The 57106-nt window shown below is 71.7% G+C and carries 53 protein-coding genes (2 of these 53 running past the window's edge); 27 read left to right on the top strand and 26 right to left on the bottom strand.

Annotated elements, in window-relative coordinates:
* The 4 genes from CW359_RS09230 to CW359_RS09245 form a co-directional block, all read right to left on the bottom strand.
* Positions 1-21, bottom strand: partial view of an electron transfer flavoprotein subunit alpha/FixB family protein gene (locus tag CW359_RS09230; RefSeq protein ID WP_105969329.1) — the beginning only. The gene continues 942 nt to the left of window position 1, outside the view; 21 of the gene's 963 nt are visible here — the first part of the coding sequence; the start codon lies at positions 19-21; its stop codon lies beyond the left edge, outside the window.
* Between the two features lie 75 nt (positions 22-96).
* The gene (locus CW359_RS09235; RefSeq protein WP_105969330.1) at positions 97-882 is read right to left on the bottom strand and encodes an electron transfer flavoprotein subunit beta/FixA family protein; all 786 of its coding nucleotides are present in this window, start codon (positions 880-882) and stop codon (positions 97-99) included.
* 270 nt (positions 883-1152) lie between these two features.
* Positions 1153-1671 (bottom strand): flavin reductase family protein, encoded by a 519-nt coding sequence (locus CW359_RS09240; protein ID WP_105969331.1) that lies wholly within the window; start codon positions 1669-1671, stop codon positions 1153-1155.
* 264 nt (positions 1672-1935) lie between these two features.
* Complete coding sequence (locus tag CW359_RS09245; RefSeq protein WP_105969584.1) at positions 1936-2349, bottom strand: thioredoxin family protein; 414 nt, start codon at positions 2347-2349, stop codon at positions 1936-1938.
* Between the two features lie 75 nt (positions 2350-2424).
* Between CW359_RS09245 and CW359_RS09250 the strand changes: the two genes are divergently transcribed.
* Both CW359_RS09250 and CW359_RS09255 read left to right on the top strand, forming a co-directional pair.
* Positions 2425-2841, top strand: coding sequence for a DUF4395 domain-containing protein (locus tag CW359_RS09250; RefSeq protein WP_105969332.1), 417 nt, complete (start codon positions 2425-2427; stop codon positions 2839-2841).
* A gap of 191 nt (positions 2842-3032) precedes the next feature.
* Positions 3033-3761, top strand: a complete 729-nt coding sequence (locus CW359_RS09255; protein WP_105969333.1) for a lysophospholipid acyltransferase family protein — start codon at positions 3033-3035, stop codon at positions 3759-3761.
* A gap of 65 nt (positions 3762-3826) precedes the next feature.
* On the opposite strand, the gene CW359_RS09260 is transcribed toward CW359_RS09255, so the two are convergent.
* From CW359_RS09260 to CW359_RS09280, 5 genes are all read right to left on the bottom strand, one after another.
* A complete protein-coding gene (locus tag CW359_RS09260; protein ID WP_105969334.1) occupies positions 3827-4510 on the bottom strand; it encodes a B3/B4 domain-containing protein in 684 nt (227 codons plus the stop codon).
* Between the two features lie 8 nt (positions 4511-4518).
* Positions 4519-5112, bottom strand: a complete 594-nt coding sequence (locus CW359_RS09265) for a transglutaminase domain-containing protein (RefSeq protein ID WP_105969335.1) — start codon at positions 5110-5112, stop codon at positions 4519-4521.
* A 103-nt stretch (positions 5113-5215) separates the two neighbouring features.
* Positions 5216-6286, bottom strand: coding sequence for a threonine aldolase family protein (locus CW359_RS09270; RefSeq protein ID WP_105969336.1), 1071 nt, complete (start codon positions 6284-6286; stop codon positions 5216-5218).
* On the bottom strand, positions 6283-7038 hold the full coding sequence (locus CW359_RS09275) for an SDR family NAD(P)-dependent oxidoreductase (RefSeq protein WP_105969585.1): 756 nt from the start codon (positions 7036-7038) through the stop codon (positions 6283-6285). The genes CW359_RS09270 and CW359_RS09275 overlap by 4 nt, the downstream gene beginning before the upstream one ends.
* A 41-nt stretch (positions 7039-7079) precedes the next feature.
* Positions 7080-8477: a DUF6421 family protein gene (locus CW359_RS09280; RefSeq protein WP_105969337.1), complete on the bottom strand. Its 1398-nt coding sequence runs from the start codon at positions 8475-8477 to the stop codon at positions 7080-7082.
* Between the two features lie 292 nt (positions 8478-8769).
* On the opposite strand from CW359_RS09280, the gene CW359_RS09285 reads away from it, so the two are divergent.
* Positions 8770-9453: a glycerophosphodiester phosphodiesterase gene (locus CW359_RS09285; protein WP_105969586.1), complete on the top strand. Its 684-nt coding sequence runs from the start codon at positions 8770-8772 to the stop codon at positions 9451-9453.
* Positions 9454-9456: 3 nt separating this feature from the next.
* Here CW359_RS09285 and CW359_RS09290 read toward each other — a convergent pair whose 3' ends face one another.
* Positions 9457-9996, bottom strand: a complete 540-nt coding sequence (locus tag CW359_RS09290; RefSeq protein ID WP_105969338.1) for a GNAT family N-acetyltransferase — start codon at positions 9994-9996, stop codon at positions 9457-9459.
* A gap of 147 nt (positions 9997-10143) precedes the next feature.
* On the opposite strand from CW359_RS09290, the gene CW359_RS09295 reads away from it, so the two are divergent.
* Together CW359_RS09295 and CW359_RS09300 are read left to right on the top strand one after the other, a co-directional pair.
* Positions 10144-10536 carry a VOC family protein gene (locus CW359_RS09295; protein WP_105969587.1) on the top strand — a complete coding sequence of 131 codons (393 nt, stop codon included), beginning with the start codon at positions 10144-10146 and terminating at the stop codon, positions 10534-10536.
* 119 nt (positions 10537-10655) lie between these two features.
* On the top strand, positions 10656-11420 hold the full coding sequence (locus CW359_RS09300) for a VOC family protein (RefSeq protein ID WP_105969339.1): 765 nt from the start codon (positions 10656-10658) through the stop codon (positions 11418-11420).
* A 609-nt stretch (positions 11421-12029) separates the two neighbouring features.
* On the opposite strand, the gene CW359_RS09305 is transcribed toward CW359_RS09300, so the two are convergent.
* Both CW359_RS09305 and CW359_RS09310 read right to left on the bottom strand, forming a co-directional pair.
* Complete coding sequence (locus tag CW359_RS09305) at positions 12030-12620, bottom strand: MarR family winged helix-turn-helix transcriptional regulator (RefSeq protein WP_105969340.1); 591 nt, start codon at positions 12618-12620, stop codon at positions 12030-12032.
* Between the two features lie 146 nt (positions 12621-12766).
* On the bottom strand, positions 12767-14419 hold the full coding sequence (locus tag CW359_RS09310) for an FUSC family protein (protein ID WP_232838316.1): 1653 nt from the start codon (positions 14417-14419) through the stop codon (positions 12767-12769).
* A 155-nt stretch (positions 14420-14574) separates the two neighbouring features.
* Here CW359_RS09310 and CW359_RS09315 point away from each other — a divergent pair, with 155 nt between their 5' ends.
* The 4 genes from CW359_RS09315 (at position 14575) to CW359_RS09330 (ending at position 17664) form a co-directional block, all read left to right on the top strand.
* Complete coding sequence (locus CW359_RS09315; RefSeq protein WP_105969342.1) at positions 14575-15144, top strand: DUF5134 domain-containing protein; 570 nt, start codon at positions 14575-14577, stop codon at positions 15142-15144.
* Between the two features lie 79 nt (positions 15145-15223).
* Entirely contained in the window at positions 15224-16159 is a 936-nt protein-coding gene (locus CW359_RS09320; protein ID WP_105969343.1) for a M56 family metallopeptidase, read from the top strand.
* A gap of 64 nt (positions 16160-16223) precedes the next feature.
* A complete protein-coding gene (locus tag CW359_RS09325; RefSeq protein ID WP_105969344.1) occupies positions 16224-16910 on the top strand; it encodes a phosphatase PAP2 family protein in 687 nt (228 codons plus the stop codon).
* 64 nt (positions 16911-16974) lie between these two features.
* A complete protein-coding gene (locus tag CW359_RS09330; protein WP_105969345.1) occupies positions 16975-17664 on the top strand; it encodes an HAD family hydrolase in 690 nt (229 codons plus the stop codon).
* Between the two features lie 317 nt (positions 17665-17981).
* Here the strand turns inward: CW359_RS09330 and CW359_RS09335 are convergent, their stop codons facing one another.
* Complete coding sequence (locus CW359_RS09335) at positions 17982-19484, bottom strand: LVIVD repeat-containing protein (RefSeq protein ID WP_105969346.1); 1503 nt, start codon at positions 19482-19484, stop codon at positions 17982-17984.
* A gap of 192 nt (positions 19485-19676) precedes the next feature.
* Between CW359_RS09335 and CW359_RS09340 the strand changes: the two genes are divergently transcribed.
* On the top strand, positions 19677-20333 hold the full coding sequence (locus CW359_RS09340) for a DUF305 domain-containing protein (RefSeq protein WP_105969347.1): 657 nt from the start codon (positions 19677-19679) through the stop codon (positions 20331-20333).
* Positions 20334-20399: 66 nt separating this feature from the next.
* Here the strand turns inward: CW359_RS09340 and CW359_RS09345 are convergent, their stop codons facing one another.
* Complete coding sequence (locus CW359_RS09345; protein ID WP_105969348.1) at positions 20400-20876, bottom strand: DUF6214 family protein; 477 nt, start codon at positions 20874-20876, stop codon at positions 20400-20402.
* Between the two features lie 204 nt (positions 20877-21080).
* Between CW359_RS09345 and CW359_RS09350 the strand changes: the two genes are divergently transcribed.
* Both CW359_RS09350 and CW359_RS09355 read left to right on the top strand, forming a co-directional pair.
* A complete protein-coding gene (locus CW359_RS09350; protein WP_105969349.1) occupies positions 21081-22433 on the top strand; it encodes an FAD-dependent oxidoreductase in 1353 nt (450 codons plus the stop codon).
* Positions 22434-22551: 118 nt separating this feature from the next.
* The gene (locus tag CW359_RS09355; RefSeq protein ID WP_105969350.1) at positions 22552-23964 is read left to right on the top strand and encodes a nucleobase:cation symporter-2 family protein; all 1413 of its coding nucleotides are present in this window, start codon (positions 22552-22554) and stop codon (positions 23962-23964) included.
* On the opposite strand, the gene CW359_RS09360 is transcribed toward CW359_RS09355, so the two are convergent.
* Complete coding sequence (locus CW359_RS09360) at positions 23875-24249, bottom strand: ArsR/SmtB family transcription factor (RefSeq protein WP_105969351.1); 375 nt, start codon at positions 24247-24249, stop codon at positions 23875-23877. The two genes, CW359_RS09355 and CW359_RS09360, sit on opposite strands and share 90 nt — an antisense overlap.
* A 146-nt stretch (positions 24250-24395) precedes the next feature.
* Here CW359_RS09360 and CW359_RS09365 point away from each other — a divergent pair, with 146 nt between their 5' ends.
* Positions 24396-25478: an NADH:flavin oxidoreductase/NADH oxidase gene (locus CW359_RS09365; RefSeq protein ID WP_105969588.1), complete on the top strand. Its 1083-nt coding sequence runs from the start codon at positions 24396-24398 to the stop codon at positions 25476-25478.
* A 65-nt stretch (positions 25479-25543) separates the two neighbouring features.
* On the opposite strand, the gene CW359_RS09370 is transcribed toward CW359_RS09365, so the two are convergent.
* The 3 genes from CW359_RS09370 to CW359_RS09380 form a co-directional block, all read right to left on the bottom strand.
* A complete protein-coding gene (locus CW359_RS09370; protein WP_105969352.1) occupies positions 25544-27934 on the bottom strand; it encodes a SpoIIE family protein phosphatase in 2391 nt (796 codons plus the stop codon).
* Between the two features lie 52 nt (positions 27935-27986).
* Positions 27987-29279: an SGNH/GDSL hydrolase family protein gene (locus tag CW359_RS09375; protein ID WP_105969589.1), complete on the bottom strand. Its 1293-nt coding sequence runs from the start codon at positions 29277-29279 to the stop codon at positions 27987-27989.
* A gap of 223 nt (positions 29280-29502) precedes the next feature.
* Positions 29503-30891 (bottom strand): extracellular catalytic domain type 1 short-chain-length polyhydroxyalkanoate depolymerase, encoded by a 1389-nt coding sequence (locus tag CW359_RS09380; RefSeq protein ID WP_232838317.1) that lies wholly within the window; start codon positions 30889-30891, stop codon positions 29503-29505.
* A 401-nt stretch (positions 30892-31292) separates the two neighbouring features.
* Between CW359_RS09380 and CW359_RS09385 the strand changes: the two genes are divergently transcribed.
* From CW359_RS09385 to CW359_RS09395, 3 genes are all read left to right on the top strand, one after another.
* The gene (locus tag CW359_RS09385) at positions 31293-32273 is read left to right on the top strand and encodes a pectate lyase family protein (protein WP_105969353.1); all 981 of its coding nucleotides are present in this window, start codon (positions 31293-31295) and stop codon (positions 32271-32273) included.
* 62 nt (positions 32274-32335) lie between these two features.
* Positions 32336-33142 (top strand): pectate lyase, encoded by an 807-nt coding sequence (locus CW359_RS09390; RefSeq protein WP_105969354.1) that lies wholly within the window; start codon positions 32336-32338, stop codon positions 33140-33142.
* 188 nt (positions 33143-33330) lie between these two features.
* Positions 33331-35346: a PBS lyase gene (locus tag CW359_RS09395; protein WP_105969355.1), complete on the top strand. Its 2016-nt coding sequence runs from the start codon at positions 33331-33333 to the stop codon at positions 35344-35346.
* A 256-nt stretch (positions 35347-35602) separates the two neighbouring features.
* Here CW359_RS09395 and CW359_RS09400 read toward each other — a convergent pair whose 3' ends face one another.
* Complete coding sequence (locus CW359_RS09400) at positions 35603-36169, bottom strand: Rv1733c family protein (RefSeq protein WP_105969356.1); 567 nt, start codon at positions 36167-36169, stop codon at positions 35603-35605.
* A 213-nt stretch (positions 36170-36382) separates the two neighbouring features.
* Between CW359_RS09400 and CW359_RS09405 the strand changes: the two genes are divergently transcribed.
* From CW359_RS09405 to CW359_RS09415, 3 genes are all read left to right on the top strand, one after another.
* Positions 36383-37468: a WD40/YVTN/BNR-like repeat-containing protein gene (locus CW359_RS09405; RefSeq protein WP_198655157.1), complete on the top strand. Its 1086-nt coding sequence runs from the start codon at positions 36383-36385 to the stop codon at positions 37466-37468.
* 154 nt (positions 37469-37622) lie between these two features.
* Positions 37623-38300, top strand: a complete 678-nt coding sequence (locus CW359_RS09410) for a uracil-DNA glycosylase (RefSeq protein ID WP_105969358.1) — start codon at positions 37623-37625, stop codon at positions 38298-38300.
* A 300-nt stretch (positions 38301-38600) separates the two neighbouring features.
* Entirely contained in the window at positions 38601-39521 is a 921-nt protein-coding gene (locus tag CW359_RS09415; protein ID WP_105969359.1) for a sirohydrochlorin chelatase, read from the top strand.
* 279 nt (positions 39522-39800) lie between these two features.
* Here CW359_RS09415 and CW359_RS09420 read toward each other — a convergent pair whose 3' ends face one another.
* A complete protein-coding gene (locus tag CW359_RS09420) occupies positions 39801-41309 on the bottom strand; it encodes an FUSC family protein (RefSeq protein ID WP_105969360.1) in 1509 nt (502 codons plus the stop codon).
* A 208-nt stretch (positions 41310-41517) separates the two neighbouring features.
* On the opposite strand from CW359_RS09420, the gene CW359_RS09425 reads away from it, so the two are divergent.
* Complete coding sequence (locus CW359_RS09425; protein WP_105969361.1) at positions 41518-41994, top strand: Lrp/AsnC family transcriptional regulator; 477 nt, start codon at positions 41518-41520, stop codon at positions 41992-41994.
* 31 nt (positions 41995-42025) lie between these two features.
* Positions 42026-42724 (top strand): HAD family hydrolase, encoded by a 699-nt coding sequence (locus tag CW359_RS09430; protein ID WP_105969362.1) that lies wholly within the window; start codon positions 42026-42028, stop codon positions 42722-42724.
* A 161-nt stretch (positions 42725-42885) separates the two neighbouring features.
* Here the strand turns inward: CW359_RS09430 and CW359_RS46365 are convergent, their stop codons facing one another.
* Positions 42886-44688 carry a helix-turn-helix domain-containing protein gene (locus tag CW359_RS46365; RefSeq protein ID WP_232838318.1) on the bottom strand — a complete coding sequence of 601 codons (1803 nt, stop codon included), beginning with the start codon at positions 44686-44688 and terminating at the stop codon, positions 42886-42888.
* A gap of 267 nt (positions 44689-44955) precedes the next feature.
* On the opposite strand from CW359_RS46365, the gene CW359_RS45180 reads away from it, so the two are divergent.
* Positions 44956-45261 (top strand): hypothetical protein, encoded by a 306-nt coding sequence (locus CW359_RS45180; protein ID WP_157968516.1) that lies wholly within the window; start codon positions 44956-44958, stop codon positions 45259-45261.
* 72 nt (positions 45262-45333) lie between these two features.
* Here the strand turns inward: CW359_RS45180 and CW359_RS09445 are convergent, their stop codons facing one another.
* From CW359_RS09445 to CW359_RS09450, 3 genes are all read right to left on the bottom strand, one after another.
* Positions 45334-46311, bottom strand: a complete 978-nt coding sequence (locus tag CW359_RS09445; RefSeq protein WP_157968517.1) for an MvdC/MvdD family ATP grasp protein — start codon at positions 46309-46311, stop codon at positions 45334-45336.
* A gap of 101 nt (positions 46312-46412) precedes the next feature.
* A complete protein-coding gene (locus CW359_RS45185) occupies positions 46413-46592 on the bottom strand; it encodes a hypothetical protein (RefSeq protein ID WP_157968518.1) in 180 nt (59 codons plus the stop codon).
* The gene (locus CW359_RS09450) at positions 46577-47257 is read right to left on the bottom strand and encodes a 2OG-Fe(II) oxygenase (RefSeq protein WP_157968519.1); all 681 of its coding nucleotides are present in this window, start codon (positions 47255-47257) and stop codon (positions 46577-46579) included. The genes CW359_RS45185 and CW359_RS09450 overlap by 16 nt, the downstream gene beginning before the upstream one ends.
* Positions 47258-47423: 166 nt before the next feature.
* Between CW359_RS09450 and CW359_RS09455 the strand changes: the two genes are divergently transcribed.
* The 3 genes from CW359_RS09455 to CW359_RS09465 are packed head-to-tail and all read left to right on the top strand — an operon-like array spanning position 47424 to position 53163.
* Entirely contained in the window at positions 47424-48887 is a 1464-nt protein-coding gene (locus CW359_RS09455) for an esterase/lipase family protein (RefSeq protein WP_198655158.1), read from the top strand.
* Between the two features lie 14 nt (positions 48888-48901).
* Positions 48902-52414: an SUMF1/EgtB/PvdO family nonheme iron enzyme gene (locus CW359_RS09460; protein ID WP_105969365.1), complete on the top strand. Its 3513-nt coding sequence runs from the start codon at positions 48902-48904 to the stop codon at positions 52412-52414.
* A 5-nt stretch (positions 52415-52419) separates the two neighbouring features.
* On the top strand, positions 52420-53163 hold the full coding sequence (locus tag CW359_RS09465; RefSeq protein ID WP_232838344.1) for a class I SAM-dependent DNA methyltransferase: 744 nt from the start codon (positions 52420-52422) through the stop codon (positions 53161-53163).
* A 20-nt stretch (positions 53164-53183) separates the two neighbouring features.
* Here CW359_RS09465 and CW359_RS09470 read toward each other — a convergent pair whose 3' ends face one another.
* Complete coding sequence (locus tag CW359_RS09470) at positions 53184-53993, bottom strand: LysR family substrate-binding domain-containing protein (protein WP_105969367.1); 810 nt, start codon at positions 53991-53993, stop codon at positions 53184-53186.
* A 97-nt stretch (positions 53994-54090) separates the two neighbouring features.
* On the opposite strand from CW359_RS09470, the gene CW359_RS09475 reads away from it, so the two are divergent.
* Positions 54091-54492: a DUF5997 family protein gene (locus CW359_RS09475; RefSeq protein ID WP_105969368.1), complete on the top strand. Its 402-nt coding sequence runs from the start codon at positions 54091-54093 to the stop codon at positions 54490-54492.
* A 109-nt stretch (positions 54493-54601) separates the two neighbouring features.
* Positions 54602-56350, top strand: coding sequence for a SpoIIE family protein phosphatase (locus CW359_RS09480; protein ID WP_105969369.1), 1749 nt, complete (start codon positions 54602-54604; stop codon positions 56348-56350).
* Between the two features lie 231 nt (positions 56351-56581).
* Here the strand turns inward: CW359_RS09480 and CW359_RS09485 are convergent, their stop codons facing one another.
* Positions 56582-57106, bottom strand: partial view of an NAD(P)/FAD-dependent oxidoreductase gene (locus tag CW359_RS09485; protein ID WP_105969370.1) — the end only. The gene runs 759 nt beyond the window's last position; only the last 525 of its 1284 coding nucleotides appear in the window; the start codon falls outside the window, past its right edge — the gene reads right to left on this strand; it ends in the stop codon at positions 56582-56584.

Below are 57106 nucleotides of genomic sequence, written 5' to 3' on the forward strand. Positions count from 1 at the left end.
GTAGACGAGAACTTCAGCCATGGGACTTCTACTCTCCTGCTTGCGGAAGATGAGGGGCGGTCTGCGGGAACGGGCTCGACGAGCCTCGAACGGGGCCTAGATGAACTTCTGGCCCGCGAGGAACTCGGCGAGCTGCTTGCCGCCCTCGCCCTCGTCCTTGACGATCGTGCCGGCCGTGCGCGCCGGGCGCTCGGTCGCGGAGTCGACCGCGGAGTACGCGCCCTCCAGGCCGACCTCCTCGGCCTCCAGGTCGAGGTCCGACAGGTCCCAGGCCTGAACCGGCTTCTTCTTCGCGGCCATGATGCCCTTGAAGGACGGGTAACGCGCCTCGCCGGACTGGTCGGTGACCGACACGACGGCCGGGAGGGAGGCCTCAAGCTGCTCGGAGGCGGAGTCGCCGTCACGACGGCCCTTGACGACGCCGTCCTCGACGGAGACCTCGGAGAGCAGCGTGACCTGCGGGACACCCAGACGCTCGGCGAGCAGCGCCGGTACGACACCCATGGTGCCGTCGGTGGAGGCCATGCCGGAGATCACCAGGTCGTAGCCGGCCTTCTCGATCGCCTTGGCGAGCACCAGGGAGGTGCCGATGGCGTCGGTGCCGTGCAGGTCGTCGTCCTCGACGTGGATCGCCTTGTCGGCGCCCATCGACAGGGCCTTGCGGAGCGCGTCCTTGGCGTCCTCGGGGCCGACGGTCAGGACCGTGATCTCTGCGTCGTCGGCCTCGTCGGCGATCTGGAGCGCCTGCTCGACCGCGTATTCGTCGAGTTCCGAGAGCAGACCGTCCACGTCGTCACGGTCGACGGTCAGGTCATCGGCGAAGTGCCGGTCGCCAGTGGCGTCGGGCACGTACTTCACAGTGACAACGATCCTCAAGCTCACGCCGGCTCTCCTACTGCATCGTCTGTTCCGGTGTTCCGGGCTGCCTTCCTGCAAGGCAGCATAGGCGCCTCAAGCAGCCGATCCCGGTCGGGGCGGCCCGCGCTCCGAACGAAATATTACTCGCCAGTACACTCACTCCACACCTACTGAGCAAGCGCTTTGACGTGTGACCTTCGCAACGCAGCGTAACCGGAACCGGGCGCTGTCGCAGCATCGCCTAAATCACACTGTACCGACCGGTCGGTAACTCAGAGTGCAGGTCAGGCCCGGTCAGTCCCGGAGCCCGTTGAAGCGGCCCTGGTGGTAGAGCAACGGCCGCCCCGGGCCCGCCGGATCGCCCAGCACGACCTCGCCCAGGACGATCCGGTGGTCCCCGGCCGGCACGCGCGCGACGACCCGGCACACCAGCCAGGCGAGGACGCCGTCGAGGACGGGCACCCCTTCCGGGCCCTCGCGCCAGGCGGTGGGAGCGCCGAACCGGTCGGCGCCGCTGCGGGCGAAGGTCGCGGCGAGGTCGTGCTGGTGCTCGCCGAGTATGTGCACGCCGACATGGCCGGTGCCGGATATCGCGGGCCAACTGGAGGCGCCGGTGCTGATGCCGAAGGAGAGCAGCGGGGGTTCGGCGGAGACGGAGGCGAGGGAGGTGGCGGTGAAGCCGACGGGACCTGCGGGCCCCTGCGCGGTGATCACGGCGACTCCGGCGGCGTGCTGCCGGAAGACGGAGCGCAGGAGTTCGGGAGAGGCGGGGACGCTGGACCGGGAGGTGCCGAGGCCGGGCGTGGCCGTCATGGGCGTGTCCTTCTGCGGGAGGCGGTGAGCTGGGCGGCGGCTGCTCAACGGCCCGGACAGCGCGCACTCGCGGTGCGCACCAGGTCCACATGGACTCGCGCGTGGAGAAGGAGTTCCGGAGGCATAGGGTCAGGCTGACGATAGATGGTGCGCGCAGTCAAGTGCCTTCCGGCATCTGGGAGATGCGACACCGAACACACCATCAGCGGCCGTATCGGGATACGCCGACGCCCGACCGGCGGACAGCGGGACATCCGGCACACCTCACACGGCCTCCCCCAGCGCGGCGATCACATCGGCCTTGCGCGGCAGCCCGGTCGCCCGCCGCACGATCCGCCCGTCGGCGTCGAGCACCAGCACGGTGGGCGTCTTGAGGATGTCGAGCCTGCGTACGAGGTCCAGGTGCTCCTCGGCGTCGATCTCGACGTGGGTGACGCCGGGGACCAGTCCCGCCACCTCGCCGAGGACACGACGGGTGGCCCGGCAGGGCGCGCAGAAGGCGCTGGAGAACTGGACGAGCGTCGCCCGCTCGCCGAGGCCCTCGCCCAACTCGGCCGCGCCGAGCAGCTTTCCGTCGTCACGCCCGCGCACCCGCACCCGTCCGCTCCGCCGCCGATGCAGCACTCCGAAGGCGCTCGCCGCGACGAGCACTGCCACGCACACCACGATTCCGGTCATCCCCGACTCCAGCATTCACGTGACTGCAAAGATTCCCGTTGGCTCAAAACGTTTCTGCTGCGGAATGATCGCCTCATGGACATCGATGTGAGAGGGCCGCGTTTCGGGGCGGCCGTGACGACGGCCGTGCTGGCGGTCGTACTGGTCACCGGGAGCGCGTGGCTGCTGGCCTGGCAGACGCTGGCGTTCGCGCTGGGCGCGGCGGGTGGCGTGGGCCGCTCCCCGTACGGCTGGCTGTTCCGCAAGGCGGTCCGGCCGCGGCTCGGCCCGCCGACGGAGTTCGAGGCGCCGGAGCCGCCGCGGTTCGCGCAGGCGGTCGGGCTGGTCTTCGCGGGCGTCGGGCTCGCCGGGTACGGGCTGGGTGTGGAGTGGCTGGGAATCACCGCGACCGGTGCGGCGCTGGCGGCGGCGTTTCTCAACGCGGCGTTCGGGTACTGCCTCGGATGCGAGATGTACCTGCTCGTACGACGGGTGACGGTACGCGCGGAGTAAAGGCGGCTTAAAAGCGCGAGGTGGATCAAGGGAGGACGTGACAAGTATCTCGCCGTTCACCGGCACGAGGGCTGGCCACTCGTCCGTTCTTCGGGCACGATCTGCGCAACGCTGTAAAACCTACGGCTGCGTAACTTTCCCGCCGGGAACCCCCTTCCCAGGCAGAACAGAGAGAAGGGTCATCCCCGTCCATGGCTGAGCTTGTCTACCGTCCCGCCATCGGTCTCGCCCAGACACTGTTCAAGACCTGGGATCTGAAGATCGACCTCAAGGGGTCGGAGAACATCCCGCGCTCGGGTGGGGCGGTGCTGGTGAGCAACCACATCGGCTACCTGGACTTCATCTTCGACGGTCTCGCGGCGCTCCCCCAGAAGCGCCTGGTGCGCTTCATGGCGAAGGAGTCGGTGTTCCGGCACAAGGTCTCCGGCCCGCTGATGCGGAACATGAAGCACATCCCCGTGGACCGCAAGAACGGCGAGGCGGCGTACGCGCACGCCCTGGACTCGCTCCGCTCGGGCGAGATCGTGGGCGTCTTCCCCGAGGCCACGATCTCGCAGTCGTTCACGCTGAAGAGCTTCAAGTCCGGCGCCGCGCGCATGGCCCAGGAGGCGGGCGTCCCGCTGATCCCGATGGCCGTGTGGGGCACGCAGCGTCTGTGGACGAAGGGGCACCCGCGCAACTTCAAGCGCAACCACATCCCGATCACGATCCGGGTGGGCGAGGCGATCGAGGCGTCGCGGGACAAGTACGCGGGTGCGCTCACGCGGCAGTTGCGTGAGCGTGTGAACGAGTTGCTCGAGGCGGCTCAGCGGGCGTATCCGGTGCGGCCCAAGGGGCCGGACGACACGTGGTGGATGCCGGCGCATCTCGGGGGGACGGCCCCGACTCCGGAAGAGGTTCGGGAGACCGAGGCGCGCTGAGGTTTTCCATCCCCTGCGGGTCCGTGGGGGCTTGTCGCGCAGTTCCCCGCGCCCCTTTGGGGCGCTCACCTCACGGTGATCTGTGCGCCGGGGTTGAACTTCTCCAGCAGCTCGGCGAGTTCGGCTCCGGCCGCGTCCCCCTCCGCGCCCGCCGTCGGAGGCAGGCACTCCAGCAGGAAGATCGCGGACGTGCTCTCCTCCGTGAGCCGCGTGCGCGGACCCTGGCGCCAGTTCCAGCGGCGGCAGGTGACGCCCGCGTCGTCGCACCACACGACCTCGCCGGCGTCGGGGTGCTCGACGACCTCCTCGCCGCCGGCCACGGTCACGAAGTCCTCCGTGCCGGTGGCGCGGACGAGGCGCATGCCGCCCTGGACGCGGTCGAGGTCCTCGCCGCCGACCGGGACGAGGTGGGCGACGCTGATCGCGTTGTAGAGGTCGACCAGGACGTTGATCCGGGGCAGCCCGCCGTCCGCCAGGGCCCGCTTGGCGAGCGCCTCGGCCGAGTTGCGGGTGCGGTTCGGCTTGGAGCCGAACGCCGTGTACACGTCCCGCCAGGCGGCGATGTGCGCGTCCTCGTGCGGGGCACGGCCGTCCAGGCGTACGGCGAGCCGGCGGGCCGCGTCGTCCAGGAGCGCGGAACTGGCGTCGGTGCTGGGCCCGTTGACGAGCCCGTGCGCCTCGATGGCGACGTGGGCGAAACCGGGCGCGAGCGCGCGCACCTCGTCGGACACGGTCAGGGTGAGAGTCATCGCTTGCCTCAGAGTGCGGTGGGGAGCGTCTTCCAGAGATACGACCGGTCGGGCGCGGCCTTCAGCACGCTCAGCACGACCGGATGAGGTTCAGCGTACAGTACTGGATAGTCCACCTCATTGGACTCCGCGTCCGGGACCCACGCCAGCCGCTCCCCGCCGAGGGAGAACCGCGCGTCGACGCCCGCCTTGTTGCCGCGCGGGTCCTGCCGGTGCCAGGCGCCGTTGAAGCGGACGGCGACCAGCCCGTGCACGACATGACCGCTCCCGCCGTCGTGCGCGAGCCGCTGGTAACAGAACGCCGTGGGGATGTCCTCGGCACGCAGCAGCGCGGCCAGCGCATGAGCCTTGGCATAGCAGATGCCGGTGCGCTGCTCCAGCACGGTGGAGGCCCGCCAGGTGACGCGCGGGTCGCCGCTGTCGGCGGAGTGCGGGATGGTGTCGCGCACGAAGTCGTACGCGGCTCGCGCATAGGCATACGAGTCGGCGGCACCCTTGGCGAGTCGCGCGGCAGTCTCCCGCACCAGCGGGTGCTGGTGGTCGATGACCTCGTCGGCGACCAGATAGGCGGACAGGTCAGGGGTGTCCTGGATCAGCTCCATGGGTCGAGAGCATAGAAAAGCGATCACCCGAGAGTCAATGACTTTTCAGGTGACCGCATATCTATGCATGCCTTCCGGTGCGCCCGCGTTCGCGCGCGTCCTCCTAACGCGCCATCTCCTCCTTCAGCGCCGCCACGAACGCGTCCACGTCGTCCTCGGTCGTGTCGAAGGCGCACATCCAGCGGACGTCGCCCGCCGTCTCGTCCCAGAAGTAGAAGCGGAAGCGCTTCTGCAGGCGTTCGCTCACGTCGTGCGGCAGGCGGGCGAAGACCGCGTTCGCCTGGACCGGGTGCAGGATCTCGACGCCGTGCACGGCTCGTACGCCCTCCGCGAGGCGCTGGGCCATCGCGTTGGAGTGGCGGGCGTTGCGCAGCCAAAGGTCCTTGGCGAGCAGCGCCTCCAACTGCACCGAGACGAAGCGCATCTTGGAGGCGAGCTGCATGGACAGCTTGCGCAGGTGCTTCATGTGGCTGACCGCGTCCTGGTTGATCACCACGACCGCCTCACCGAAGATCGCGCCGTTCTTCGTCCCGCCCAGCGACAGGATGTCGACCCCGACCGCGTTGGTGAACGTCCGCATCGGGACGTCGAGCGAGGCCGCCGCGTTCGCTATGCGGGAACCGTCCAGGTGGACCTTCATGCCGTGCGCGTGGGCGTGGTCGCAGATCGCGCGGATCTCGTCCGGGGTGTAGAGGGTGCCCAGTTCCGTGCTCTGGGTGATGGAGACGACCTGCGGCATCGCGCGGTGCTCGTCGTCCCAGCCGTACGCCTGCCGGTCGATCAGGTCGGGGGTCAGCTTGCCGTCCGGGGTGGGCACCGTGAGGAGTTTGAGGCCGCCCATGCGTTCGGGGGCGCCGCCCTCGTCGACGTTGATGTGCGCGCTCTCGGCGCAGATCACGGCGCCCCAGCGGTCGGTGACCGCCTGCAGCGCGACGACGTTGGCCCCGGTGCCGTTGAAGACGGGGAACGCCTCCGCGGTGGCCCCGAAGTGGCTGCGGACGATCCGCTGGAGGTTCTCCGTGTAGTCGTCCTCGCCGTACGCGACCTGGTGCCCGCCGTTGGCCAGGGCCAGGGCGGCGAGCACCTCGGGGTGGGCCCCCGCGTAGTTGTCGCTGGCGAAGCCTCGGTTCTCCGGGTCGTGGTGACGGCGTGCGTCGGTCTTCGGAGGGTTCACGGCTTCTCGGTGAGCCACAGACGTTTCCCGTTCACTTCATCGGCGGGCCGGTCCCAGACGCCGACGACGGCCTCGGCCAGCTCCTTGACGTCGGTGAAGCCCGCGAACTTCGCGTTGGGGCGCTCCGCGCGCATCGCGTCGTGCACCAACGCCTTCACGACCAGGATCGCAGCCGCCGAAGTCGCTCCGTCGGCCCCCTCCGAGGTCCCGGCCTTGCGGAAGTAGTCGCCCATGGCGAGCGTCCACGCCTCGGCTGCGGCCTTGGCGGCGGAGTACGCGGCGTTGCCCGCCGTCGGGTTGCTCGCACCGGCGGCGCTGATCAGGACGTACCGGCCGCGTTCGCTGCGCTGGAGCGCCTCGTGGAAGGCGAGGGAGGTGTGCTGGACGGTGCGGATGAGCAGCAGTTCCAGCAGGTCCCAGTCGTCGAGGACGGTCTTGGTGAAGGTCTCGCTGCCGCGCCAGCCGCCGACGAGGTGGACCAGGCCGTCGATCCGCCCGAAGTCCTTCTCGATCCGCGTCGCCCAGTCCCGGGTCGACTGCAGATCCAGCAGGTCGACGGTGTCGCCGACGACGGTGGCGCCGCCGTGGGCGTAGCTGGCCGCGTCCACGGCCTCCGCGAGCCGCTCCGGGTCGTTGTCCGCGCCGACGACGGTCGCGCCCGCCTCGGCGAGCCTGAGCAGCGCCGCCCGGCCGGCCGGTCCGCCGGCGCCCGCGACCGCGATCACCGCACCGCTGAGAGCCCCGTTCCCCATGACCATCGCCTCCTGAGCAGTGACTTCGGTGGTGCGGTCGCTCATGCGGCGACCCGCTCGGCGCTCTCCGCGACGATCCCCTTGGTGGAGGCGATCACGTTCTTCAGCTTCTTGGAGAGGGCCTCATAGAACATGCTCAGCGGAAACTCGTCCGGAAGCACGTCGTCGACGAGTTTGCGGGGCGGCTGGTCCAGGTCCAGGGCGTCGGGACCCTTGGCCCAGCGGGAGCCCGGGTGCGGGGCGAGATAGGTGGAGACCAGCTCGTACGCCTTGAACCAGTGGACCAGCTTGGGGCGGTCGATGCCCTCGCGGTAGAGGGTCTCGATCTCGGCGCAGAGCTGGTTGGTGACCTGCGGGGCGCGCCGCCAGTCGATGTGCAGTTTGTTGTCGGTCCAGCGGACCACGCCGTGCTTGTGGAGGTAGGCGAAGAGGAGCTGGCCGCCGAGGCCGTCGTAGTTGCGGACGCGCTCGCCGGTGACCGGGAAGCGGAACATCCGGTCGAAGAGCACGGCGAACTGCACGTCACGGGCCTGCGGGACGCCCTCGGCCTCCAGCTTCACGGCCTCCTTGAAGGCGGTGAGGTCGCAGCGCAGCTCCTCCAGGCCGTACATCCAGAACGGCTGGCGCTGCTTGATCATGAAGGGGTCGAAGGGCAGGTCGCCGTGGCTGTGGGTGCGGTCGTGGACCATGTCCCACAGGACGAAGGCCTCCTCGCAGCGCTTCTGGTCGTGGACCATCGCGGCGACGTCGACGGGCAGTTCGAGGCCGAGGATGTCGACGGCGGCGTCGGTGACCCGGCGGAAGCGGGCCGCCTCGCGGTCGCAGAAGATCCCGCCCCAGGTGAATCGTTCCGGCGCCTCGCGCACGGCGATCGTCTCCGGGAAGAGGACGGCGGAGTTGGTGTCGTACCCGGCCGTGAAGTCCTCGAAGGTGATGCCGCAGAAGAGCGGGTTGTCGTAGCGGGTGCGCTCCAGCTCGGCCAGCCAGTCGGGCCAGACCATGCGCAGGACGACCGCTTCGAGGTTGCGGTCGGGGTTGCCGTTCTGCGTGTACATCGGGAAGACGACCAGGTGCTGGAGGCCGTCCGCGCGGCTCGCGGCGGGCTGGAAGGCCAGCAGCGAGTCGAGGAAGTCCGGCACCCGGAAACCGCTGTCCGACCAGCGGCGCAGATCCTTGGCCAGGGCCTGGTGGTAGTCGGTGTCGTGCGGCAGCAGCGGGGACAGTTCCGCGACGGCGTCCACGATCCGGCGGACCGCGAGATCGACGTCCGCGTGGTCCGGGGCGTCCTCCCGGTCGAAGTCGATCGATCCGTCCTTGGCCTGCCATGGCCGGATCTGCTCCACGGCATCCTTGAGCACGGGCCATGCCGGGTGCTCCACCACCCTGCCGAGCGGAAGAACCCGCTCGTCCACAACCGCCTGCACAAGAATTTCCGTCATGTCCCATCCTCCCCGGGAGAACCTCGCGTAAGAACACCGTATGCGCACGAGCTTCCCGAACACAACACGAGACAGGAGAGATTATCCTGCGCACCCCCATGGTCACCGGATTTTTTCCTGCCGGAAACCCGACAGGCGGCTACTTCCACTACCCGACGGTGGCCGGTCCACACCCCTGACCCAGCCATCACATCCGGCCGGCGGTTCCGGCGCGCCCGTACGGGTTCAATGCGGGGCCCGGCGGTTAGGCTGCGGCGGCAGCCGAGCCGCCGTCGACGGAAGCGAGTTGACCTTGAACTTCCTGACCATCGGGCACCGCGGAATCATGGGCGTCGAGCCCGAGAACACCCTTCGTTCGTTCGTCGCCGCCGAGCAGGCGGGCCTCGACATGATCGAACTCGATCTGCGCCTCAGCAGCGACGGCGCCCTCGTCGTCATGCACGACGCGGAAGTGGACCGCACGACGGACGGCACGGGGACCGTCGCCGACAAGTCCCTCGCCGAGCTGCGCGCCCTGGACGCGGGCCGCGACGAACGCGTACCGGTGTTCGAGGAGGTGCTGGACGCGGTCGGCGCACCGCTCCAGGCCGAGATCAAGGACACGGCGGCGGCCCGGGCGCTGGCCGAGGTGCTGGAACGCCGGCGACTGACGGACCGGGTCGAGGTGTCCTCCTTCCACGAGGAGGCGCTCGCCGAGATCACCCGCCTGGTGCCCGGCGTACGGACAGCCCTCATCGCCAGCCGCTACGGCACCGACGTCGTGGACCGCGCCACCCGCACCGGCGCCGCGACCGTCTGCCTGAACATCCGCCGCCTCACCCTGGAGATCGTCGAGCGGGCGAGGAAGGCGGACCTGCGGATCATCGGCTGGGTGGTGAACACCCAGGACCAGCTGCGGCTCGTACGGGCCCTGGAGCTGGACGGCGCGACGACCGACTACCCGCAGATCAAACGCACGGGCCGGTTCACGGCGTAGCGGTCACGCCAGTTCCTTGACCAGCAGCTCGAACTGCAGATCGTCGCGCTGCGGAATGCCGAAGCGCTCGTCGCCGTACGGGAAGGGGGTCATCTTTCCCGTACGGCGGTAGCCGCGCCGCTCGTACCAGGCGATCAGGTCGTCCCGTACGGAGATCACCGTCATGTGCATCTCACGGGCACCCCACGCCTCGCGCGCCGACCGCTCGGCCTCGGCGATGATCACCTTGCCGAGGCCCGCGCCCTGGAGGGCCGGGCTGACCGCGAACATGCCGAAGTAGGCGTGGTCGCCCCGGTGTTCGAGCTGGCAGCAGGCGACGACCCGGCCGTCCTGTTCGACGGCCAGCAGCCGGCTGTCGGCCGCCTTGATGACACCGAGCACGATCTGCGGATCACTCCGCTGCCCTTCGAGGATGTCCGCCTCAGTGGTCCAGCCGGCCCGGCTGGCGTCGCCCCGGTACGCCGACTCGATGAGCGCGACCAAGGCGTCGACGTCGGCCTCGGTGGCGTCACGGAAGGTCGGTCCGGTGGCTGTGGTGTCCATGACGGTGGTGCTCCGTTTTCTAGGAGTGCGCGTGTTCGTGATGCGTGTGTTTCCGCTGGGGTGTTGCTGGTGCGCGTGTTGCTGGTGCGCGGCGCGGGCACGGATGAGCGTAACGCCGACACCGGACAGCCCATAGGCTCCGGTTGCATGGTTCATGTACTGAGCGGCAGGGTCCTGATCCGTCCCCTCGACCCGGAGCGGTCCCGGATCTTCTACGGCGAACGGCTCGGCCTCGCCGTCCACCGCGAGTTCGGGACGGGACCGGATCGGGGCACGGTCTACTTCCTCGGCGGCGGGTTCCTGGAGCTGTCGGGACGGGCCGAGGAGCCGCCGTCGCCGTCCGTACGGCTGTGGCTCCAGGTGGCGGATGTGACTGCCGCGCACGAGGAGATGGTGTCGCGGGGAGTCGAGATCGTCCGGCCGCCGGTGAAGGAGGCGTGGGGGCTGGTGGAGATGTGGATCGCCGATCCGGACGGTACGCGGATCGTGCTGGTGGAGGTACCGGCGGACCATCCGCTGCGGTACCGGCCCGGTATCTGAGGCCTCCGGGGGGCGCACTGGGGTGCGGTGCCGGAGTGCCGGGACTAGCGTGCTGCGTGGAGAACAGGCAGTGGACCGCACACGCCCTCAGGACACGCCCCGCGGAAGGCCGTGACGCCATGAAGTTCGACAAGCCCGTGACCGGCGGACCCTGCTGGGTCGAGTTGGGCACCACCGACCTGGAGGCGACCCAGCGCTTCTACGCGGACCTCTTCGGCTGGCGGCCGGAGACGGACACGCGCGAGGAGATGGGCGGCTACACGATCGCCCACCTCGGGGACGCCCCGGTCGCCGCGTTCGTGCCGCTGGGCGAGGAGAAGGGGCCCGTCTCCTGGTACGTGACCTTCGCCGTGGCGGACGTGGACGCGACCCTGGCGAAGCTGCGGGCGGCGGGCGGTTCGGTGGCCATGGAGTCCGGGGACGTGCCGGGGATGGGGCGGTTCGCGTCGGCCGCCGATCCCGACGGCGCGGCTTTCCAGCTGTGGCAGGACAAGGGCTTCGCGGGTGCGGGCCTGTTGAACGCCCCCGGCACGCTCGGCTGGGTGGAACTGGCGGCACGAGACACCGAGCAGGCGCAGGCCTTCTACACCGGGGTACTCGGCTGGTCGGTCACGTCGACCCCCCAGTACACGCACTTCGGCGTCGAGGGCGCCGAGTTCGGCGGAATGCTCGCGATGAGCGACATGTACCCGCCCGGGACACCCTCGCACTGGCTCCCGTACTTCGCGGTCGAGGACGTGGACACCTCGGCGGACACGGCCACCCGAGCGGGGGCCACGATCGCGATGGAGCCCACGAGCATCCCGAACGGCCCGCGCATCGCGGTGCTTCGGGATCCGGGCGGCGCGGCGTTCGGCATCCACCGGGAAGCTACGGAGGGCTGATACGGGCCCACCGCGCGCGGGAGCGGTGTCCGGGCCAGGTGCGCGAGCGGCATCCCGGCCGGAGTGCGGTGTCCGAGTCGGCGTCCACGGTCACCTTCGGGAGCCGGAACACCCCGCTCGGGTTGCCGACCCTCCGGGGGGGCAGGATGCCGGAGCCCCGCGCAAGAGGACGCGCGTGTACGACCCTGTCGTGGCCGAGGTCGCCGCACGCGGGGTGACCGTCCACCGCGGGTGGTGTCCGGGCAACCGGCGGCCACTTCACCGGGAGTCGGCGGAGAGCTGAACCGGCACCGCCGCGCGCGGACTCACGCGCCCAGTACGACAGTGATGTCCGGGCCTCCACCCGAGGCGATCGCTCCCGCGTACGGGGGGGGAGGCGGCCCGCCGACAGGCACCCCAGCGGGAGCCGACCGCGGGCTGAACCGGCCCAGCCGCGCGCGGACTCAGGCACCCGGCGCGGGACCAATGTTCGGGCCCCGCACACGGGGTGGCTGTCTCCCCCAGCTGGTGATCAGCCTCCGGAACGCCAACTCCCCGGCAGTCGGCCAAGGGCCGCCCCGCACGGACCGCGTCCGGACCACCCTGCAGCCACTCCCCGGCAGCCGTCGATCAGAACCGCAACGCCCCCAGCCGCCCCTCCAACCTACCGAGCAACTCCCCCAGCAGTCCCGCCAGTTCGCGCTGTCCGGTGCCGTCGAGGCCGGACAGTACCGCCGTCTCGTACGTGAGCTGCTCGGGCAGGACTCCGTCGACCAGGTCTCGGCCGGCTTCCGTCAGGCGGACGTGGGCCACTCTGCGGTCCCGGGTGTCGCCTCGCCGTTCGACCAGGCCCCGTTCGGTCAGCTGCTTGAGTCGCTTGGTGACGGCCGCCCCGGAGGAGAAGGTCTCGCGGGTGAGTTCGCTCGGGGTCAGTTCGTGGCCGGTACGCCGGAGCGCGCCCAGCAGGTCGAACTCGGGGCGGGTGAGCCCGACCCGGCGCAGCGGGGCGTCCTCGGCCTGCTGGAGGAGGGCGGCGCAGCGGTTGATCCGGCCGATGATCTCCATGGGCCCGGTGTCGAGGCCGGGGTGGACGGCCTGCCACTGCCGGACGACTCCTGCCACGGTGTCGTCCGCCGGACCGAGGAAGGCGCGCGACCCGGTGACTGTCCCCTCGGCCGCCGCGCCCGCCCCGGGCGCCGTGCCCCCGTTCACTGCCGTCATGGCCGTACGTCCTCCGTCGCCCTGTCATCCGTTCAGCTGTCCGTACGGCGGCAGCAGCCGCCCAGCGTCTGTCGTCGCATTCCCGTTCGGCCGCCCCGGAGGGCGGGCCCGGCGGCTTCAGGCAGGCGGGAACTTGCCGACAGACCCTAGGGGCGCCGCCCCGGACCTCGTGCCGTCGCCGCGAGCGTACGGTGTCCGGACCGCTCGGCGAGCACGACCCGCTCCTGGGGCCGGGTGCGCTGCCACCACTCGCCGGCCGCCGTGTCGGCGGTGGTCCGCAGGTCGGCGAGGGCGACGGCGAGGCCACGACGCGCCTCGTCCAGGTTTTCGGGTACAGGATGTACGTCCGTCAGAGCGCGTTCCGCGCGGGTGCGGGCATGCTCGACGGCCGTGAGCGCGTGCTCCACATGGTCGCCGGCGCGGTGGTTGGTGACCGCGACGGCGGCGACGAAACCGAGCAGCGCGCCGACGAACGTGTCGACGATCCGTTCGGTCATCAGCCGCCCGGGTTCCTGGAACCCCGCGAACTCGGTGACCAGCAGCGCCATCGGGGTCACACAGACGCTGCCGAGCCAGTAGTTGCGGCTCATCAGCGCCTCGGCGCCGAAGTTGAGGACGAGGCAGCACAGGACGAGGGCGACCGGGCCGAGGTGAGCCAGCGGTACGACTGCGGCGAAGAGCAGTACCCCGGCCAGGTTGCCGACGGTCCGCTGCACCGCCCGGTTCCAGGTGAGCGTGACGTTGGCCTGGTAGAGGGAGGCCGCGGTGACCAGGGCCCAGTAGGGGCGGCCGACACCGAGGGCGAGGGAGGCGTAGCCCGCGAGGGCGCAGCCGAGCGCGGTGCGTACGGCGAAAGGTGCGAGGGGGCCGAGTCGGGACCACAACGGCTGGGGTGGGGTGGTGAGTTCGGTGGCGCTCGGCCCTTCGTTCAACCGCGCGTCGGGGGTCGGGACTCGTCCGCCGCCGCGCAACTGTTCTGCCCAGGCGCGCAGTTCGTCCGGCCGGGAAACGGTGGGTGTGGCGAGTGTGAACTCGGCGCGCAGGAGCAGCCGTTGGACGGCCTGGCGGGTCGCGGCCCGCGCTGTACCCTTCCGCCCGCCCGCCGACGCCAGCGTCTGCCGGGCCGCCTGGACCGCGGTCTCGGCGGCGAGACGCGAGCGGACGTGGCCGTGGCCGCCGACGCCCGCGCCACCGCCGTACGCCTCGGTGTGGGCGGCGACCGCGTTCAGGGCATGGGCCGTGGCCCGGCGCTCCGGGCCGTGCGGGCGGACCAGTCCGGGTGCCATGCCGACCAGCCAGGCCCAGACCCCCGCCCCGGCGGCCAGCGCCAGATGGCCGGGTACCTGGCCGAGGGTCTGCGGGGCGAACAGTGCGGCGGACGAGACGAAGGTGAGGACCACGTTCGCGGGCGGGCCGACGCGGGTGGCGTCGCACAGCGTCTTCTGCACGGCCGCCAGCAGCGCGCCCACGGTGACCAGGACGACCGCGTCGCCGGTGAGCGAGGCGGTGACGAGGGCGACGGCGAGTCCGGTGAGCATCCCGAGGACCACTCCCGCGAGGACGCGGGCCCGGGCGGCGTACGGGCGGTTGTGGGCGTAGAGCGCGCACAGGGCGCCGGCCATCGCGTACATCGCCAGGTCGAGACGGTCGAGCGCGGCGAGGGTGAGACAGGGCGGGGCGACGGCGGCGATCACGCTGAGGGCCGGTTTGAACCAGATGTCCGAGGGGCGGCCGGCGCGCAGCACACCGGTCAGCGAGAGGCGTCGTACGGGCGCGGTGGCGACGGAATCTGGGCTCACCCTTGAAGATTAGCAGGTGTTTTACTCGTAAAATATACACCCTCACCTGCGGTGCTCCCGCCTACGCTCCCCCGCGTACACCCTTGCGCTCGTATGCGCACCGCCCGGCGCGGGCATCCCTTCAGCTGAGGTTCGGGGTCGAGGGGGAGGTACGTGTGCACGGTCCGGCTTCGCCCGGGTGGCTGCTGGTCGCGTTGTGCGCGGCGGCCGGGGCGTACTGCCTGCTGCGGATGCGCAGCGCCGTCGAGGAGCAGCGCAGGGCCGCGGGCGGTGAGGCGCTGATGGGCTTCGGCATGGCCGCGATGGCCGTGCCGGCCGCCGTCCTCACCCCGCCGCGCTGGGCCTGGCTGGTGTACGCGGCCGTGTTCGGGACCGCCGCGCTGCACGCCCTGTGGGCGACGCGCGCCGGCCCGCACCATCTGCACCACCTGATGGGCGCGTTCGCCATGGCCTACATGGCCGCCGCGATGGCGGCGGCACCGGGCCACCACCACGGCACGGGCGGCTCCGGAGTCCCGCCGCTGACAACGGCGTTGCTCCTCTACTTCACCGGGTACGTGCTGCTGTCCGGCGTCCGCCTGCTGTCCGTACCGGTCCTGGCCGTCGGCCACGGCGGCGGCTCCGGGACAGTGAGCCCGCTCGGCTGGGGCGACCGGCCCGAACTGGCGCGCGCCTGCCGGTTGTCGATGGGTATCGCGACGGTGGCCATGCTGCTGACGCTCTGACTGTACGAATCCGTGGTCTGCGTCACTTTGCCGCGACGGACCGTAGGTCCGAGCGCCGCCGCGCTCATAGGGTGCACCCATGATGGTCCCCGCAGCACTGTTGCTGCTCGGCGCGCTCACCGCCGTCGTCGCCCCACGACTGCTCGCCCGCGCCGACTGGCCGGACCGCGAACCGGTGGTCGCCCTGTGGGTGTGGCAGTGCGTCGTGGCGGCCGTGCTCATGTGCTGCGCCCTGTCGATGACGTTGAGCGCGGCGGCGGCCTGGCAGGCCGTGCGCGGCCATGTGTTCGCCCCGGCCCCGCACGCGGTCGTGGAGGCGTACGTCCTCGGCGCCTCCCGGCCCTGGGCGGCGGCAACTGCCGTGGTGCTCGCCTGCGGTGGCCTGTGGACGGCGGCGATGCTGGTCCGCGAGGTCGTACGGGCCCGCCGTCGGCGCCGGTCCAGACATACCGAACTCCTTGTGCGGGCCCCGCTGTTGCCCGGCGAGGAGCCGCGTCCCGACCGGCTCGTGGTGCTGGAGGGCGAGCGCGCCGACGCCTGGTGGCTGACCGGCGCCGCACCCGGCCTCGTCGTCACCACGGCCGCGCTGCGCCGTCTCAAGGGGGACCAGCTGGACGCCGTACTCGCGCACGAGCAGGGACACGCGCGGGCCCGGCACGACTGGCTGCTGCACTGCTCGGGGGCGCTGGCCAACGGGTTTCCGCAGGTGCCGGTCTTCGCCTCGTTCCAGGACGAGATGCACCGGCTGGTGGAACTCGCCGCCGACGACATGGCCTCCCGCCGCTTCGGCCGACTCACGACCGCCCTCGCCCTGGTCGAACTCAACGAGGACCGGGGTGTGTTCGGCCCGTCCCCGACCCCGCAGTCCCATCTCCCGCTGCGCGTCCACCGGTTGCTGACCGCGCCGGACCGCCTGCCGCCGTTCCGCAGGCTGCGGCTGACGGCAGCCGCGGCCCTGGTCCCGGTGGTTCCCGTACTGGTGGCATTCGTCCCGGGATTGCGGGCACTCGGCTAGTCATGCCGGCCCCCGCCATTCCCTCGGTTGGCCTCCTACCCCATGGGTCGGCGAGGATCGCACCATGCCCACCACGCACCTCGTCCCCCGAATCCGGCGCTCCGTCCGTCATCCGGCCGCCCGCGTCGCCGTCGCCCTGGCGCTCGCCGCCGCGTTACTGCTGACCCTGGTCGCGGTGGACTGGCACCCGCTGATCACCCTCGACGGCGACCTCGCGCGCGCCACGCACCGCTGGGCGGTCGACGAACCCGGGCTCACGCACGCGTTCCGGATCCTCACGGACTGGGTGTGGGACCCGCTGACGATGCGGCTGCTGTGCACGGCGGTGGCGGTGTGGCTGGTGTGGCGGCACTCCGCGTGGTGGCTCGCGGTGTGGCTGGTGGTCACCTGTGCACTGGGCACGGTGCTCCAGCAGGTCCTGAAGGCGGCGGTCGGCCGCGCCCGCCCCGTCTGGCCCGATCCGCTCGACTCCGCGCACTACGCGGCCTTCCCCTCCGGCCACGCCATGACCGCGACGGTGTCGTGCGGCCTCCTGCTGTGGCTGCTGCGCCGGTTCGGCGCCACGCAAGTCGTGTGGCGTACGGCGGTCACCGTGGCGGTGGTGTCGGTGCTGGGCGCCGGGCTGACCCGGATCTGGCTCGGCGTCCACTGGCCGACGGACGTGCTCGGCGGCTGGCTCCTGGGGGCGCTCGTGGTGGCGCTGGCGGTACTGGCGTACGAGCGGTACGGGAGGGCGTCCGACCGGCTCTGACCTCGCGGGTCACGCGCCCACGGGTCCGCGGGCCCCGGCCGGACGCCCGGGTAGAGTCCGGCACATGGCTGCCGTGCTGTTCGACTTCTCCGGGACCCTCTTCCGTATCGAGTCCACCGAGTCCTGGCTGCGCGCCGTACTCGCCGAGCAGGGTCTCGTACCGCCCGAGCCGGAAATCGTGGCGTCGGCGCGGGCGTTGGAGGCGGCGGGCGCGCTGCCGGGCGGGGCCTCCCCGCAGCGGCTGCCCGAGGAAGTGGCCGCCGTGTGGGACATCCGGGACCAGAGCGCCGAGCTGCACCGGGCCGCGTACACCGGGCTCGCCCGTCAAGTGCCGCTCCCCGACCTGGCGTTGTACGACGCCCTGTACGAGCGGCACATGGCACCGGACGCGTGGGCCCCGTACCCGGACGCCGCCGAGGTGCTCGGCGCGCTGCGGGAGCGCGGGATCTCCGTCGGGGTGGTCAGCAACATCGGGTGGGACCTGCGTCCCGTGTTCCGGGCGCACGGGCTGGACGAGTTCGTCGACGCGTACGTCCTGTCGTACGAGCACGGCGTCCAGAAGCCGGACCCGCGTCTGTTCAAGGTCGCCTGCGACGCGCTCGCGGTCGCCCCGCAGGACGTGCTGATGGTCGGCGACGACCGGCGCGCGGACGGTGGCGCGGCGGATCTGGGCTGCGCGGTGCACTTCGTGGACCATCTGCCGGTGGTGGAACGGCCGGACGGGCTGCGGCGGGTGCTGGATCTGGCCGGCTGAGACCGCAATCCGGGAAATCCGGCGGAGGTTTGTTGGATGTTCGGAGTGAGTCCGGGAAAAGGGCACGCCGGTCTGAGGTGATCCCCCGCGTCACCCCAGACAGGCGGCCGTCCGAAATCGCCCCCGTTCGGGGGTGTTTCGGCTGCTTCGACCCTTGCCAGCTGACAAAAAGTCAATGCAGAGGTAACAGCATGTCCCGCCCCGGCTCCTCGGTCAATGAGGAATCTCCCCGGCCTTGCCCGGACATGCGCGTCCCGCCGGACACCGGGGTGCCCGACGGGACGCGGAAAGAGCCGGAGAGGGACCGTGCGTGACGGTCAGTCGAAGTAGTCCGGCTGGGTCTGGACGTTCAGCTCGCCCACCCGGACCTTCTTGGCCGGGTCGGTGCGCCGGTCGCTGAGCTTCAGTACGTCGAAGCCCTTGGCGATGTCGTTGGAGTAGATGTAGCCGTTGTAGTAGTACGCCGACCACGGTCCTGCGGTCGTGACGCGGTCCGTGGTGATCGGGCCGCGCTCGAAGTAGGCGATCTCCTTGGGCTTCGCGGAGTTGGTGAAGTCCCAGACGGAGACACCGCCCTGGTACCAGGCCTGGACCATGATGTCCTTGCCCTTGACCGGGATCAGCGAGCCGTTGTGGGCCACGCAGACCTCGGTGTCCGCCTGGTAGCGCGGGATCTTGAAGTAGCTCTTGAAGACGAGCTTGCGCTTGTCGCCCTTGCCGACGATGTCGTAGATGCCGTCGGCCCCGCGGTTCGGCCCGATGGCCGCGTTGCAGGTGGCCGCGCCGCCGCCGCCCAACTCGTCGGTGAAGACGACCTTGTTGGCCTTCTGGTTGAAGGTCGCCGAGTGCCAGAACGCGAAGTTGACGTTGTCCTGGACGCGGTCGATGACCTTCGGGTGCTCCGGGTCCTTGATGGAGAACAGGATGCCGTCGCCCATGCAGGCGCCCGCCGCGAGGTCCTTGGAGGGCAGCACGGTGATGTCGTGGCAGCCGGTGGTCTTGGAGACGCCCGGATTGGTGGGCGAACCGGGGTTGCCGCCGCCGTCGGGGCCCTCACCGGGAAACAGGACCGGGAAGCCGACAACAGCCGCCGTTTCGGGGGCCTTTCGCGGCACCTTGATGATCGAGATGCCGTCGTGCGGGGGCTGGCAGTCGGGGAAGGCGGCGCTGGGCGAGTACGAGGAGACGTAGATGTAGACGTTCTTGCGCTCAGGCACCAGCGTGTGGGTGTGCGAGCCGCAGGCGGTCTCCACGGCGGCGACGTACTTCGGGTTCGCCTTGTCACTGATGTCGAAGATCTTCATGCCCTCCCACGACGACTTCTCGGTCGCGGGCTGCGAGACGCTGCTGCAACTGCTGTCGCTGCGCGAGGCGTCGGTGGACAGGAAGAGCAGGTTCCCGGAGACGGAGATGTCGTTCTGGCCGCCCGGGCAGAGCACCTGGGAGACGGTCTTCGGCGCCTTCGGGTTGCTGATGTCGAAGATACGGAAGCCGTCGTAGTTGCCGGAGAAGGCGTACTTCCCCTGGAACGCGAGGTCCGTATTGAGGCTGGGCAGCGCGTCCTTGGGGATGTTGGTGACGTGCGTGATGTTGTCCGAGTGGACGATCTCGTCCACCCCGGGTATCTCCCCCTCGGCCAGGGCCTTCTTGACCTGGCTCTGCACGCTCTGGGAGATCTCCTCCGACACCGTCGTGCCGTCCCCGGGGTCGGGGGTCGCGGCGGCGGGGCCTGCGGTCAGCAGCGCGGCCAGGAGTCCGGCCGCCGTGGCGACAACTCCCAGCCGTCTGCGCCGCGTTCGGGGATCGTTCAACAGGGTCACTGCTTCCTCCCTGGTAGCCGTTCGGGTCAGAACGGTTCACGGTCCTCCGAAGTATCGTCTTCATCATGCACCGATCAACAGTGGGCAATGCACTTGTAATGAAAGTTTCTGATCACCGGCGAGTGGAAGCGTGCTAGGACGGACACAGCACTCACGAGGTGTCCGTCAACTCAGCTGACCCAGGAGGTCGTTGTGCCCGTCCGCCGCGCGTCCCGTACCTTCCGCCCGGCCCTGGCCGTGCTCGCGCTGGCTCTCGCGGCCGGGGCCTGCGACTCGGGCTCGTCCTCCGACACGGACGCCAAGTCCGCGAAGGCGACGGGGCCTTCGGTGATCGCGCCCGGTCTGCCCGGCGAGGCGGCCAGGACGCTCACTCCGGAGGAGGCCAAGGCGGAGCTGCCGGACGACTCGCCCAACTCGGCGGACATCGCGTACGTCCGCAGGATGATCGAGCACCACGCGCAGGCGATCGAGATCACCGAACTCGTCCCGAAGCGCGCCGAGTCGAAGCCCGTGAAGCTGCTGGCCGAGCGCATAGCCGCCGCCCAGCGCCCCGAAATATCGGCCATGCAGGGCTGGTTGAAGGAGAACGGCGAGGACGAGAAGTCCACCGGGCACTCCCACGAGGCGATGCCCGGGATGGCGACCGAGGCGCAGCTCGCCAACTTGCGCGCGGCGAAGGGGAAGGCGTTCGACGAGCTGTTCCTGACCGTGATGATCACGCATCACGAGGGCGCGGTCACCATGGCCACGGAGGTGAAGGGTCAGGGCAACAACGTCCGGGTCGAGGAGATGGCCGACGACGTGATCGCCCAGCAGACGACGGAGATCAACCGGATGCGCGGGATGTAGCGCAGGCGAGTGAAATGTACGCCGGGCGACGGGAGTTGACCAGTTTGCCCGCCGCAACTCCCTTGCTCAGCGCCGAGCGTGACGAGGTGTCAGAAAGCCCTCGTCCCGGGCCTGGGAGATCAGCCTGAGGGAGCGGCGGCGGCTGCGCCCGGTCGCGCACATCACGGCGAGAACGGGGTCGGCGCCCTCTTCCTGGGCCGCCCGGTACTCCTCCGCGACCAGCCACCGCCCCTCGACACCCCGCGGCCAGGAGGGCCGGGCACGCCGGGGGCGCAGGTCGTCCGCATGACTCTCCGGGACCGCCACGGGTGCGTCCCCGCAGGTCTCGTAGAGCGGCCCCTCGATCCAGTCGGCGAGCGCCGCCAGGTCGTCGAGCGACAGCGCCGGCTGGGCCCGTACGTCCTCGATGGAGACGCCCGTCTCACGGACCACGGCGAGCAGGTCGACCTGGGCGCCGTCGTCGAAGGCGAGCCGGACGTCGAACCAGGCCGTCGTCGCCGAGTCCTCGTGCTCCTGCACTTCCCAGGCGGGCCGCACCCACACGGCACCTTCCGTGGGGCAGCGACCGGAAAGATTAAGAAAGGATGCTTCTAGCACATACGAAACGTAACCGCATGATCACTTTCCATACGAACGGACACGCGCGCCCGTTCCGCCCGGCACCCTGTCAGCGCAGCGCCCGCGGTGCGATCCTGAAGGTGTCAGCAACAGGGAGTTCCACCGCGTCCCGCAGTGAGGGGTTCCGCCGTGTTGCGTGTCGCCGTCGTGGGTTCGGGTCCGAGCGGGGTCTACACCGCGCAGAGTCTGGTCCAGCAGGACCCGGAGGTGCTGGTCGACGTCCTGGACCGGCTGCCGGCGCCGTACGGCCTGGTGCGGTACGGGGTGGCGCCGGACCACGAGAAGATCAAGTCGCTGCAGAACAACCTGCGTACGGTCCTGGAGCACGAGCGGGTGCGCTTCCTGGGCGGGGTCCGGATCGGCCCGGGCCCCGGTGAGCTGCCGGGCGCGCGGCTCCGCGGGCTGTACCACGCGGTGGTGTACTGCGTGGGCGCGGCCACCGACCGTCACCTCGGCATCCCCGGTGAGGAGCTGCCGGGCAGCTGGTCGGCGACCGAGTTCGTGGCCTGGTACAGCGCCCATCCGGACGCGGTCGACGACGGTTTCGTCGCCGGGGTGCGCTCGGCGGTGGTCATCGGCGTCGGGAACGTGGCGGTGGACGTGTCCCGGATGCTGGCACGCGGCCCGGCCGAGCTGAGCCCGACGGACATCCCGCAGGCGGCACTCACGGCTCTGACCGCGAGCCGGGTGACCGACGTCCACATGGTGGGCCGACGCGGCCCGTCCCAGGCCCGCTTCACCACGAAGGAACTGCGCGAACTGGGCACGCTGCCGGACACCCAGGTCGTCGTGGACGAGGCCGACTTGACCTTGGACCCGGGCGCCACGGACCCGTCCACCCTCCCGGCCGCCCAGCGCCGCAACGTGGAGGCACTGCGCGCCTGGGCCACCCTGCCTCCGCCCGCCGCAACCCGCCGCATCCACCTGCACTTCTTCCGCCGCCCGGTCGCACTCCTCGCCACCGGCGGCCACGTGAGTGCCGTCCGCTTCGAACACACGGTCCCGGACGGCACCGGAGGCGTGACGGGCACAGGCGAGTACGAGGACATCGAGGCCCAGCTGATCCTCCGCTCGGTCGGCTACCGAGGTGTCCCCCTCGACGGACTCCCCTTCGACTCGGCCCAGGGCACGGTCCCCCACCTCGCGGGCCGAGTCCTGCGCGACGGCACCCCCTCCCCCGGCGAATACGTGGCCGGCTGGATAAAGCGCGGCCCGACCGGCGTCATCGGCACCAACCGCCCCTGCGCGAAGGAGACGGCGACCTCGTTGCTGGCGGACGCCGCAGTACTCGTACAGCGGGAGCGACCCGGGGACCCGCTGACGGTACTGCGAGCGGAGGGGCTCAGCCCGGTCGAGTGGGAGGGCTGGCGATCAATAGAGCGAGCCGAGGCGGAACTGGGCGCCGCGCTGGGCAGGAGCGTAGTAAAGCTCCCCGACTGGACCTCCCTGATGCTGGCGGCAAGGGCCAGCGCCACCCCCTGAGGGGCGCGGGGCTGCATTCGATTGCGGCTCCGCCGTGGGGCGCGCCCAGCCCCCACCGGGCCCGGACCGGACACACACCAGCAACCACCAGGAAATCAACAAACCGTTCAATCCCTCCATGACCCCACACCCCCACCCCGTGGACGAAGTCCCACCCGCAAGCCAACTCACCGCCTTCGGCCTGCAGCACGTCCTCGCGATGTACGCCGGCGCGGTAGCCGTCCCCCTCATAGTCGGCGGAGCCCTGAAGCTCTCCCCCGCCGATCTCGCCTACCTCATCACCGCCGACCTCCTCGTCTGCGGCATCGCCACCCTCATCCAGTGCGTGGGCTTCTGGCGCTTCGGCGTCCGTCTCCCGATCATGCAGGGCTGCACCTTCGCCGCCGTGTCGCCGATGGTCCTCATCGGTACGACGGGCGGCGGCCTCCCCGCGATCTACGGTTCGGTGATCGTCGCGGGGCTGGCGATCGTGCTGCTGGCGCCCGTCTTCGGGCGGCTCCTTCGCTTCTTCCCGCCCCTCGTGACCGGCACGGTGATCCTGGTCATCGGCCTCTCCCTCCTCCCGGTGGCGGGCAACTGGGCGGCCGGCGGCGTGGGTTCGGCGGAGTTCGGCGAGCCGAAGAACCTGGCGCTGGCCGCGTTCGTACTGGCCGTGGTGCTCGGTGTGCAGCGGTTCGCGCCGGTGTTCCTGAGCCGGATCGCGGTGCTGATCGGCATCGTGGTGGGGCTGGCCGTGGCCGTGCCGTTCGGGTTCACGGACTTCGACGGGGTCGGGGACGCCGACTGGCTCGGCATCAGCACGCCGTTCCACTTCGGGGCGCCCACCTTCGAGGCGTCGGCGATCATCTCCATGCTGGTGGTGGCGCTGGTGACGATGACCGAGACGACCGGTGACCTGATCGCGGTCGGCGAGCTGACCGGCCGGAAGGTCGAGCCGCGCTCCCTCGCCGACGGACTGCGCGCCGACGGTCTCTCGACCGTCCTCGGCGGCGTCTTCAACACGTTCCCTTACACGGCGTACGCCCAGAACGTGGGCCTCGTCGGGATGACCCGGGTGCGCAGCCGCTGGGTCGTGGCGACCGCCGGCGGCATCCTCGTACTGCTCGGTCTGCTGCCCAAGCTGGGCGCGGTGGTCGCGGCCATACCGGCGCCGGTGCTGGGCGGCGCGGGTCTGGTGATGTTCGGGACGGTCGCCGCGAGCGGGCTGCGCACGCTGGCCGGGGTCGACTTCAAGGACAACCACAACCTCACGGTCGTGGCGGTGTCGGTGGCCGTGGGCATGCTGCCGGTCGGTGTGCCGACGGTGTACGCGAAGTTCCCGGACTGGTTCCAGACGGTGATGAACAGCGGCATCAGCGCGGGCTGCCTGACGGCGATCGCCCTGAACATGCTCTTCAACCACCTTGCGGGGAAAGGTGGTTCAGCCGACGTCAGCGGTGGTTCAGCGGACGGCGACGCTGCCGAGGCGGACGGCCTGAGCGGCGGCAGCGGCCAGGACGCTGTCGAGCAGTCCAGGGAAGAGGCCGTCTAGGTCGTCCCGGCGCAGGCCGTTCATCTTGGCCGTGCCCCGGTAGACCTGCCGGATCACCCCGCTCTCGCGCAGCACCCGGAAGTGGTGCGTGGTGGTGGACTTGGTGACCGGCAGATCGAAGTGCGAACAGGACAACTCGTCGCTCACGGCGGCGAGTTCTCGCACGACCTGGAGCCGCATCGGGTCGGAGAGCGCGTGCAGCACGGCCTCCAGCCGGATCTCCCCACGCACCGGGTGCGGCAGGTCACGGCTGCTGGGCGCGGGGGCGGGGGCTGCGGTGGTCACGGCGGCTCCACTTCGTCGGGAATCCCATTGTACGAGAAGTCTCGTAGTTTGACATCCGCCGTACTACGATGCCTATCGTAGTAGTCGTCCAGTGACCCCGTTGACGAACGCCCCCGTGGCGACCGACGAGACGATTGGAGTCCGCCGTGAGCGCGCTCTTCGAGCCCTACCGCCTCCGCGACCTGACCATCCCCAACCGCGTGTGGATGCCCCCGATGTGCCAGTACTCGGCGGCGCCCGAGGGCCCGGAGACCGGTGCACCGAACGACTGGCACTTCGCGCACTACGCGGCCCGCGCCGTCGGCGGCACCGGCCTGATCGTCGTCGAGGCCAGCGCCGTCAGCCCGGAGGGCCGGATCACCCCGTACGACCTGGGCATCTGGAACGACACCCAGGTCGAGGCGTTCCGCCGGATCAACCGCTTCCTGGTCTCCCAGGGCACCGTGCCCGGCATCCAGCTCGCCCACGCGGGCCGCAAGGCGTCCACCGGACTGCCCTGGAAGGGCGGTGCGCCGCTCGGCCGGGACGACGTGCACGCCTGGCAGCCGCTCGGCGCGAGCCCGGTGCCGTTCGACGAGAACCACCCGGTGCCGACCGAGCTGACGGTCGATCAGATCCAGGACATCGTCGGGCAGTTCGCGGACGCGGCCCGGCGCGCGCTCGACGCGGGCTTCGAGGTCGTCGAGATCCACGGCGCGCACGGCTACCTGATCAACGGTTTCCTCTCCCCGCACTCCAACCGCCGCACCGACGCCTACGGCGGCTCGTACGAGAACCGGGTGCGCTTCGCGCTCGAAGTCGTGGACGCCGTACGAGAGGTGTGGCCGGACGACAAGCCGCTGTTCTTCCGGATCTCGGCGACCGAGTGGCTGGAGGAGGGCGGCTGGAGCGCCGACGACACCGTCCGGTTCGCCGCCGAACTGCACGCGCACGGCGTCGATCTCCTCGACGTCTCGACCGGCGGCAACGCGTCCGGCGTACGCATCCCGACCGGCCCTGGCTACCAAGTCCCGTTCGCCGCACGGGTGAAGGCCGAGACCTCACTGCCCGTCGCCGCCGTCGGGATGATCACCGACGCCGAGCAGGCCGAGAAGATCCTGGCCAACGGCGAGGCCGACGCGGTGCTGCTCGGCCGGGAGTTGCTGCGCAACCCGTCGTGGGCCCGGCACGCGGCACGGGAGTTGGGCGGCGAGGTGCATGTGCCGGACCAGTACCACCGGTCCGTCTGATCCCCGCAGAGTCCCTATCCCGTAAGTCCCCTGCTTGCCCAGATTCCCGTAAGCCCCTTGCCTGCTCAGAGAGTTGGCGGCAGCGCCTGTTCCGCCCAGATGGTCTTGCCCGTGCCCGTCGTCCGGGTGCCCCAGCGATCGGTGAGCTGGGCGACCAGGAGGAGGCCGCGTCCGCCCTCGTCGTAGATGCGGGCCCGGCGCAGGTGCGGTGAGGTGCTGCTGGCGTCGGAGACCTCGCAGATGAGGGTGCGGTCGCGGATCAGGCGGAGCTGGATGGGCTCGCCGCCGTACCGGATGGCGTTGGTGACCAGCTCGCTGACCACCAGCTCCGTGACGAACGCGGCCTCGTCGATGCCCCAGCGGGTCAGCTGGTCGGTGACGTGCTTACGGGCGGTGGCGACCACGGCCGGGTCGGCGGGCAGGTCCCAGACCGCGACCTGTTCGGCGTCCAGGGCGCGGGTGCGGGCGACCAGCAGGGCGACGTCGTCTCCCGGGGTCTCCGGGAGCAGGGAGCCGATCACCGTGTCGCAGACCTCCTCCAGACTGCCGGCCGGAGCCGCAAGTGCCGTACACAGAGCGGCCGTTCCGGTGTCCAGGTCGCGGTCGCGGGCCTCGACCAGACCGTCCGTGTAGAGCGCGAGCACGGCACCCTCGGGCAGCTCCAGCTCGGTCGCCTCGAACGGCAGTCCGCCGACGCCGAGCATGGGGCCCGCGCTCACCTCGGCCACGTCGACCCGTCCGTCGGGGTACAGGACGACCGGCGGCGGATGTCCGGCGGAGGCGAGCGCGCAGCGCCGGGACACCGGGTCGTAGACCGCGTAGAGGCAGGTCGCGCCGATCTCGCCGGCCTCCCCGCTCTCGTCGGTGCCGAGGTGGCCGACCAGGTCGTCGAGGTGGGTGAGCAGCTCGTCGGGCGGCAGATCGACGTCCGCCAGCGTCCAGACGGCCGTACGGAGTCTACCCATGGTCACCGAGGCGTGCAGGCCGTGGCCGACGACGTCCCCGACGACCAGCGCCACCCGGGTCCCGGACAACGGGATCACGTCGAACCAGTCGCCGCCGACGCCCGCCTGGGACAGCGCGGGCAGATAGCGGGAGGCGAACTCGACGGCCGCCTGACCGGCCAGGGTCTGGGGCAGGAGGCTGCGCTGGAGGGCGAGGGCGGTGGTGCGTTCGCGGGTGTAGCGGCGGGCGTTGTCCACGCACACGGCCGCGCGGCTGGCCAGTTCACGGGCCAGCGAGACATCGTCCTCGTCGAAGACGTCCGGCTTCTCGGGGGTCAGCAGGCGTACGAAGACGGCCACGCCGAGCGTCGTACCGCGCGCGGTCAGCGGTACGGCCATCAGCGCGAGGTCGTAGGGGTCCGTGCCGGCGCCGGTGCGCAGTTTCGCGGCGCGGGCCGTGTGGCGGCCGAACCAGCGGTCGAGGTCCCGGTCGCCGGTGCGGGCGAGGACGGGCTCGCCGGTGGCGAGGGCGCGGGCGGGCGGTGAGTAGGGCGGGTAGACGTCCGCCGCGCCGAGGCCGATCGCGGCCTCGGGCACCCCGGCCGTGAGCGAGTGGTGGGCGACCCGGCGCAGCTCGACCTCGGTGTCCACCGGCCCGATCGCCGGTTCGTCGCCTTCGATCACCGAGTCCAGCAGGTCCACGCTGGCGAAGTCGGCGAGCCTGGGCACGACCAGTTCGGCGAGTTCGCGGGCGGTCTGGGCGACGTCGAGCCGGGTGCCGATGCCCGCGGCTGCCTCGTTGAGCATGGCCAGCCGCTGCCGCGCCCAGTGCTGCTCGCTGCTGTCGAACCCGGCGAGCGCGACGCCGAGCAGTTCGCCTGCCGGGTCGCGCAGCGGCCACATCTCGAAGTTCCAGGCGTGCATGCGCCTGCCCGAGGGCGACCGCGTCCAGCTCTCGTAGTGCACCGGGCGTCCGGTCTCCGCGACGATCTCCAGATGGCGCAGAAAGCCCCGGCTGTGCTCGGCGTCCTCGACGGTGTCGGGAAAGTACCGGTGCAGGAACGCGGCCTCGGGCTGCCCCATGACAGCGCAGGCCACGTCGTTCATCCGCAGGTACCGCTGCCCGGTGTCGAACACGGACATCGACACGGAGGCCTGCCGGAACGCCAGCTCGCCCAGCTCCCGCCCGGCCTCTCCGGGGGACGCGGTGACGACGTACGCCCGCCGCTCCCCGCGTACCGGACACACCCGCAGCGCCAGCTCCAGCCGCCGCCCGTCCCGATGCCGTACGGCCACGACGGCGGCGCCCGACCCGCACAACTCCCGCCAGGCCGCACCCGGGTCGCCGATCACCAGGTCAGCTGCCGGACGGCCGGTGGCCTCGCCGTCGGGGTAGCCGGTGAGCAGTCGCGCCCCCTCGCTCCAGCCCGTGAGGGTGCCGCACGCGTCGACCACCGCCAGGGCGTCACCGGACGGGACCACCCGCTCTGCCTCGCGCGGCCCATTCACCATATGTCCCAGAATGGGGGCATCGGCGACCGGCAACAACCCGGGTCGGCGGCGGTCAGTACTTCCTGAAGAGGTGCGCCGGGACGGTCGCGGCCAGAATCCGGTACCCCTCGGGGTTCAGATGCAGCCAGTCCCCGTCGTGGAGGTCGGCGCGCAGCCGCCGGGGCTCGGCCGGATCGCGGACGGCCCGGTCGAAGTCGAGGACGGCGTCGAAGGCTCCCCCGGTGCGGATCCAGTCGTTGACCGCCCGCCGGGTCGTCTCGCGCAGGCCGCCCGCATCGTCGTACGGCGTGCTGCCGCCGAAGGGGGTCAGGGTGGCGCCGTAGACGCGGATTCCCTTGGCGTGCGCGCGGACGGCGATCTGCCGGTAGGCGGCGATCAGGTCGTCGGTGACGCGCTGCTGGGCGGCCGGGGTGGCCTCGGCGGTGCCGATGTCGTTGACGCCCTCGAAGACGATCAGCCAGGAGACCCCGCTCTTCGCCAGGACGTCCCGGTCGAGCCGGGCGAGGGCGTTGGGCCCGAGGCCGTCGTTGAGGATCCGGTTGCCGCCGGCGGCCTGGTTGAGTACGGCGATCCGGTCGCCGCCCGGCAGCCCCCTGAGCCGGTCCAGGAACTGGTCGGGCCAGCGGTTGTTCCCGTTGGTCGTGGAGCCCCGGCCGTCGGACAGCGAGTCGCCCAGCACGGCGACGGCCCGGGTGTCCGGCCGGGAGAGCGTCTCGACGTCGCTGAGCAGGTACCAGTGGTTGACCGGGGTGGCCCCCGGCAGTTCCTCCTCGGCCGTCCCGTCGCCGTTCCGCAGATACGAGGTGGTGCGCGAGCCCGGGTGCGAGGTGAGCGCGAGCGAGGTCTGGCCGTTCGCGAGATACGTCGTCACTGTCAGGTTGGTCGCGGGGCGCAGCGCGAAGTCCAGCGCGTCGGAGACGACCTGGGCACCGGCGGGGACGGTGGTGGACCGGCGGCCGGCGAACGTCACCTCGCGCAGGGTGCCGGGTTCGACGGCGCTGACCCCTGCCTGGCCGTTCAGCGGGAGGGCGACCGTCACGGCGGTCAGTGGCAGCGGGGTGGTGCCGAAGGCGTTGGAGAAGCGCAGGCGGAGGCGTTCGCCGCCGGTGGAGACGCGCACGGTCTGACGCAGGGTGGTGTCGACGAGGGTGGCGCGCTCGCCGGTGAAGGGGGCGGGCGGCAGGTTGCCGGGCTCGGTGAGCTGCGGCATCGACGTCCAGGTGTTGACCCACTTCGGGGCGGACCGGCCCGGCTCCGCGACCGCCGGCTGCGGGCTCCTGACCAGGGCGATCACCGCGGAGGACGCCACTGCGACGGCCAGCACGAACACCAGAGTGGCGAGCAGATAGGCGAGCGGCGCCTTTCCGGACGCGCGCGGGGGCCGGGGCGACTGCGTGAGGCGGGGCGACTTCACGGGCCGGGTGCCTTCCTCTGTCTGGACGTCGTCGGATCTCTTCGACTGTTGTCTGGACGTCGTCGGACCTCTTCAACCGACTGGACGTCGTCGGATCTCAGTGGTGCGCGGCGACCGGGTGCGCGCTCGTGGCACGCACCCGGCGGCGCGGGGCTCAACCTGCGGTGCAGGCCGTGCCGTTGAGGGTGAAGCCGGACGGTGCGGTGCTGTTGCCGGTGTGGGTCGCCTGGTAGCCGATGGAGACGCTCGCGCCCGGTGCGATGGCCGCGTTGTAGCTGACGTTGGTGGCGGTCACGGTGCCGGAGGCCGGTGCGTAGGTGGCGCTCCAGCCGTTGGTGATGGTCTGGCCGGCGGGCAGGGCGAAGCCCAGCGTCCAGCCGTTCACCGCCGTCGTGCTGTTGTTGGTGATGGTCACGTTCGCGGTCAGCCCGGTGTTCCAGGCGTTGGTCGTGGCGGCCACCTTGCAGGGTCCGGCCGGCGGCTGGGGCACGGGGCCGCCGCTGTCCAGGCCGAAGAAGGTGATCGCGCGGGCGGCCATGCCGGTGGTGATCAGGTTGTGGCCGACGCCCTGGAGGCTGATGGCCTCCACGGGTGCCCGGTCACCGGTGGCGCCGTAGCGGGTGCGGGTCCAGCCGGACTGGGGCGAGTCGGTCGCGGCCGGTGTCTGGGTGAGGCCCTGGACGTTGGTCCACTGCTTGATCATCTCCCCGAAGTTGGGGTAGCGCAGCACGTCGTCCTCGGTGCCGTGCCAGAGCTGCATACGCGGCCGGGTCCCGGTGTAGCCGGGGTAGGCGCCCCGTACCAGGTCGCCCCACTCCTGCGGGGTGTGGATCACCGTCCCGTTGGCGCACTCGCTGTTCCACTCCGAGCCGTTGGTGGTGGCGAAGCAGCCGAACGGTACGCCGGAGAAGGCCGATCCGGCCGCGAACACGTCCGGGTAGTCGCCGAGCAGGACGTTGGTCATCATCGCGCCGGAGGAGACACCGGTGGCGAAGACCCGGCTGGTGTCGGCGCCGTAGGTGCGGGTCACCCAGTCGACCATGGACCTGATGCCCACCGGGTCGCTGCCGCCGCCCCTGGTCAGTGCCTGCGGCGAGGAGACGTCGAAGCACTTGCTGGCGCGGGTGACGGACGGGTAGATCACGATGAAGCCGTAGCGGTCGGCCAGCGAGGCGAACTCGGTGTTGGAGTAGAACACCGGGCCTGAGCCGGTGCACCAGTGGACGGCCACCAGGACCGCCGGGCGCGTGGTGACGGTGTCCGGCACGTACACGTACATCTGCAGGTTGCTGGGGTTGGTCCCGAAGTTGGTCACCTCGGTGAGCGCGGCGGCGGCCCCGACAGGTGCCGCGACGGGTGCCGCGTCCGGTGCCATGTCAGATGCCGCGGCGGGCGGCTCCGTACGGATCGTCGCGCCGGAAGCGGCGGGTGCGGTGAGGAATGTCGCCGCGAGCAGCGGCAGCAGGCCTCCGAGCAGCACGACGAGCACCGAACGCAGCGAACGCAGCGGTCTCCTCGCGATGTTGCCGACAGTGGTGGACACGTCCTGGTCCCTTCCTCGACACGGCTCGTGGGGTACGCGTGGCGGAAGCGGAAGTCCCGCTTTGCGGGGCAGCCCAGCCGCATCGTGGCATGAGCATGGCTGCCATGGAAGCGCTCCCACACGTCGAAAACATTCGCTGACCAGGGGTCGCACACCCGACCGGCACGCATTGCGCGCAAAGCGTTGACCAGAAAGCGCTTACCCCCTACCTTCCGTTCATCGATGTGACCCATCGAAGTCGATCCGCGTTCGACGAGACGATCTCGAAGCGGCCCTGAAGCGCGTACCTCCAGGGGCAGCGCACCCTCTGAAGGCGCATCACGCCGCACAACATGGTGAACAGAATTCATGTACTTGACCGCCCCCACGGTCAGTCAGCCCTCGTGAAGGGACGCACCCGCATGCGTACACACCCCCCACGTACACAGACGCAAAGATCCGCGGCGGTGGCGGCCATGGCCACCGCCCTCGCGGCGGTCACCGTCCTGGCCGTCCCGCAGCAGGCCGGGGCGGCCGAGAACGCGCCCGTCGGATTCGGTGCCGGGACGACCGGCGGCGGCAGCGCCACCCCGGTCACCGTGACGACGCTCGCCGCCTTCACCTCGGCCGTCACGGGCAACGCGGCCAAGGTCGTGCGGGTGAACGGCCTGATCACACTGAGCGGTCAGGTCGACATCGGCTCCAACACCACGGTCCTGGGCGTCGGTTCGGCCTCCGGTTTCACCGGCGGCGGTCTGCGGATCAAGGAGGAGACGAACGTCGTCGTCCGCAACCTCAACATCAGCAAGCCGCTCGCGCCGGCCGACGGGGTGACCGTCCAGGAGTCCACGAAGGTGTGGATCGACCACAACTCCTTCTCCGCGGACCGCACGCACGACAAGGACTACTACGACGGCCTGCTGGACATCAACCACGGTTCCGACAACGTGACGGTGTCCTGGAACACCTTCAAGGACCACTTCAAGGGCTCGCTCGTCGGCCACAGCGACAACAACGCGTCCGAGGACACCGGTCACCTGAAGGTGACGTACCACCACAACCACTTCAGCAACGTCTACTCGCGCATCCCCAGCCTGCGGTTCGGCACCGGGCACTTCTACGACAACTACGTCCAGGGCGCCGAGACGGCCGTGCACTCCCGGATGGGCGCCCAGATGCTCGTCGAGAACAACGTCTTCCGTTCGACGCCGGTCGCGGTCACCACCAACCACAGCAGCGACGTCGACGGATACGCCAACCTGCGCGGCAACGACCTCGGCGGAGCCGCCACGGAGGTCTCGCGGGTCGGCACCTTCACCACCCCGCCGTACAGCTACACCGCGGAGCCCGCCTCGACCGTCATCGCCTCGGTGACCTCGGGCGCGGGCGCCGGAAAGCTCTGAGGCTTCCGGCGACTCCGCCAACTCCCCACACCGCACGACCGACTGGAAGAAGGCATCGGGACATGACTTCCACGGCACCTCCACGCGCGCGTGGGCGCGCACTGACCGGCACCCTGGCCACCCTCGGCCTTACGCTTGGCATGATCATGACTAGTGGGGCGCTCTCCCCGGCGAGCGCCGCGACCTGGCCGACCGCCAACGGCAGCCAGGGCGTCTCCGCGACCATCCCGGTCTCGGGCACCAAGGACTACGCGATGAAGCGCCTCTACGGCACCGGGGACCTCGGTTCCGGCAGCCAGGACGAGGACCAGGGACCGATCCTCGAACTGGCGGCGGGCGCCGTCCTCAAGAACGTCATCATCGGCGCCCCGGCGGCGGACGGCATCCACTGCAAGGGCAGCTGCACGCTGCAGAACGTGTGGTGGGAGGACGTCGGCGAGGACGCGGCCACCTTCCGGGGCAGCTCGTCGTCGAACGTCTACACCGTCTCCGGGGGCGGCGCACGGGCGGCGAGCGACAAGGTGTTCCAGTTCAACGGCGCCGGGACGCTCAACGTGTCGAACTTCGCCGTACAGAACTTCGGTACGTTCATCCGCTCCTGCGGCAACTGCTCGACGCAGTACAAGCGGACGATCAACCTCAACGGCATCGAGGCCACCTGGTCGGGCGGCAGGCTCGTCGGCATCAACACCAACTACGGCGACAGCGCGTCCCTGAAGGGCATCACGATCGTGGGGGACTCGAGCAAGAAGATCGTTCCCTGCCAGAAGTACATCGGCAACAACACCGGAAAGGAGCCGACCACCAACGGCTCCAACCCTGACGGGACCTACTGCAAGTACGCGACCAGCGACATCACGTACCGCTGAGCCATCCCCCCACCGGCGGTTGTACGAGGCGGCCCGCACCCGCCTCGTACAGCCGCCGTTCCGCTGTCCGGGAGCCTCCGGATCGTCGCATCGAAGGTGCGTTCGTACTGCCCCCGCCGATTCCGCTTGATTGTCAGTGCCGTGGTGCAGACTCCCGATCAGGAGGTACTTCGTCCGGGAGGGGCAGCGTGTTCAGGGGGATCGACGAAGTCGACTGGGCTTCGATGCGCCATGCGTACGGCAGCGCCGAGGACGTGCCCGGACTGCTGCGGGGGCTCGCCTCGGCGGACCCCGGGGAGCGCGAGTCGGCACTGGACGGGATGTACGGCTCGGTGCACCACCAGGGGGCGGTGTACGACTCGACGCTCGCGTGCGTTCCGTTTCTGCTCGCGCTCGCCGCCCGGGAGGAGGTCGGGGACCGGGGCGGGATCGTGGAGCTGCTGCTGAGCATCGGCGAGGCGGGCGGCACTCGTTCGGCTCAGGCCCGGGAGGCGGTACGGGCCGGTGCCGAGGTCTTCGCCGAACTGGCCGGGGACCGGGACACCGCGGTCCGGCGGGCGGCGCCGACGGCCCTGGTGCGCTTCCTCGACGAACCCGCGCGCGTGCTGGCCGTGTTGCGGCAGCGCGTCACCGTGGAGCGGGACGACAGCGTCCTGCTGGCGCTGGCGGAGAGCCTGGGCCTGTTCGCCCGCCTGTACGACGGTCCCGTCGCCGCGGACGCGATGACCCAGTTGGTCACGCTGAGCGAGCCGCCCTTCGACCCGGGGCTGCGGCTGGCCGCCCTGGGGCAGCTGGCGCTGACCGCGCCCGAGCACCGCGCCGGGGAGCTGGTCCCGAGGGTCGTGGGCCTCCTCAGGGAGAGATCGGCCCGCCGTACGCGCCGGGCACGCTACGCCGACGCCCCCGAGGCGGACACCCTCACCCGTCATCTGCGCCGGCTGCGCCCTTCGGACGAGGAGGGCTCGCAGCTGCTGCGGACCTTCCATCTCGCCCTGGACGACCGGGTGGCCGACCGGATCGCCCTGCTCAACGGCCAGTTGAGCAGCCCCGCGCCGACGGACCGGTGCAACGCGGTGTGGATGTCGGCGGGCCTGTTCCGCGAGTGGCGGGCCGACTACTCGGCGCCGGTCGCGCTCATCGGACGGCAACTCGACGCCGACGAGGACCGGTTGCGGGAGGCCGCGTCGGCCGTCCTGGAGGACCTGTACGACCTGGCCGCCCCCGCGGCGGACGACCTGTTCGCCCTGGTCACCTCCCGTCCGGAGGTCCGCGTACGGCAACGGGAGCGGGGCGTGCCGACCGTGGGCGGCCCGCTCAACGCGCTGGCCCGCACGGGCGATCCCCGCGCGACACCCGTCCTGGCGGCCCTCCTCGCCGACCCCACCGCCCCGGACGACCTCGGCCACACGATCACCCACCTGGGCCGCTCCGCCGCCCCGCTGGCACCCGCCCTGCGCCACCGCCTCGGCGGCGTCCGCCTCGACCACCCCGACGCGTACGACCGTGCCGTGCCGCTCCTGTCTGCGCTCGCGGCGGCGGACGACGGGGCGGCCACACCGGAGGTGCTGCGACTGCTGCGCGGCATCCCGGCGGCCTCGGGTCTGAGCGAGCGTCAGCGGGTCCGCCTGACGGAACGCTCACTCGAAACACTGGACGCCTTCGGCCGCGCCGCGCACGAAGCGGCGCCCGCGCTGCGGGAGCTGCTCGACTCCGCGCACTCGGTACGGGCGGCTGGCGCGCTGTGGTCGGTGGAGGGGGACGTGGACGCCGTACTGCCGGTGCTGCTGCGGGAGTTGACGGGTGAGCAGTGGCGGCGGCGTGCGGCGGCGGCAGAGGTGCTGGCGCGACTCGGGACGGCGGCGCGGGCCGCCGTGCCGGGGTTGCTGCGCATGTGCGAGTCGGAGGAGGTGTGGGAGCGGACGAGGGCGGCGTGCGCTCTGTGGCCGATCTCGGAGGACACCACGGGCCTGCCCCTCCCGGTGCTCCGCACGGCATGGACGCAGAACCCGTACACCCGATCGACGATCGCCACGACCCTGCTGACAATGGGCCCGGCGGCGGCACCCCTACGGGACCTGGCGCACACGGAACTGGCCACGCGGCGCCGCCACCGTGCCCGTCCGGGGGGCTACTCCACGGAGGACGTGCGAGAGGACGAACGCCTGCTGCGGGCCTGCGGGGAGCTGGTGCGGGAGGAGACGTGAGGCGCTCGGGCCGACTGGTGCTGGGGGGGGTGGGTCGCGCAGCCCGGCGCTAACGGGGTGCCGCTCTCGGTGGGACGGGTGCCGCCCCTAGCGGCACGCATGCCCGCAGCGGGGCGCTTTTAGGGGCGCGAGGAACTGCGCGACCAGCCCCCACCCACCCGCAGCCGAACGACGAGCGGGTTTTCAGGGGCGCGAGGAACTGCGCGCTCAACCCCCACTCACCCGCACCCGCACCCGAACCCGCACCCGACACGTGTCAGCGATTGTTACGCCCCCACATGGGATCGAACCGCTCCCACGCCTCCTCCCACTCCTCCATCCGCCGCCGCTCCAACCGCCCCCGAAGCAGCCGCCACCCCACATACGGAACAGTCGCCGCGCTCGCGCCCGCCAGGGCGCCGACCAGGGCGGCGCGGATGCTCGCCTCCGACTCCGTCGCCGGCTTGGTGACCAGGCGGCCCCGCGGGTCCGTCCAGATCTCCGCCGGGGTGCCCGCCGTGCTGCCCGAGTCGACCCGGGCCTGGCCCGTGTGCGACGTGCCGTCCGCGGTGGTCCAGCGGACCTTCGCCCACACCTTCTCGCTGCCCACGGTGCCCGGCGCGTCCGCCACGACCAGTGCCGTCACCGCCCGCCACTCCGCACGCTCTCTCGCCAGCCCCCGCTCGACCGAGTGGGTCGCCACCAGGCCGATCAGGACTCCGGTGAGCACGGTGAGTGCCCATGTGGCCACCACGGCCCATCCCTCCACGGCATCCACGCGACGCCTCAGCGGATTGCGCCGCCAACGCCACAGCCACACCCTCGGACCACGGAATGCCGCCATCGAAGGCATCCTCCTCACGCGCACACGGACATGCCCTGCCGTCCTCTCCATACGCGCGAGGCCCGGCCGCTGCTCAGGGCTCCCCCGAGGTCTCCGTCACATCCCGTCGACAGACGGCTCTGACCTGTACAAACGCGCTCTCCAGAGGTGACTGTCAGTGGTGGGGTGCAGACTGGCCGATGACTGGACAAAGACGTCCCGGAGGTGATCGGCATGGCCGAGGTACTGCTCACGGTCGGCACGCGCAAAGGCCTGTTCATCGGGCACCGGCGCGGTGGCACGTGGGAGTTCGACGAGAGCCCTTCCTTCAACGCGCAGGCCGTGTACTCGGTCGCGATCGACACCCGGCGCGAGAACCCGAGGCTGCTGGTGGGCGGTGACAGCGCCCACTGGGGGCCGTCGGTCTTCCACTCCGACGACCTGGGCCGGACCTGGACCGAACCGCAGCAACCCGCCGTGAAGTTCCCCAAGGACACCGGCGCTTCCCTGGAGCGCGTCTGGCAGCTCCACCCGTCGACGGCGGAGGCGGACGTGGTCTACGCGGGCACCGAACCGGCGGCGCTGTACCGCTCCGAGGACCGCGGCGAGTCCTTCGAGCTGGTGCGTCCGCTGTGGGAGCACCCCACCCGTGCCCAGTGGGTGCCGGGCGGCGGCGGTGAGGGCCTGCACACGATCGTCACCGACCAGCGCGACCCGCGCGCGATGACGGTCGCGGTCTCGGCGGCCGGGGTGTTCCGCACGGCGGACGGCGGCGCGAGCTGGGCGCCCTCCAACTCCGGTGTCTCCGCGGTGTTCATGCCGGACCCGAACCCGGAGTTCGGCCAGTGCGTGCACAAGATCGCCAAGGACTCGGCCGACCCGGACCGCCTCTACCTCCAGAACCACTGGGGTGTGTACCGCAGCGACGACGCGGGCGCGCACTGGACGGACATCGGCGCGGGTCTCCCCTCGACCTTCGGTTTCGCGGCGGCGACCCATCCGCACCGGGGCGACACGGCGTACGTCTTCCCGATCACCGCCGACTCGGACCGCGTCCCGGCCGACCGCCGCTGCCGGGTCTTCCGTACGGCGGACGCGGGCCTCAACTGGGAGCCGCTGACGGCGGGCCTGCCCCAGGAGGACCACTACGGCACGGTGCTGCGCGACGCCCTGTGCACGGACGACGCGGACCCGGCGGGCGTCTATTTCGGCAATCGCAACGGCGAGGTGTACGCGTCGGCGGACGACGGCGACAGCTGGCAGCAGCTGGCGTCCCATCTGCCGGACGTGCTGTGCGTGCGGGCCGCGGTGATCGCCTGAGGAGCGGCCGACGGAAGTGACGTGGGCTCAACTGGCAGACCTACAGGGGGCGGTATGCATTCACGGGGTCGGAAGAGGCAAGGGTTCGGTCGTCCCCGGTCGGGCTTCGACCACCGGTTGATCTCTGTCGTGTGTACGGCAGTAGGGTGACGCCGTGGCACCACGACCGTTGCATGAGATTGTCGAAGCGGGCTGGGCGAAAGCCCTCGAACCCGTCACCGGACGGATCGCCGAGATGGGCGACTTCCTGCGCGCGGAGATCGCGGCGGGACGCACCTACCTCCCGGCCGGACCGAACGTCCTACGGGCCTTCCAGCAGCCCTTCGACGACGTACGGGTCCTGATCGTCGGACAGGACCCGTATCCGACCCCGGGGCACGCGGTGGGGCTGTCGTTCTCGGTCGCGCCTGAGGTGCGTCCGCTGCCCGGCAGCCTGATCAACATCTTCCGGGAGCTGAACACCGACCTGGGGGCGCCCCAGCCGTCCAACGGCGACCTGACGCCGTGGACCCAGCAGGGGGTGCTGCTCCTCAACAGGGCGCTCACCACCGCTCCGCGCAGTCCCGCCGCGCATCGTGGCAAGGGCTGGGAGGAGGTCACCGAGCAGGCGATACGGGCGCTGGCCGCGCGCGGCAAGCCGCTGGTGTCGATCCTGTGGGGCCGGGACGCCCGTAATCTGCGCCCGCTGCTCGGCAGTCTGCCGTCGGTCGAGTCGGCCCACCCCTCCCCCATGTCGGCCGACCGCGGCTTCTTCGGCTCACGCCCCTTCAGCCGCGCCAACGACCTGCTCGCCGGGCAGGGAGCCGCCCCGGTGGACTGGCGTCTGCCCTGACCGGTCGGCATACGGGCCCGAATGACCGGCATATGAACCTCATGCCCGATTGCCGGACAGGAGACGACTCGTCCCCCGTCCGGCAAGTCCGTTCATCCGACCGGGCGTTGTCGCCCGCCCCCGGTTGACCAGCGGCGCAGCGTCTCGATGACCGGATCGGCTCCCTCAGCCGGCGGAGAAGTCACGACGTACTGATCACTTCTGATCCGAACGTAACTCATCAGACAAAAGCGGACGGATACCGCTCACCTGCACCCTCCCCGAACAGGGGAGCCCAATAAGCCAGTAACATGCGGCGCCATGAGCTCCCCCACTGGGCCCGCCGGCCTGCCAGTACGAATGCCGCGCCCCCGCCAGCCGGGCCGGCACCGCCGCCCCGAGCCCCTGGCGGCTCCCGAGGGTGCGCCCGCGCTCGTCCTCGCGGTGCCGGGCACGCCCAGCGGTGCCACGCGCAGCCTCGCCGAGGAGGTCGTGAGCATCGCCCGCTCCGAGCTGCCCGGCCTCGACGCCCGCATCGGGTACCTCGACGGTGACGACGCGGAGTTCCCCACGCTCCAGGTCGTGCTCACGCACACCGCGCAGGAGCGCACCGCCCGCTACGAGCAGGCCATCGCCGCCGGGGTGGACGCCAAGCAGCCCGAGGGCCCCGTGGCCGTCGTCGTGCCGCTGCTCGCCGGTCCGGACAACGCGCTGCTGCGCCAGGTCCGCCAGGCCGTCATGGAGAGCCGTATCGCGGCCGACCTGACCGACGTCCTCGGCCCGCACCCGCTGCTCGCCGAGGGGCTGCACGTGCGGCTCTCCGAGGCGGGCCTCGCGCGCGCCGACCGGGCCCGGCTGTTCACCGTCGCCACGGCGGCGGACGGCATCATCCTGGCCTCCGTGGGCGGCGAGGAGGCCGTGCAGGCGGCCGGCATCACGGGCATGCTGCTCGCCGCGCGGCTCGCCGTGCCGGTGATGGCGGCGGCCCTGGACCAGGAGGGCTCGATCGCGGCCATCGCCGAGCAGCTGCGCGCCTCGGGCTCGCAGAACCTCGCGCTGGCCCCGTATCTGATCGGCCCGGAGATCGACGCCGGTCTGCTGGAGGCCGCGGCCAACGAGGCCGGCTGCGCCTCCTCCGACGCGCTGGGCCCCTACCCGGCCATCGGCAAGCTGGCGCTGGCCAAGTACACGACGGCGCTGGGCATCGCCCCGCAGCAGCCGCAGGGCGCCCCGGTCCGCTGAGCCGACCCCGGCAGCACCCCCGTACGACGGCGAACACGGTACGCCGAAGGGCCCGCTCCATTTCCAGGAGCGGGCCCTCGGCGTTTCCGGCCGTGGTGGCGCGCTCGGCCGGGGACCGCGCAGGACACCGGCAGGCGGCGCCGGTGCGTCTCGTCCAGGGGCGTCAGGAGGCCCTCGGCGGCGTGCCGGTGGATGACGGTGACGGTCGGGGCGAGTTCGTCGAGCAGATAGGCGTACGAGGCTTCCGGCGGGGAGTGCGGCGCGACGCAGGGGGGCGTCTCAGGCGCCGAGCAGTGGTGAACCCGAGGGGCCGCGCAGGGGGTTGGCCAGTTCGGACAGGGCCCGTTCCAGGCCGTGGAGGTGGGCGAGGGCGGGTTCGGCGGTGTGAGGGCGGTCCGGGGCGGGGGCCGTCACCCTGTCGGCGCGGCCCTCCGTGAGCGCCTCCACGGCGGTCTCGACGCGTCGGCAGGCGGCGGCGAGCCGGAGGTCGTGGTCGGGGGAGGCGGCCGGGTCGGCGGCCACGGCGGCCAGGCCGCGGATCTCGTGGGCGCAGTCGTCGAGCAGCGCGAGTACCCGGTGGGCGCGGCGCTTACGGGCGCGTACGGGGTTGAGCGGGTGCACGAGCGGCGCGACCGAGAGCCGGACACGCCCCAGGAGCAGCTCCAGTTCGGCCACGCGGGGCGCCGGGTCGGCGGACGCGCCGGCGAGCCGGGCGGCGGCCTCCGCGGTGCAGGCGTGGACGCAGCGCAGGGCGTGCTGGATCCAGGCGTCGGTGGTGGCGTGGGTGGTGATCGGCAGGACGAGGGCCACGGCCAGCAGGGCGCCCAGGGCACCGACACCGGTCTCCGCGAGCCGTACGGCGAGCAGTGCCGGGTCGAGGACGCCCAGGAGCCCGTACAGCAGTTCGGCGAGCAGGGTGACCGAGAGCATCATCCAGGTGTAGGACACGGCGGCCGAGTAGAAGATGCCGAACACGCAGACGGCGACGAGCAGCGCCGTCGGTACGGGCGCTCCCGCCACCGGGAGCGCGACGGCGAGGCCGAGTCCGATGCCGAGGACCGTGCCGAGGACGCGGCGGAAGCCGCGGACCAGGGTCTCGCCGCGCGAGGTGGTGTTGACGAAGATCCACCAGGTGGCGCCGACGGCCCAGTACCAGCGGTCCCCGGACACCAGCTGACCCAGGACCAGGGCGAAGCCGGCGGCGGCGGTCGCCTGGACGGCCTGGCGGGTGGTGGCGCGGGCCAGGCCCCGTTCGCCGGTCGGCATGGGGGCGGGGAGTGGCACCAGGGTCGTACGGCGCTCGTAGCACCACAGTACGAAGCGCACGGAAGAGGTGGTGAGGAGGGCCAGGAGGACGGCGGCGGACAGCTCGGGCAGCTGCTCCGGTCCGGCGTGCAGGAACTGGGCCACGAAGAAGGTCATGAACGCGAAGACGCCCAGGCTGTGGCCGCGCGGGCCCCAGCGGCGCGCGTACACGCCCGCGCCGACGACCGCGAGGAGGACGAGCCCGCGGGCGACCGGAGACGTGTGCAGTTCGGTGGCGGCGGCCAGGACCGGGAGGCCGACGGCGGGCAGCAGCGCGGTGGTCACGGCCTGTCCGCGCACGGTGGCGTCGGTGACCGTGAACAGGGCGAGCAACGCGGCGAGTCCGCCGGTCACGGCGCCGTTGAGCGAGTGTCCGGCGAGGCCGCAGACGGCGACGGCCGGTCCGATGCCGAGGACGCCCCGCGCGGCGAAGCGCAGCCGGGTCCGGCCCGGATCGGGCGCCATGAACACCTTCTTGAGCACTGCTTGTCCCGCCCCACTGAGATCGGTCCGCGACCGGCACGCAAAAGGCGCCGCGGAGGTCCGCAGCGCCATCGACGGCCACATTGCAGCATCCCTGGCACAAGTGGCTCAAGTCGGTCCGAATATGCTGGACCATTGGCACAGACATATCGGTCCACGGGCGTAAGTCGTCGGGCCAACGGACCAGAGGTACGAGGAGGCGGACCCCATGGCCGTGGACGAGCTGGACACGCGCATCCTGCGGCTGCTGCTGGAGCAGCCCCGGACCAGCGTGCGTGAGTACGCCAGGGTCCTCGGCGTCGCGCGCGGCACGCTGCAGGCCCGGCTGGACCGCCTCGAACGGGACGGTGTGATCACGGGTACGGGTCCCTCGCTCTCCCCCGCCGCGCTCGGCCACCCCGTGCTCGCGTTCGTGCACATCGAGGTCACCCAGGGCCATCTCGACGAGGTCGGGGACGCGCTGGCGGCCGTGCCGGAGATCGTCGAGGCGTTCTCGATCGCCGGTGGCGGTGACCTCCTCGCCCGGGTCGTGGCCCGCGACAACGCCCACCTGGAGGACGTGATCCAGGCGGTGATCAGCGTGCCGGGCGTGGTCCGCACCCGCACGGAGGTGGCGCTGCGCGAGCGGGTCCCGCACCGGCTGCTGCCGCTGGTGGAGTCGATCGGCCGGACGGCCGCCGGCTGATCCTTCTCCGCGCCTTGGCATCCTGGGGGCCATGAGCACTCTCGACAGCACCGCGGTCGTCTTCGATCTCGACGGCACCCTCGTGGACAGCGAGCCGAACTACTACGAGGCGAGCCGCCTGACCCTGGCCGCGTACGGCGTCACGGACTTCACCTGGGCCGACCATGAGGAGTCCGTGGGCATCAGCACCCGTGAGACGGTCACGCGCTGGCGGGGCCGCTACGGGCTGAGCGCGGGGGTGGAGGAGCTGCTCGCTGCGAAAAACGGCCACTATCTCGAACTGGCCCGGGCCGACACCCCCGTCTACCCGGAGATGCGGAAGTTCGTGGAGCTGCTGGCGGGTGAGGGCGTGCCCATGGCGGTGGCCTCGGGTTCGTCGCTGCGGGCCATCGAGGCGATCCTGGCGGGCACGGGCCTGGACGCGCACCTGCGTACCGTCGTGTCCTCCGACGAGGTCGCCCGGGGCAAGCCCGCCCCGGACGTCTTCCTGGAGGCCGCACGCCGGCTCGGCGTGGCCCCCGCGGACTGCGTGGTCATGGAGGACGCGGCTCCCGGCACCGTCGCCGCGCACGCGGCCGGGATGCGGTGCGTCGCGATCCCGTACCTCGCCGCCCAGGCCGACGATCCCGGGTTCGCCACGGCGGAGCTGCTGGTGCGGGGCGGTCAGGGGGAGTTCACGGCCAGGGTGGCGTTCGAGTGGCTCGTCGGCACGGTTGGGCAGAACGGGTAGGGCGGTGCGTTGTCGGGTGCGGGTCCGGTGGGGCTGGTCGCGCCCCGCGGCGGAGCCGCAGATCGATGCGGCCCCGCGCCCCTGAAGGGCGCGGCCCTGCGGGCCGATGCCCCCGAGCCCGCCAGGAACGTGCCCGGAGTGGGTGGCTGGCGGCAGCCCGGTCACTTCCCCGCCAGCAACTGCCCGCATTCCGCCGCCAGTAGCCGCATTCCGTTCGCCTCCGCTCCCGCCAGGGCCGAGCGGAGGAGTGTCATGCCCTCCGAACGGCGCTCGGTGTCCTTCATGCGCAGGAGGGCTCGGGCCTCGTTCGCGCGGAGGCGGGCCGTCTGGGGTGGGGAGCTGCCGACGACCAGGCGTTCGGCCTGCCGGAAGTGGCCCAGGGCCGTCGCCGTGTCGCCCTCGGCCAGGGACAGCAGGCCCAGGGCCCGTTCGGTCGGGCCGACCAGGACCACCGGCCAGCCCGCGAGCGCGATCCCGGCCGGTCTGCGGGCCAGGGCCTCGCGCAGTACCGGTACGGCGTGGGCGAGTTCGGCCCCGTAGCCGCCGTGCGCGTCGAGGCCCGCGCAGACCTCCGTGAGCAGGACCAGCGCGGGTACGGACCAGCCGTGCGGCGGCAGGGAGGCGCAGTCGCCGGTCTCCCGGAGGAACGCCAGCAGCCGGTCGGCGGCCTCGTCGTGGTCGCCCACCTCGCAGCGGGCCAGCGCGAACCCCGCCCGCCAGACGGGGAAGTAGCCGTGCCGTTCGACGCCGTCGGCCAGGCCGGAGCTGAAGAGTTCGGCCATCCTGCCCTGCTCCCTCAGCAGCCAGTACACCTGGCCCAGCCGGGTCTGCAGCAGGGTGTCGGCGGGGACGGCGAGGTCGGCCTCCAGGCTCGCGACGATCTCCCGGGACTCGCCGAAGATCCAGTCGGTCGCGGAGTCGAACCGGCCGCACCACAGGTCGAGCAGGGTGTCCAGGGTGCACTGCTGCCAGCGCGCCAGGGTGCTGCGCGTACGGGCCGCGTGTCTGCGGTGTTCGGCGACCGTGCCGGTGGCGCCGTGCACCCGGCCGACCCGGAGCTGGTCGATGGCGAGCGCGACCAGGGACTCGCCCAGGAAGTACGGGGAGCGGGCGCGCAGGGCGCAGTCCCGCAGGCGCAGGGAGGTGGTCAGGGACTCGATGGGCGGGACGAAGTCGTACTGGCCCCAGCGGCACTCGGTGAGCACCTCGCAGCGGGTCTCGTCGTCCTGGCCACCGGTGGCGAGGCCCTCCAGGGTCCGCCGGGCGAGTTCGGCGCCGCGTTCGGGTCCGGCGCCGGGCCAGGCGGTGTCCTCGCTGACGGACATGGAGAGCTTCTTCGCGAGGTGGGCGCCGAGGCGGAGGCGGAGTCCGGCCGCCTCGGCACCCTCGCGGGTCCTGAGCGTGGCGAGGGTCTCCCGGATCAGGTGCAGGAGTTCGTGGTCGACGCGGCCCGGGTCGGACCAGCGCCTGGCCCGCCGTACGACGGCCACGGCCTGTGCCTCGGGCTTGTCGGCGCCCCACTGGTAGGCCTGGCGGTAGTAGGCGTCCGCCTCTTCCATACGTCCGGCCAGGTAGCTGTTGTCTCCTCGGTGCAGGAGGCGGTCGAACTCCGCGCCGTACCGGGAGGGTTGGGCCGGGATCGCGCCCGCGGTGGAAGGCGAGGTCGCGCGCCGGGGGCCGGGGGTTCGCGCGGGCGGTGCGTCGGGGGTGTCCGGCCGGGACTCGGGGGCCAGGTCGAGCAGTTCGCCCTTGGCGTCCAGCGCGTCGTCGCAGCCTTCGGCCAGTTCACGGGTGACCCGGCGGTGGCCGTTCTCGATCCGGCTGAGGTAGCCCCGGCTGCAGTGCACGAGCCCTGCCAGGTCGGCGAGGGAGAGTCCGGCGGCGAGCCGCCGGCGGCGTAACTCCCGGCCGAACCGACCCGATTCCTCCGCTTCCTCCGTCGCGCCGTCCGCCAAGCCGTCCATCCGGACCCCCAACCACCTGTGATCACCTGCCTGTTGCCAGGTGTTGCCAATATGCCCTGGCAACAGCGGACCTCTCGCACTCTCGGTGACATCGGACAAAGCTGGCCCAAAAGGCGTACGGAGCGTCCGGGCGAACGTATGGAGAGAGCATTGAGGGACAGGATCGGGCGGAGGGAGTCGGGCCGCACACAGTATCGGTCGTCGTACGAGCCACCGGCGGATCCCCGGTCCGGTCCCAGGAAGAAATCTCCTCCCGTTCTCTTCGTCGTGAAGACGGTCGACGGAAAAAGTCGATCAGCCGGATCACCACTCCATTTCTCCGAGCTTTCCAGTCGCGAGAAGAGAATCTGTTTACGTATTCTCTCGGCGGACCGGGAAAGTGATCCATTCAAGTTGGCAAATACTCAGCACTATGGCTACGTGCTGTGGGGGCCGTTCTTCTTCCTGTCCTATGACGCCTCGGTTCTGATGCGTTCCGGGCTGCACGCTCTGCGCCGTTCCTGGTTCCTGCGCAGGGTGGCGGCCCGGCACGGCGGTGCCCGGCTCTCCTGGCCGCCGGATATCGAGATCTGAGGGCTCCGGGTGTTCCACGGGGGTGGACACCCGGGGCCTTCGCCGTGCCCGTCCGTACCTGTCCGTACTCGCTCAGGCCAGCAGGGCCCGGGCCAGCGTCCGCGCGATCGGCGCTCCCGTGAGCTGTTCGACGAAGAGGAAGGACCCCTGGGGGTTCATCTCCAGGAAGACGTGCTCGCCCTGCGGGGTGAGCCGGAGGTCCGCCGCCGCGTAGACCAGGCCGAGCCGCTCGCGCAGGGTGTGCAGGGCCGTCAGGATGTCGGGCGGGACCTCGTACGGCGTGAAGCGGACGCTCTGGTCGAGCCGCCAGTCGAGGGGGCTGGCGCCCTCCTGGCTGTGGATGGCGGTGCCGAAGGCGTGCCCGCCGATCAGGGTGACGCGCAGGTCGAGCCGGGCGGGGACGAGCCGCTGGAAGAGGGTGGGCACGCGCGGGCCCGCGACCAGGGCGGGGAGGTCGCCCTCGCGGACCCGGCGGGTGGGCAGCGGTACGCCGAGGGTGAGTGCGGGCCGGTCGGCGACGGCCTTGGCGACGACCCGGCCGTCCTGTTCGGCCCAGAAGGCGCGCAGCCGCTCGGGGTCGCTGCTCACCAGCGTGGGCGGGACCGTGAGCCCGGCGGCGGGCGCCAGTGCCAGTTGGAGCAGCTTGTGGCCCGCCCGGGTCTCGGCGGCGGGCGGGTTGATCCAGCGGGCGTCGGCGCCGAGCAGGGCGCCCATCAGCTGGGACTCGGCCTCCGCCCGGCCGAAGGCCGCGTACTCGGCGCCGAGGGCTTTCGGTGGGCTGAGCAGTGACTCGGCGATGCGGCCGTCGGGTGTGCGGCGCATGCCGGGTCGGTAGAGGACGGCGCGGATGTCCCGGACCGGGAATGTGTCGTCGCCCCAGCTCAGCAGGGGGTCGGCCGGGTCCCGCAGGTCCCAGTCGAGTCGTTCGCCTCGGCGCAGTCCCTCGTCGTCGACGAAGACCGTGCCGGCGGAAGGGAGGTGCTCCCGGACCGCGAGCGCCTCGGCATGGTCCCGGCGACTCAGCACCAGCACCCTGCACCTCGCGTCCATGAGCACCTCCCCCTTTTTTCCGGGTTCCGGCGGGTCAGCCGTACGCCGGACGGCATGCCGTCCGTCGCCCGTCGGTGGCCCGCCGGAGTCTCATCGGGGTCTCAGCCGGTGAGGCCCTCGAAGGTGAGGCCCGAGGCGCCCTCGGCGAGGGCCGCGTCGGTGAGCGCCTCGGGGCTGACCTCGGCTCCCGAGTAGCGGGAGGCGATACCTTCCGGGAGGCGGACCGTCGGCGAGCCCGCCAGCAGCACCACGAACGGCTGCGTCGTCACTGAACGTTCCATGTCTGTGTCTCTCCTAGCGCCGGTTGTTCCTGCTTCTCCTGCAACCACCCGGAGGAGAGCACCAGGCGCTGCCCCCGGGTGACCTCTGTGACGGCGTGCCGGGCGTCCCACGGGAACAGGACGGCGTCCCCCGCCGACGGTGTGACCTCGTGTTCGGCTCCCGAGACCTGGTCGCGGACCCGGAAGGCGCCGCCCTCGTAGTCCACGCCGTGCCGGGACAGGTGCAGGACGGCGATGAGGGGTGGCGCACCCTGTTCGGCGTCCGTGTGCCAGTCGATGCTGCGTCCCTGCGGCATGCAGATGACCGATGTGCACAGGTGCGCCCGGGAGTGGCGCTGCGCGGCCCCGCCGGGCAGCTGGGCCGCGATCCGGGCCCGGGCGGCGGTGAACCTGCGGACCAGCGGCGCGCACGGCATGGCGTCGTGCAGTTCGGCGACGTAGGTCAGGAACTGGACGCCCGCGCTCTTCCCGTCGGGCTCCGTGTAGGGCACGGGGCCCGCTCCGGCGGGTGGGGCGGCGGCGCGGGTCCGGTCGAGTTCACCCTGCACGGACCGGCGCAGTTCCTCCGCCTCCCTCGGTGAGAGCAGACCGCGGATGACGCAGAAGCCCCGCTTTTCCCAGGAGGAAATGTGCTCCCGCAATTCACTGTCGTAAATGTCCGTCAAGGCAGACCTCCCCGTCGCCTTCGACGGTAACGCCGGTTGAAATCAACCACAAGTCCCTTTCCGGATATGGATTTCACGAGGCATCGCCGCTACCGTGCGGAGGGGGTTTCCGAATCGGGTCACCGGGGGCAGGCGCATGCGTTATCCAGTGAGGAATCCGATCGTCGTGATCCCGGGAATCCTGGGGAGCGTCCTGGAGGGTCCTGCGGGTCCGTTGTGGGCGCCGGGCATGCCGTTGCTCCGGTCCCTGGTGGCGCTGCGGGACGCGGACACCGCCGGGCATCCGCTGACGCTGCCGGACGGCACGCCGTCGGCCACCGCGTCAAGGCTGTTTCCCGACGTCGCGGTGCTGCCGGGCCTGATGCGGATCAAGGGCTATTCGCAGACCGTCGACTGGGTGCGCCGGCACTTCGCGGTGACGGACGGTCCGGGCGGTGAGCTGCTGACCTTCCCGTACGACTGGCGGCTGGACAACCGGGTGCACGCGCGCAGGCTGGCCGAGGTGATCGACCGTCATCTGGCCGAGTTCCGGGAGCGGACGGGCGCCGCGGACGCCAGGGCGGTCATCGTCGCCCACAGCATGGGCGGTCTGATCGCCCGGTACTACGTGGAGGTGCTGGGGGGCTGGCGGCACTGCCGGGCGCTGATCACCCTGGGCACCCCGCACCGCGGTTCGGTGCGCGCGCTCGACACCCTCACCAACGGCTTCCGGCACCTGCCGGGCGTACGGACCCTGACCCGCGGTTTCCCCTCGGTGCACCAGCTCCTGCCGGTGTACTCGGTCCTGGACACGGGCGCGGGGCACATCCGGATCGAGGACGCGGCGCCACTGCCGGGGGTGCGGCAGGATCTCGTGGGCGACGGGCTGGGCTTCCACCGGGAGATCGCGGCGGCAGCCGCCTACAACTCCGAAAGCTTTCCGGCGTACGCGCAGCAGCATGTGACGCTCCCGCTGGTGGGCACCCGGCAGCGCGGCACCCTCCAGTCGGCCCGGTGGAACGGCCGGGGCGTGGTCTGCTCGACCGACCCCCCGGGCGCGCTGATCCCGTCGGTCCTGGCGGACGGGGACGGCACGGTCCCCCGGGTCTCGGCGATGCCGCCCGCGCTGCCGGAGGACCGCTGCCGGTTCGTCCCGGAGGCGCACAGCGCACTGCAGTCGCCGCGCGTACTGACCTCGCAGCTCCTCGAACTCCTGCTGCATCTGCAGCTGCCCGGCCTCAAGGACGTACGCGGCCCCTCGGACCCGCTCGCCCGCATGGCCCCGGCGATCAGCAGCGAGGTCGACGACGCGTACGTCGGCCCGGCACCGGCGGTCCTGCGCGCCCAGGTCGTGGGCGCGGCCCGGCCGCCCGACCGGCTGCTGGCGTCACTGACCCGGGAGGGCGGCGAGACCCTCGCCGTGGTCCTGCGCCGGGTCGCCGACCCGGCGGCGGCCGTGCCACCCGGCAACTCGACTGCGGACCAATCCGGTTGGGATCCGGACCCGTCGTCGGCGGCGGCCCGGTACGAGGCGCGGGAGGTGCTGCCACCCGGCCTGTACGACATCGAGATCGCCGCCGACTCCGGTTCGCCGACGCCCGATCCCGTCCAGGACTGCTTCGCGGTGCTCCCGGACCCCGGCACACGTTAGGGCGGCGGGGAGAAGTGCGGGACCACATCTGGTTCAGAGCCCAGGAGAAGTCACTGTCCACCCTGGTCAGGCCCGAGGCCCGGCATCTGCTCGGACCGCTCGGCGTGGCCCCCGACCCGGGCACGGCCGAGCACATCCCGACGCTGGCCCGGGCCATCTACGACCGCCTCACGGAACGCCGACTCAGCTGGTCGGTCGAGCCGTTCCGTGCCTCGGAGGTCCAGCAGGGCGTCCGGTCGGCACGTGCGATCCTGCGCGGCGACCACCGCGCCTCCTGCCTGGACATCTCCCTGCTGTACGCGGGCTGTTGCCTGGGCCACGGCCTCGTACCGCTCGTCGTCGTCCTCGACGGCCACGCCCTGGTCGCCGTCTCGCTGCGCGACCGGGTCGGTCATACGACGCTGGCGCGGCGGTTCGTGTCAAACATGACGGGGTGGTGGGCACAGGCCGACGAGGCGGCGCTGCTGCGGGAGTTGGGCACGGAGGAGGCGGGGCGCTACCTCGTCGTCGAGTGCACCGGCGCCACCCGGATGACGGCCACCCCCTCGGAGCGACTCCCCGAGACCCTGGACCGCCGGGACGGACTCCTGCCGTTCGAGGCGGCGTTGCGCGCCGGGCGACGCCAACTGGCCGTCCCGCAGCGGCCGTTCCTGTTCGCCCTCGACGTCTTCGTGCTGCGTGACTACTGGTTGCTCGGCGACGCGCCCGTCCTCGGCGGGGCGACGGAGCCGTCGGTGATCGGCGCCGCCGTGCAGTCGCTGCGCACGGAGGACGGTGAACCGGGCCCATCCGCCGAGCAGTTGCGCACGCTCGCCGACCACGGTGCCCGGACGGTACCCGGCTACCAGGCCCACTGCGTGGCCGCGTGGCGCACCGGCCGCGGCGCCCGCTTCGACCCGCTGCTCCCGAGGATGAGCGTCGTCTCGCAGCGCGAGCAGGGTTCCCCGCTGGGCCAGGCGCAGTCCGCCGTGCCGCGCAGTCTGGCGGAGGTGCTCGGCGCGGGCTCCGCCGATGTGCTGGTACTGCTCGGGTCCCCCGGCAGTGGCAAGACAACACTGCTGCACCAGGTGCACGCCGACCACTCCCTCGCCGGGCTGCGCCGCCGCGACGGCGCCGTGTCCGTGCTGGTGCCCCTGCGCAGCCACGTCCCGGACGGCCCGGACGCCTCACCACTGACCTGGCTGTCCCGTCGGCTGAGCCGCCGCCACCCGGGACTGCCACCGCTGGAGGATCTCCTCGCCCAGGGCGACGTCCTGGTCCTCCTCGACGGCCTCAACGAACTGACGAGTTCCGCCGCCGTCTCCCGGGCGGAGCTGCTGACACGCTGGCACCGGGCGGTGGAGGAGATCGTCGCCGCCGGTCCCCGCAACCGGGTGATCGCGTCCTGCCGCACCCTGGACTACGAGGCGGGCCTGGGCGGCGAGGAGTACCGCACCGACCACATCACCCTGCTGCCACCGGACCCCGACGACGTCGTACGGGCGTTGCGGCTGGCGGTACCGGAGACGGCCGGCGGGAAGCCCCGGGGGCACGGGGAGCACAGGGAGCACGCAGCGCGCGGGGAGGACAGGGAGACCGGCGAGTTCGAGGAAGCCGGGGAGTACGGGGCGGCCGGGGAGACCAGGGAAGACCTCGTCGGCGTCCCCGACGACGAACTGCGCCGTGCCGCCGCCATCGCGTCGACCCCGTACGCCCTCCGCATGCTCAGCGACCTGCTGCGCGGCGGCGAAGGACCGGTGTCGGACCGGGCCCAGCTGTTCGCCGGGATGCTACGGGCCGCGCTGCGCCGTGAGCATCAGCGCGACAACCGGGCCCTCCTGTACGACGACACCCTCCTCGACCGCGCCGACCGGCGCCGACTCGTGCACCCCGCTCCCGCGGGCACCCATGAACTCCCCGGCCACCGCACCTTCCTGCCCGCCTACGAACAGCTGGCGCTCACCATGCAGCAGCACGTCTCCGGAGGTGCGGGCGAACCCCTGGCCGTGCTGGAGCGGGGCGAGGCCGACCGGGTGCTCGGGGCGCACGCGGACTCGGACGCGCTGGTCCAGCTCGGCTTCGACCTCGGGGTGCTCGACGAGGACATCCCCACCGGACGCCTGATGTTCAGCCACCAACTCCTCCAGGACTATTTCTCGGCATGTGCCCTGGTCCGCCGGGGCGGCATCGCGGCCGTCCTCGCCGATCGACCGTCCCCCCACCCGGCGGACCTGCCGGACGCTCCCCCCTGGGAGCCGCTCGGCCCGCTGCCCGCCGGGCCCTGGAGCGAGCCGGTCGTCCTGGCCACCGTGATGAGCGACCGGCAGAGCGGTCTGGTCGCCGAGATCATGGACGCCGACCTGTTCACGGCGGCCCGCTGCGCCATCGAACCCGGGGTGACGGCGGGCGCACCCCTCACCGACGAGCTGCGCCGCCGTCTGCTGGCGACCATGACCTCCGACGCCGACCTTCGCGTACGCCTGGAGGCGGGCCGGCTGCTCGGCCGGGTCGGCGACCCGCGCTTCCGCACCCGCAAGGGGCCGTACGGCCACTACGTGCCGCCCGAGCTGGTCGTCGTACCGGGCGGCCCGTATCTCGTCGGCTGGGAGGGCGAGGCCGAGTCCAGCCCGGTGAGCACCGTCCGGCTGGACGCCTTCGCGCTGGGCACCTTCCCGGTGACCAACGCCGAGTACGCCTGTTTCCTCGGCTCGGGCGGCTACGACGACCTCCGCTGGTGGCCTACCGAGTCCGCCCGCCGCTGGCTGCGCGGCCTCGACACCCGCTACGGCCACCGGACGCACATCCGCCTGCTGTGCCGGATGTGGGGCGAGAACGGAGTCGTGAACCTGCAGCGACAGGGCTACTTCTCCCCCGCCGAGCGCGACGAACTCCTCGCCTACTGCCGGTCCGACGACGACCAGCTGTCCCGGCTGGCCGCGGAACGCTACCCCGACGAGATCCTCCGGGCGCCGGAGCACTGGACGGACCCGCGCTTCAACGGCCCCAACCAGCCGGTGATCGGCCTCTCCTTCTACGAGGCGACCGCCTACACCCACTGGCTCGCGGCCCAGACCGGCGTCCCCTTCCGGCTGCCGACCGAGGCCGAGTGGGAGGCCGCCGCCCGTGGCCCCGAGGGCCGGGAGCGTCCGTGCGCGGACCACTCCCTCTGGGGCCACGCCAACACCCTCGACGTACGGCTGCGCGCCACCTCACCGGTGGGCATGTTCCCGGCCGCCGCCTCGCCGTGCGGCGCCCAGGACATGTGCGGCAACAGCAACGACCGCACCAGCAGCATCTACGGTCCTGTCGTCACCGACCCGCCCTGGCTCGGCCACGCCTACCCGTACGACGCGACGGACGGCCGCGAGGACCCGGAGGCGCCGGTCACGCTCTGGCGGATCGTCCGGGGCACCAACTGGCGCAACTCCCAGTATCCGGCGGGGTTCCGGGTCGCGAGCCACCCGACGAACCGCGGCACGGGGACCGGCATGCGACTGGCGGCTCCGGCCGAGGCGGCCGACAACTCGGATGGAGGTGAGGGCAGTTGAGCGAGGTGGCCGAGTTCGACAGTCTGGCCTGGTTCTACGACCGCTACTGGGGCCCGGAGTACGCACGCGAAGTGGTCGTCCCGTTGCGGGAGTTCCTCGTGGGCCAGCTGCCACCGGGCCGCCCCCTCCTCGACGCCTGCTGCGGCTGCGGCCATGTCACCGCCGCGCTCGCCGACTGGGGTTACCGGACAGCGGGGTTCGACCTCTCCCCGGCCATGGTGGAGCGGGCCCGCCGGAACACCGCCCCGACACGGCTGTGGGTGGCCGACGTACTGCGCTGCGGCGCCCGCGACGGCTCGTTCGGCAGCGTCGTCTGCACCTACAACAGCCTCAACCACCTTCCGGCGGACGGCACTTCACTCGCCCACGCCTTCGCCGAGCTGCGTCGCTGTCTGGAACCGGGCGGAGTCCTCTTCTTCGACCTCAACTCGCCCGAGGCCGCCGGACGCACCTGGCACGGCTCCTTCACCGACCACAGGGACACGGCGGTCTGCCGCACCGACTCCGAGTTCGACCCCCGTACGGGCACCGGCCGAGCCCGGCTGCGGGTGACCCGGCCGGGGGCCGACGGCAAGGCCGTGCACGAGGAGACCTCGCTCACGATGACGGCGTACCCATGGGCCATGGTCACGGCCGCCCTCGCGGACGCGGGCCTGCGGCTGCGGTCCGTCAGGTCCGCGCCGGCGCTGGGGCTGCCGAAGTGGGAGGGGCGGGTCTTCGTGGTCGCCGAGCGGACAGGTGACATCTGACAGCAGGACCAGGTCGCCCGCTACGACTTGCGGCGGGGCTTGCCCTGGCGGCTGCCGCCGGACCGGCCCGCGCCCCCGCCGCTCCGGGCGCCCTTGCCCGCGGCCCCGCCCCGGCCCGAGCCCGAACCCGACCTTCCGGCGGCGGGCTTGCGGCCCGTGCCCTCCGTACCGCCGGAGCGCTTCTTGGCGGCCTTCGGCTGGTCCGCCTTGGGCTCCTCGCGTCGGCCGCGTGAGCTGTTGACGGTGCGGCCCCTCACGATGCCGATGAAGTCCTCGACCAGGTCGGTCGTGCGGTCCTCCGGCCAGGACAGGGCGACCTGGGACTCGGGGGCGTCGGTGACCGGGCGGTAGGTGAGGTCCTTGCGGTGGTGCAGGCGGGCCAGGGACTGCGGGACGAGGAGGACGCCGATGCCGGCCGCGACCAGCTCGATCGCGTCCTCGGTGGTCGCGGGGCGCTCCAGCGCGGGGCGGCCGGGGAGGTTCTCCCAGGCGAGGGTGTCGTCGAGGGGGTGCAACACGATGTCGTCGGCGAGATCGTCGGCGGTGATCCGGTCGACGGCGGCCACGATGTGGTCCTTGGGGACCACGGCCACGGTGGTCTCGGTGTAGAGGGGGATCGCGCTGAGCACCGTACGGTCGACCGGGAGCCGTACGAGGCCCGCGTCGGCGCCGCCCGCGAGCAGCAGGTCGTGCGCCTCCGCGGGGGACGCCTGGAGCAGGGTCAGGGGGACGTCGGTGCGCCGCTCGTTCCAGATCCGCACCCACTTGGCGGGGATCACTCCCGGGACGTACGCGAGCCGGAACGCGGGGGAATCTTCCGAGCCAGTCACCGCGCCAGGCTACCTGCCCCGACTCCCGCCTCGTCCGGCCCGTCCGCCGTGGTCGCCGTGGTCGGCGCTGGTTCATACGCTCGATACCCTTGACCCCATGACGACGCACCAGACCTCCCAGACCATGAAGCCCGCGACCGCGGCGAAGAAGCTGGGTGTGTACCTCCAGGCCACCCCCGCGGAGTTCCAGGAGGGTGTCGTCACGCGCGCCGAGCTGACCGCGCTGCAGGCCGACCCGCCCGCCTGGCTGCGCGACCTGCGCCGCGACGGCCCGCACCCCCGTCCGGTGGTCGCGTCGAAGCTGGGCGTCTCCATCGCGGGGCTCGCCCGTGGCGGGGTCACCGAGGCGCTCACCACCGAGCAGATCGACGCGCTGAAGCAGGAGGAGCCGGGTTGGCTCCGGCAGGAGCGCGCCGTGCAGGTCGACGTCCGCAAGGAAGCGGTGCGACTCAAGGAACTGCAGCAGGACAGGCAGGAGCAGGAGCGGCAGGGCAAGTAGGCGCGACCGGCCGGGAACCGCCCCGGCCCGACATGCGCGTCCCCTGCGTCTCGCCGATCATTGTCTCTGCCGTGCGGCAAGCGCTACGACGACGAGAGGTGCGGTGGCCATGGACCCCTTCCGGCCGCTGCTCTTCGGCGACGTCGAGGCGCTGCTCGCCGGACCGGCCGCCGAGAGCCATCCGCGGCTGGTCGAGGAGTACGGGCTGCTGCACCGGCTCGTCGAGGGCACGGCCGCCGGGGTGGTCGTCCTCGACACCGAGCTGCGCTTTCTGTACGTCAACCCGCACATGGTCCGGATCAGCGGACTGTCGGAGGAGGAACTCCTCGGGCGGACCCTCGCGGAGGCCTCACCGGAGGTCGACCGGCCCGAGAGCGTGCTGCGGCAGGTGCTGTACGACGGGCAGCCCCGTGATCTCGTGGGCACCGGGCACACCCGTGCCGACCAGCCCTTCACCCGCCGGGCCTGGCATGCCACCTATCACCGACTGCAGGACGAGCGGGGCCGGGTGCTCGGGCTCGCCGGGATCTTCCTGGAGATCAGCGCCCCGCAACAGCACGTGGACGAGCTGGAGCGCGCGCACCGCCGGATGACCCTGCTGGACACCGCCACCGCGCGCATCGGCACCACGTCCGACATGCAGGCGACCTGCGCCGAGCTGGCCCAGTTCATGGTGCCGGACCTCGCGGACGCGGCCGGGGTCGAGCTGAACCTCGACGTCAAGGCCGGTCCGCACCGGCCGCCCCCGGGCGTGCTGCGGCTGCGCCGGGCGGCCCTGGCGGCGGTGCCCGGCGTCAAGGACGCGGTGCTGGCCCTCGCCGGGCTCGGCGACACCCTGGACTATCCGCCGGGCACGGACATCCGCGCCTGTCTGGACGCCGGTCTGCCCTGGCTGAGCAACGGCATCGCGGAGCAGCAGTGGGAGCCCGGTCCGGGGTCGGCGCAGCGGCGGGCCGGCTCCTACCAGGACGTCGGCGTCCACTCGGTCCTCGTCCTGCCGCTGATCGCCAACCGGCGCCCGCTGGGCACGCTGTCGCTCGTGCGGGCGTTCGACTCCCCCGGCTTCACGGTGGACGACGTGTCGGTGGCACAGGAGGTCGCGCACCGGGCCGCCCGTGCCCTGGAGCGCGCCGCCCTGCACACCCGTGAGCACAGCATGGCCCTGGAGCTGCAGCACGCCCTGCTGACCGAGACGACCGCACCGCCCGACCCGCACGCACGGACGGCGTTCCGCTATCTGCCCGCCGACGACGTGGCCCTCATCGGAGGCGACTGGTTCGACCGGCTGGCACTGCCCGACGGCCGGAACCTGCTGGTCATCGGGGATGTGATGGGCCACGGGGTGGAAGCGGCCGTGGCGATGAGCCACTACCGCTCGGCGCTGCGTGCCCTGGCCATGGCGGGCCTGCCCCCGCACCTGCTCCTGGCGCACGCGGACCGGACGGTAGCCGACTCCGGCTTCGACCGGGTCGCCACCTGCCTGCTGGCCCTGGAGGACCCCGCCCGCCGCACGGTGTCGTACGCGAACGCCGGCCACCTCCCACCGGCCTTCCTCTCCCCCGACGGCACGGTGGCCCTCGTGGAGGTCCCTGCGGGCCCGCCCCTGGGCACCGGCTTCGGCACCTACACGACGCTCACCAAACCGTCGGTCCCGGACGGAGTACTGCTGCTCTACACGGACGGTCTGGTGGAGCGCCGAGGCGAGGACATCGATGTCTCCTTGCACCGCCTGACCCAACTACGACTGTCGCCGCGCGCGTCGCTGGACGTCATCCTGGACGACGTACTGGCTCAACTCGCGGACGCCCCGGCCGAGGACGACATCGCGGTACTGGCGGCACGCTCACGCCCGGCGTGAGGGGCGGGCGGGGCGCCGGGCGTCAGGGGGCCGGGTCGGGAGTCAGGGATCGGCGGGAGTGTGCGTCGCCGCCGCCGGGCCCGGGACGGCCCGGAACCCGGCCCGTGCAGGACAGACCCGGCCGCCGACGGTACGGGCAGGGCCGCCACGTCCCCGACGGGACCGTGCGAGGTGTCCCGTCGGGTTCAGCGGCGAAACGGTCAGCGGAAGCACACCACTCCCCCACCCCGCTCAGCGGCGAAGCCGGTCGAAGCCGAACGGTGCCAAAGCCTCCGGTCGAGTCCCCGTCCTGATGTACTCCGCCAGCCGGTGGCCGGTGGCCGGGCCCAGAGTGACGCCCAGCATGCCGTGGCCGGTGGCCGCGTACGCGTTGGCGTAGCCGGGGAGGCGGTCTATCACCGGGAGGCCGTCCGGGAGGAACGGGCGTCCGCCCACCCACGGTTCGCGGATCAGGCTCACCAGGTCGTCCGGGTCGTCGAACCAGTTGCCCAGGTAGTGCCTGCTCGCCAGGGCCACGGCGACGATCCTGCGCCAGTCGAGCCGGTTGTTGTTGCCGCTCAGTTCCATCGTGCCGCCGATCCGCGTGGTGCCGCCGATCGGTGAGGCGACGGCCCTGCGTTCGCCGAAGTACAGGGTGTGCCGAGGCGCCGGGTCCAGGTCGACCGAGAAGCTGTAGCCCTTGCCCGCCTGGAGCGGCAGCCGGTGTCCCAGGCCGCGCAGCAGGTCGGGTGAGCGCATGCCCGCCGCGATGACGAC

This window comes from Streptomyces geranii (assembly GCF_002954775.1).
In the GTDB taxonomy this organism is placed as follows: domain Bacteria; phylum Actinomycetota; class Actinomycetes; order Streptomycetales; family Streptomycetaceae; genus Streptomyces; species Streptomyces geranii.

Coding starts and splice junctions, on each gene's coding strand:
- CW359_RS09245 (WP_105969584.1), bottom strand. CDS start 2,349: ATGACCGGAATCGTGGTGTGCGTGGCAGTGCTCGTCGCGGCGAGCGCC.
- CW359_RS09355 (WP_105969350.1), top strand. CDS start 22,552: ATGACCCCACACCCCCACCCCGTGGACGAAGTCCCACCCGCAAGCCAA.
- CW359_RS09295 (WP_105969587.1), top strand. CDS start 10,144: ATGGTTCATGTACTGAGCGGCAGGGTCCTGATCCGTCCCCTCGACCCG.
- CW359_RS09240 (WP_105969331.1), bottom strand. CDS start 1,671: ATGACGGCCACGCCCGGCCTCGGCACCTCCCGGTCCAGCGTCCCCGCC.
- CW359_RS45185 (WP_157968518.1), bottom strand. CDS start 46,592: ATGGAACGTTCAGTGACGACGCAGCCGTTCGTGGTGCTGCTGGCGGGC.
- CW359_RS09330 (WP_105969345.1), top strand. CDS start 16,975: ATGGCTGCCGTGCTGTTCGACTTCTCCGGGACCCTCTTCCGTATCGAG.
- CW359_RS09405 (WP_198655157.1), top strand. CDS start 36,383: ATGGCCGAGGTACTGCTCACGGTCGGCACGCGCAAAGGCCTGTTCATC.
- CW359_RS09255 (WP_105969333.1), top strand. CDS start 3,033: ATGGCTGAGCTTGTCTACCGTCCCGCCATCGGTCTCGCCCAGACACTG.
- CW359_RS09415 (WP_105969359.1), top strand. CDS start 38,601: ATGAGCTCCCCCACTGGGCCCGCCGGCCTGCCAGTACGAATGCCGCGC.
- CW359_RS46365 (WP_232838318.1), bottom strand. CDS start 44,688: ATGGACGGCTTGGCGGACGGCGCGACGGAGGAAGCGGAGGAATCGGGT.
- CW359_RS09475 (WP_105969368.1), top strand. CDS start 54,091: ATGACGACGCACCAGACCTCCCAGACCATGAAGCCCGCGACCGCGGCG.
- CW359_RS09265 (WP_105969335.1), bottom strand. CDS start 5,112: ATGGAGCTGATCCAGGACACCCCTGACCTGTCCGCCTATCTGGTCGCC.
- CW359_RS09290 (WP_105969338.1), bottom strand. CDS start 9,996: ATGGACACCACAGCCACCGGACCGACCTTCCGTGACGCCACCGAGGCC.
- CW359_RS09480 (WP_105969369.1), top strand. CDS start 54,602: ATGGACCCCTTCCGGCCGCTGCTCTTCGGCGACGTCGAGGCGCTGCTC.
- CW359_RS09325 (WP_105969344.1), top strand. CDS start 16,224: ATGCCCACCACGCACCTCGTCCCCCGAATCCGGCGCTCCGTCCGTCAT.
- CW359_RS09300 (WP_105969339.1), top strand. CDS start 10,656: ATGAAGTTCGACAAGCCCGTGACCGGCGGACCCTGCTGGGTCGAGTTG.
- CW359_RS09425 (WP_105969361.1), top strand. CDS start 41,518: ATGGCCGTGGACGAGCTGGACACGCGCATCCTGCGGCTGCTGCTGGAG.
- CW359_RS09250 (WP_105969332.1), top strand. CDS start 2,425: ATGGACATCGATGTGAGAGGGCCGCGTTTCGGGGCGGCCGTGACGACG.
- CW359_RS09430 (WP_105969362.1), top strand. CDS start 42,026: ATGAGCACTCTCGACAGCACCGCGGTCGTCTTCGATCTCGACGGCACC.
- CW359_RS09305 (WP_105969340.1), bottom strand. CDS start 12,620: ATGACGGCAGTGAACGGGGGCACGGCGCCCGGGGCGGGCGCGGCGGCC.
- CW359_RS09370 (WP_105969352.1), bottom strand. CDS start 27,934: ATGGTGAATGGGCCGCGCGAGGCAGAGCGGGTGGTCCCGTCCGGTGAC.
- CW359_RS09280 (WP_105969337.1), bottom strand. CDS start 8,477: ATGACGGAAATTCTTGTGCAGGCGGTTGTGGACGAGCGGGTTCTTCCG.
- CW359_RS09385 (WP_105969353.1), top strand. CDS start 31,293: ATGCGTACACACCCCCCACGTACACAGACGCAAAGATCCGCGGCGGTG.
- CW359_RS09400 (WP_105969356.1), bottom strand. CDS start 36,169: ATGGCGGCATTCCGTGGTCCGAGGGTGTGGCTGTGGCGTTGGCGGCGC.
- CW359_RS09320 (WP_105969343.1), top strand. CDS start 15,224: ATGATGGTCCCCGCAGCACTGTTGCTGCTCGGCGCGCTCACCGCCGTC.
- CW359_RS09275 (WP_105969585.1), bottom strand. CDS start 7,038: ATGGGGAACGGGGCTCTCAGCGGTGCGGTGATCGCGGTCGCGGGCGCC.
- CW359_RS09445 (WP_157968517.1), bottom strand. CDS start 46,311: ATGGACGCGAGGTGCAGGGTGCTGGTGCTGAGTCGCCGGGACCATGCC.
- CW359_RS09390 (WP_105969354.1), top strand. CDS start 32,336: ATGACTTCCACGGCACCTCCACGCGCGCGTGGGCGCGCACTGACCGGC.
- CW359_RS09260 (WP_105969334.1), bottom strand. CDS start 4,510: ATGACTCTCACCCTGACCGTGTCCGACGAGGTGCGCGCGCTCGCGCCC.